The organism is Mesorhizobium sp. STM 4661 (assembly GCF_000359125.1).
In the GTDB taxonomy this organism is placed as follows: Bacteria; Pseudomonadota; Alphaproteobacteria; order Rhizobiales; family Rhizobiaceae; genus Mesorhizobium.
Map to the genome: position 1 here is coordinate 57,672 of NZ_CAAF010000014.1, position 47,158 is coordinate 104,829.

General features: G+C 64.0%; 52 protein-coding genes and 1 pseudogene (1 of these 53 running past the window's edge). 22 read left to right on the forward strand and 31 right to left on the reverse strand.

Features of this window, described 5'->3' with window-relative positions:
- The 3 genes in view from MESS4_RS04030 to MESS4_RS34300 are tightly spaced (each overlapping or abutting the next) and all read right to left on the reverse strand, a layout consistent with a single transcriptional unit that may run on beyond the window.
- A protein-coding gene (locus MESS4_RS04030) for an error-prone DNA polymerase (RefSeq protein ID WP_006326891.1) crosses the window boundary here: on the reverse strand, positions 1–166 show its beginning. Its footprint begins 3,119 nt before the window's first position; the window shows 166 of its 3,285 coding nt (coding positions 1–166); it begins with the start codon at positions 164–166; its stop codon lies off the left edge, out of view.
- Positions 163–1,668, reverse strand: a complete 1,506-nt coding sequence (locus MESS4_RS04035; RefSeq protein WP_036240658.1) for a DUF6504 family protein — start codon at positions 1,666–1,668, stop codon at positions 163–165. Before MESS4_RS04035 ends, MESS4_RS04030 begins: the two co-directional genes overlap by 4 nt.
- Complete coding sequence (locus MESS4_RS34300) at positions 1,610–2,650, reverse strand: hypothetical protein (protein WP_006326893.1); 1,041 nt, start codon at positions 2,648–2,650, stop codon at positions 1,610–1,612. The genes MESS4_RS04035 and MESS4_RS34300 overlap by 59 nt, the downstream gene beginning before the upstream one ends.
- Positions 2,651–3,102: 452 nt before the next feature.
- On the opposite strand from MESS4_RS34300, the gene MESS4_RS04045 reads away from it, so the two are divergent.
- The gene (locus tag MESS4_RS04045) at positions 3,103–3,525 is read left to right on the forward strand and encodes a metallopeptidase family protein (protein WP_006326894.1); all 423 of its coding nucleotides are present in this window, start codon (positions 3,103–3,105) and stop codon (positions 3,523–3,525) included.
- A gap of 248 nt (positions 3,526–3,773) precedes the next feature.
- On the opposite strand, the gene MESS4_RS04050 is transcribed toward MESS4_RS04045, so the two are convergent.
- On the reverse strand, positions 3,774–3,980 hold the full coding sequence (locus tag MESS4_RS04050; RefSeq protein ID WP_006326895.1) for a DUF1737 domain-containing protein: 207 nt from the start codon (positions 3,978–3,980) through the stop codon (positions 3,774–3,776).
- Positions 3,981–4,013: 33 nt separating this feature from the next.
- Positions 4,014–4,892 (reverse strand): CoA ester lyase, encoded by an 879-nt coding sequence (locus MESS4_RS04055; RefSeq protein WP_006326896.1) that lies wholly within the window; start codon positions 4,890–4,892, stop codon positions 4,014–4,016.
- Positions 4,893–5,408: 516 nt separating this feature from the next.
- On the opposite strand from MESS4_RS04055, the gene MESS4_RS04060 reads away from it, so the two are divergent.
- The 6 genes from MESS4_RS04060 to MESS4_RS04085 all read left to right on the forward strand — a co-directional run bounded on the left by MESS4_RS04060 (position 5,409) and on the right by MESS4_RS04085 (position 12,473).
- Positions 5,409–6,956, forward strand: coding sequence for a DUF4173 domain-containing protein (locus MESS4_RS04060; protein WP_006326898.1), 1,548 nt, complete (start codon positions 5,409–5,411; stop codon positions 6,954–6,956).
- 3 nt (positions 6,957–6,959) lie between these two features.
- On the forward strand, positions 6,960–7,652 hold the full coding sequence (locus MESS4_RS04065; RefSeq protein ID WP_006326899.1) for a response regulator transcription factor: 693 nt from the start codon (positions 6,960–6,962) through the stop codon (positions 7,650–7,652).
- Positions 7,640–9,238 carry an ATP-binding protein gene (locus MESS4_RS04070; RefSeq protein ID WP_036240659.1) on the forward strand — a complete coding sequence of 533 codons (1,599 nt, stop codon included), beginning with the start codon at positions 7,640–7,642 and terminating at the stop codon, positions 9,236–9,238. Before MESS4_RS04065 ends, MESS4_RS04070 begins: the two co-directional genes overlap by 13 nt.
- Before the next feature lie 63 nt (positions 9,239–9,301).
- Entirely contained in the window at positions 9,302–10,468 is a 1,167-nt protein-coding gene (locus MESS4_RS04075) for an FAD-binding oxidoreductase (RefSeq protein ID WP_006326901.1), read from the forward strand.
- A 412-nt stretch (positions 10,469–10,880) separates the two neighbouring features.
- Positions 10,881–11,486 (forward strand): 3-isopropylmalate dehydratase small subunit, encoded by a 606-nt coding sequence (gene leuD, locus MESS4_RS04080; RefSeq protein WP_006326902.1) that lies wholly within the window; start codon positions 10,881–10,883, stop codon positions 11,484–11,486.
- Positions 11,487–11,543: 57 nt separating this feature from the next.
- The gene (locus tag MESS4_RS04085) at positions 11,544–12,473 is read left to right on the forward strand and encodes a hypothetical protein (RefSeq protein ID WP_006326903.1); all 930 of its coding nucleotides are present in this window, start codon (positions 11,544–11,546) and stop codon (positions 12,471–12,473) included.
- A gap of 52 nt (positions 12,474–12,525) precedes the next feature.
- Here the strand turns inward: MESS4_RS04085 and MESS4_RS04090 are convergent, their stop codons facing one another.
- Positions 12,526–13,182 (reverse strand): hypothetical protein, encoded by a 657-nt coding sequence (locus tag MESS4_RS04090; protein ID WP_006326904.1) that lies wholly within the window; start codon positions 13,180–13,182, stop codon positions 12,526–12,528.
- Positions 13,179–13,583 carry a hypothetical protein gene (locus MESS4_RS04095; protein WP_006326906.1) on the reverse strand — a complete coding sequence of 135 codons (405 nt, stop codon included), beginning with the start codon at positions 13,581–13,583 and terminating at the stop codon, positions 13,179–13,181. Before MESS4_RS04095 ends, MESS4_RS04090 begins: the two co-directional genes overlap by 4 nt.
- A 165-nt stretch (positions 13,584–13,748) precedes the next feature.
- On the opposite strand from MESS4_RS04095, the gene MESS4_RS04100 reads away from it, so the two are divergent.
- The 4 genes from MESS4_RS04100 (at position 13,749) to MESS4_RS04115 (ending at position 16,409) form a co-directional block, all read left to right on the forward strand.
- Entirely contained in the window at positions 13,749–14,132 is a 384-nt protein-coding gene (locus MESS4_RS04100) for a RidA family protein (RefSeq protein ID WP_036240663.1), read from the forward strand.
- Positions 14,132–14,482 carry a VOC family protein gene (locus MESS4_RS04105; RefSeq protein ID WP_006326909.1) on the forward strand — a complete coding sequence of 117 codons (351 nt, stop codon included), beginning with the start codon at positions 14,132–14,134 and terminating at the stop codon, positions 14,480–14,482. Before MESS4_RS04100 ends, MESS4_RS04105 begins: the two co-directional genes overlap by 1 nt.
- 330 nt (positions 14,483–14,812) lie before the next feature.
- Complete coding sequence (leuB, locus tag MESS4_RS04110; RefSeq protein ID WP_006326911.1) at positions 14,813–15,916, forward strand: 3-isopropylmalate dehydrogenase; 1,104 nt, start codon at positions 14,813–14,815, stop codon at positions 15,914–15,916.
- A gap of 4 nt (positions 15,917–15,920) precedes the next feature.
- Positions 15,921–16,409 (forward strand): GNAT family N-acetyltransferase, encoded by a 489-nt coding sequence (locus MESS4_RS04115; protein ID WP_006326913.1) that lies wholly within the window; start codon positions 15,921–15,923, stop codon positions 16,407–16,409.
- Here the strand turns inward: MESS4_RS04115 and MESS4_RS04120 are convergent.
- Both MESS4_RS04120 and MESS4_RS04125 read right to left on the reverse strand, forming a co-directional pair.
- Positions 16,399–17,109: a DUF805 domain-containing protein gene (locus MESS4_RS04120; protein ID WP_006326915.1), complete on the reverse strand. Its 711-nt coding sequence runs from the start codon at positions 17,107–17,109 to the stop codon at positions 16,399–16,401. The two genes, MESS4_RS04115 and MESS4_RS04120, sit on opposite strands and share 11 nt — an antisense overlap.
- A gap of 422 nt (positions 17,110–17,531) precedes the next feature.
- The gene (locus MESS4_RS04125) at positions 17,532–19,385 is read right to left on the reverse strand and encodes a DEAD/DEAH box helicase (RefSeq protein ID WP_006326922.1); all 1,854 of its coding nucleotides are present in this window, start codon (positions 19,383–19,385) and stop codon (positions 17,532–17,534) included.
- 440 nt (positions 19,386–19,825) lie between these two features.
- Here MESS4_RS04125 and MESS4_RS04130 point away from each other — a divergent pair, with 440 nt between their 5' ends.
- A complete protein-coding gene (locus tag MESS4_RS04130) occupies positions 19,826–20,860 on the forward strand; it encodes an aspartate-semialdehyde dehydrogenase (RefSeq protein ID WP_006326924.1) in 1,035 nt (344 codons plus the stop codon).
- 173 nt (positions 20,861–21,033) lie between these two features.
- Here the strand turns inward: MESS4_RS04130 and MESS4_RS33300 are convergent, their stop codons facing one another.
- The 3 genes and pseudogenes from MESS4_RS33300 to MESS4_RS04140 form a co-directional block, all read right to left on the reverse strand.
- The gene (locus MESS4_RS33300; protein WP_006326926.1) at positions 21,034–21,186 is read right to left on the reverse strand and encodes a hypothetical protein; all 153 of its coding nucleotides are present in this window, start codon (positions 21,184–21,186) and stop codon (positions 21,034–21,036) included.
- A gap of 22 nt (positions 21,187–21,208) precedes the next feature.
- The gene (locus MESS4_RS04135) at positions 21,209–21,487 is read right to left on the reverse strand and encodes a hypothetical protein (protein ID WP_006326927.1); all 279 of its coding nucleotides are present in this window, start codon (positions 21,485–21,487) and stop codon (positions 21,209–21,211) included.
- A gap of 116 nt (positions 21,488–21,603) precedes the next feature.
- A pseudogene (locus MESS4_RS04140) lies at positions 21,604–22,012 on the reverse strand (ACT domain-containing protein).
- A gap of 183 nt (positions 22,013–22,195) precedes the next feature.
- Between MESS4_RS04140 and MESS4_RS04145 the strand changes: the two are divergent.
- From MESS4_RS04145 to MESS4_RS04160, 3 genes are all read left to right on the forward strand, one after another.
- A complete protein-coding gene (locus MESS4_RS04145; RefSeq protein ID WP_006326932.1) occupies positions 22,196–23,101 on the forward strand; it encodes a bestrophin family protein in 906 nt (301 codons plus the stop codon).
- 510 nt (positions 23,102–23,611) lie between these two features.
- Complete coding sequence (locus MESS4_RS04155) at positions 23,612–24,022, forward strand: DoxX family protein (protein ID WP_006326934.1); 411 nt, start codon at positions 23,612–23,614, stop codon at positions 24,020–24,022.
- A gap of 21 nt (positions 24,023–24,043) precedes the next feature.
- Positions 24,044–24,571: an SRPBCC family protein gene (locus MESS4_RS04160; RefSeq protein WP_006326936.1), complete on the forward strand. Its 528-nt coding sequence runs from the start codon at positions 24,044–24,046 to the stop codon at positions 24,569–24,571.
- 76 nt (positions 24,572–24,647) lie between these two features.
- On the opposite strand, the gene rpsP is transcribed toward MESS4_RS04160, so the two are convergent.
- The 10 genes from rpsP to MESS4_RS04205 all read right to left on the reverse strand — a co-directional run bounded on the left by rpsP (position 24,648) and on the right by MESS4_RS04205 (position 32,514).
- On the reverse strand, positions 24,648–25,046 hold the full coding sequence (rpsP, locus tag MESS4_RS04165; RefSeq protein ID WP_006326938.1) for a 30S ribosomal protein S16: 399 nt from the start codon (positions 25,044–25,046) through the stop codon (positions 24,648–24,650).
- A 51-nt stretch (positions 25,047–25,097) separates the two neighbouring features.
- A complete protein-coding gene (locus MESS4_RS04170; RefSeq protein WP_006326941.1) occupies positions 25,098–25,424 on the reverse strand; it encodes a chorismate mutase in 327 nt (108 codons plus the stop codon).
- A 7-nt stretch (positions 25,425–25,431) separates the two neighbouring features.
- On the reverse strand, positions 25,432–27,039 hold the full coding sequence (gene ffh / locus MESS4_RS04175; RefSeq protein ID WP_006326942.1) for a signal recognition particle protein: 1,608 nt from the start codon (positions 27,037–27,039) through the stop codon (positions 25,432–25,434).
- A 382-nt stretch (positions 27,040–27,421) separates the two neighbouring features.
- Positions 27,422–27,730 carry a putative quinol monooxygenase gene (locus MESS4_RS04180; protein ID WP_006326944.1) on the reverse strand — a complete coding sequence of 103 codons (309 nt, stop codon included), beginning with the start codon at positions 27,728–27,730 and terminating at the stop codon, positions 27,422–27,424.
- 42 nt (positions 27,731–27,772) lie between these two features.
- Entirely contained in the window at positions 27,773–28,714 is a 942-nt protein-coding gene (locus MESS4_RS04185) for a glycosyltransferase (protein WP_006326955.1), read from the reverse strand.
- An 86-nt stretch (positions 28,715–28,800) separates the two neighbouring features.
- Positions 28,801–29,730: a type II CAAX endopeptidase family protein gene (locus tag MESS4_RS04190; protein WP_036240672.1), complete on the reverse strand. Its 930-nt coding sequence runs from the start codon at positions 29,728–29,730 to the stop codon at positions 28,801–28,803.
- Between the two features lie 140 nt (positions 29,731–29,870).
- The gene (locus MESS4_RS04195) at positions 29,871–30,473 is read right to left on the reverse strand and encodes a DUF1236 domain-containing protein (protein ID WP_006326957.1); all 603 of its coding nucleotides are present in this window, start codon (positions 30,471–30,473) and stop codon (positions 29,871–29,873) included.
- A 64-nt stretch (positions 30,474–30,537) separates the two neighbouring features.
- On the reverse strand, positions 30,538–31,653 hold the full coding sequence (locus tag MESS4_RS04200; protein ID WP_006326958.1) for a putative zinc-binding metallopeptidase: 1,116 nt from the start codon (positions 31,651–31,653) through the stop codon (positions 30,538–30,540).
- A gap of 109 nt (positions 31,654–31,762) precedes the next feature.
- Entirely contained in the window at positions 31,763–31,954 is a 192-nt protein-coding gene (locus MESS4_RS34305) for an FAD-dependent oxidoreductase (RefSeq protein WP_244441048.1), read from the reverse strand.
- On the reverse strand, positions 31,897–32,514 hold the full coding sequence (locus MESS4_RS04205) for an FAD-dependent oxidoreductase (protein ID WP_244441049.1): 618 nt from the start codon (positions 32,512–32,514) through the stop codon (positions 31,897–31,899). The genes MESS4_RS34305 and MESS4_RS04205 overlap by 58 nt, the downstream gene beginning before the upstream one ends.
- Positions 32,515–32,769: 255 nt before the next feature.
- Between MESS4_RS04205 and MESS4_RS04210 the strand changes: the two genes are divergently transcribed.
- A complete protein-coding gene (locus MESS4_RS04210; protein ID WP_006326959.1) occupies positions 32,770–33,567 on the forward strand; it encodes a lytic transglycosylase domain-containing protein in 798 nt (265 codons plus the stop codon).
- Positions 33,568–33,637: 70 nt separating this feature from the next.
- On the opposite strand, the gene MESS4_RS04215 is transcribed toward MESS4_RS04210, so the two are convergent.
- A complete protein-coding gene (locus tag MESS4_RS04215) occupies positions 33,638–34,858 on the reverse strand; it encodes an argininosuccinate synthase (protein ID WP_006326960.1) in 1,221 nt (406 codons plus the stop codon).
- 181 nt (positions 34,859–35,039) lie between these two features.
- Between MESS4_RS04215 and MESS4_RS04220 the strand changes: the two genes are divergently transcribed.
- Positions 35,040–35,681, forward strand: coding sequence for a LysE family translocator (locus tag MESS4_RS04220; RefSeq protein WP_006326966.1), 642 nt, complete (start codon positions 35,040–35,042; stop codon positions 35,679–35,681).
- On the opposite strand, the gene MESS4_RS04225 is transcribed toward MESS4_RS04220, so the two are convergent.
- From MESS4_RS04225 to MESS4_RS04245, 5 genes are all read right to left on the reverse strand, one after another.
- Positions 35,653–36,132, reverse strand: a complete 480-nt coding sequence (locus tag MESS4_RS04225) for a hypothetical protein (protein WP_006326967.1) — start codon at positions 36,130–36,132, stop codon at positions 35,653–35,655. The genes MESS4_RS04220 and MESS4_RS04225 overlap by 29 nt on opposite strands.
- Positions 36,129–37,364, reverse strand: a complete 1,236-nt coding sequence (gene rlmN, locus MESS4_RS04230; protein ID WP_006326968.1) for a 23S rRNA (adenine(2503)-C(2))-methyltransferase RlmN — start codon at positions 37,362–37,364, stop codon at positions 36,129–36,131. Before rlmN ends, MESS4_RS04225 begins: the two co-directional genes overlap by 4 nt.
- A gap of 458 nt (positions 37,365–37,822) precedes the next feature.
- The gene (locus MESS4_RS04235; protein WP_006326969.1) at positions 37,823–38,326 is read right to left on the reverse strand and encodes an invasion associated locus B family protein; all 504 of its coding nucleotides are present in this window, start codon (positions 38,324–38,326) and stop codon (positions 37,823–37,825) included.
- Between the two features lie 249 nt (positions 38,327–38,575).
- A complete protein-coding gene (locus MESS4_RS04240) occupies positions 38,576–38,938 on the reverse strand; it encodes a YkvA family protein (RefSeq protein WP_006326970.1) in 363 nt (120 codons plus the stop codon).
- A 117-nt stretch (positions 38,939–39,055) separates the two neighbouring features.
- Entirely contained in the window at positions 39,056–39,352 is a 297-nt protein-coding gene (locus MESS4_RS04245) for a 4a-hydroxytetrahydrobiopterin dehydratase (RefSeq protein ID WP_006326971.1), read from the reverse strand.
- 52 nt (positions 39,353–39,404) lie between these two features.
- Between MESS4_RS04245 and MESS4_RS04250 the strand changes: the two genes are divergently transcribed.
- Positions 39,405–39,917 (forward strand): low molecular weight protein-tyrosine-phosphatase, encoded by a 513-nt coding sequence (locus MESS4_RS04250; RefSeq protein ID WP_006326972.1) that lies wholly within the window; start codon positions 39,405–39,407, stop codon positions 39,915–39,917.
- On the opposite strand, the gene thpR is transcribed toward MESS4_RS04250, so the two are convergent.
- On the reverse strand, positions 39,821–40,417 hold the full coding sequence (gene thpR, locus MESS4_RS04255; RefSeq protein ID WP_006326974.1) for an RNA 2',3'-cyclic phosphodiesterase: 597 nt from the start codon (positions 40,415–40,417) through the stop codon (positions 39,821–39,823). The two genes, MESS4_RS04250 and thpR, sit on opposite strands and share 97 nt — an antisense overlap.
- A 138-nt stretch (positions 40,418–40,555) precedes the next feature.
- Complete coding sequence (locus MESS4_RS04260; protein WP_006326976.1) at positions 40,556–41,200, reverse strand: arylesterase; 645 nt, start codon at positions 41,198–41,200, stop codon at positions 40,556–40,558.
- 80 nt (positions 41,201–41,280) lie between these two features.
- On the opposite strand from MESS4_RS04260, the gene MESS4_RS04265 reads away from it, so the two are divergent.
- From MESS4_RS04265 to MESS4_RS04280, 4 genes are all read left to right on the forward strand, one after another.
- Positions 41,281–41,976, forward strand: a complete 696-nt coding sequence (locus MESS4_RS04265; protein WP_006326977.1) for an ABC transporter ATP-binding protein — start codon at positions 41,281–41,283, stop codon at positions 41,974–41,976.
- Between the two features lie 185 nt (positions 41,977–42,161).
- Positions 42,162–44,660, forward strand: a complete 2,499-nt coding sequence (locus MESS4_RS04270; protein ID WP_081609635.1) for an ABC transporter permease — start codon at positions 42,162–42,164, stop codon at positions 44,658–44,660.
- A gap of 239 nt (positions 44,661–44,899) precedes the next feature.
- Positions 44,900–45,679: a Bax inhibitor-1/YccA family protein gene (locus tag MESS4_RS04275; RefSeq protein ID WP_006326979.1), complete on the forward strand. Its 780-nt coding sequence runs from the start codon at positions 44,900–44,902 to the stop codon at positions 45,677–45,679.
- Between the two features lie 107 nt (positions 45,680–45,786).
- Positions 45,787–46,359, forward strand: coding sequence for a GNAT family N-acetyltransferase (locus MESS4_RS04280; protein WP_006326980.1), 573 nt, complete (start codon positions 45,787–45,789; stop codon positions 46,357–46,359).
- Here MESS4_RS04280 and MESS4_RS04285 read toward each other — a convergent pair whose 3' ends face one another.
- The gene (locus MESS4_RS04285; RefSeq protein WP_006326982.1) at positions 46,360–46,746 is read right to left on the reverse strand and encodes a DUF2794 domain-containing protein; all 387 of its coding nucleotides are present in this window, start codon (positions 46,744–46,746) and stop codon (positions 46,360–46,362) included.
- Positions 46,747–47,158 lie beyond the last annotated feature (412 nt).

The window sequence follows — 47,158 nt, forward strand, 5'->3', positions numbered from 1 at the left end:
CGCGCACGACGCCGGCAACCGTGTTGCGGTCGGCAAGGCCGATCGAGGAGAAGCCGAGGAACTTGGCCGTGACCACCAGTTCCTCCGGCTTGGAGGCGCCGCGCAGGAACGAAAAATTCGACTGGATGCCGAATTCGGCATAGGGAACGATGGTCGGCGCGTTCATGCGAAAACCCCATGCATGAACCAGCGCGGCGGAACTTGAGAGGCGCCGTAAAGGCCCTGGCGGTAGAGCCAGTAGCGGCGGCCGTCGCTGTCCTCGATGCGGAAATAATCGCGGGTCGGCGCGTCCTCGCCGCCCTGCCCCCGCCACCATTCCGGCGCGATGCGTTCGGGCCCCTCGGCGCGCGCCACACGATACAAGGCCCGCCGCCAACGGAAATTCATCGGCGGTCCCTCAGGCATTTCGGTGGCCGGCACCTCGATCGGCTCGGGCGAGCGGAACAGCCGGATCGGCCGCTCCAGTGGGTAGATCGTGGCCGGTGGGTGGATCGTGGCCGGCGGATAGATTGTCATGAGCGGATTTCTGTCCGGCTTCCTCGGCGGCGAGGTCCTTTGCGGGGCCTCCGAGAAAGGGACAGTGGCGACGGCGCGCTCCGGCAGATGGCTCTCGACAGTAACCGGCCGCAGGACCGCGCCGTCACCGAGGCGGGCGCGGATGCGGTCGGCGAACAGCGCGATATCGGCGTCGCAATCATCCGTCTCGCCGGTGAGATCCGCCTGCTGCATGTCGAAGGCCGCCGCCGACAGCACCGAGAGCCGCACAAGGTCGAAGCCATAGCCGGCATCGATATCCTGTTCGAGCGCGGCCAGCCTTTCGTGGAACAATTTTTGGATCAGCAGCGGCTCGCGCAAGGGACGCGAGGTGCCGACAGCGATGCGGCTGACGGCGCCGTCGACGCGGAAAAGCAGCAGCGCCAGCCGTCTCGCGCCCTCGCCGCGGCGCTCGAGATCGGCCTTCAACGTCGTCGCCAGCAGGCTCACCAGCCGTTCTATATCGTCGGTCAGCATGATTGGTTCGGCGAGATGGCGTTCGACCGAAAGCGGCGCCACCGGCAGGCGCGGCGACACGGCCTCGTCGAGGCGGCCGAGCGCCTGGTCGAGGCGCAACAGCAGCGAGGCGCCGAAGCGGCGGGCAAGCGGCGCGCGGGGTGCTGTCATGACGGCGCCCGCCGTGCGCAGGCCGACGCTTTCCAGGCTGGCGCGTATTTCGGGCTCGATGCGCAGCGCCGCCAGCGGCAAGGGGACCAGAAGCGCCTCCTCCTCGCCGCTCTGGACGATGTGGTCGCCGGCGAACCGCGCCGCCGCCCAGGCCGCGCCCGGCGTGGCGGCAAGGCCGGCGCGGACGTCAAAACCCTGATGGAAAAAGCGCGACAGGATGTCGTCCAGCATCGCGCGTTCGCCGCCGAACAGATGGGTGCAGCCGGTGACGTCGAGGAACAGGCCGTCGATCCCGTCGAGCGCCACCAGCGGGGTGTAGCGGTCGCACCAGTCGGCGAGACCTTCGAGCAGGCGGCGGTCGGCCTCCGGATCGGCCTCGACGACGTCGATCGAGGGATGCATGGCGCGCGCATCGGCAATGCCCATGCCGCGCTTCAGGTGAAGCGCCTCAGCCCGCTCGTCGAGGGCCGATATGCGCTGGGCGTTGCGGTCGCGATGGCTGATCACGAGCGGTGGATGAGATGGCGGCAGGTGATCCGACGGGCGCGAACGCCCGGACCGCCCCAGACGCTGGCGCAGGATCCTTTCGGCGGCGAGATGCGGGAACCACAGGGACAGGATTCTTTGCTCGTTCTTCTCCGGCCCTTCTTTCCTCGAAAACATGTTCATCGGGGTTCCACTCCAGTGTGAATTGTCCAGGCAAGGCGGTGCGGCTCTTGCCGATGCTGACGGTGAAGGCGGCCCGGCCGATCGAGCCGGCGAGCGGCCCGGCGATTGTCTCGCGCGATGCCGACGGCGCCGCCGATACGATGAGGCGGACGGGCGCGGTGGTCGGCTCGGCCTCGCCGGCCTGGCGCAGCAGGAACACCGGCCGGCCGGCATTTTGTGCCCGGGCGTGCAGGCGTCTCGTCGCGGTGAGGTCCAATCGCTGCGGGCTGCCGCGTATTTCAAGGATGACAGCGGCGAGCGCCGGCATGCGGGCGGCCTCCTCGGCGACCCACAGCGCATCGACAAGCCGCGGTGCCTCGGAAAACAGCAATTCTCCGGGTTCAATGCCGAACAGGCCATGAAGCCCCCTGGCATAGGGAAAGCCGGCCTCGCGAAAAATCTCCGATGTGCCGATCCACAGGATGGGCAGGCGCGGCTGCTGCTCTCTGAGGATCAGGCTGGCAAGCGAAAGGGCAAAGCCGGCCACGGCTCCGGCATCGCGGGTTTCAGCGCCATGGATCTCGGTCAGCGCTGCCTTCGGCAGGCCGCCACTGAGCGCGGCATCGAGAGGCGCGGCGCCGGTGCGCAGGAAGGCATCGGGCGGCGCCATGCCGCGCCGGACAATTGTCAGAGTCCGGGAGGTGACACCCGCGTCAGGAGGCAAGCCAGCCGGGGTTGCGCGAGCCGGCGCCTGCAGGCGCTCGGGCAGCGTTCCCTCGATCTTCGCGATCTGGCGGCGCAGGGCAAAAACAGTCTCCCGCGCCACGGCGGTCATCGCCATGACGGTCAGCTTCCACTCACAATTGTTCCTGTTATGTTCTTATAGATTCCAGAGGGGGATCGAAGAGTCAAGCGGAGTCATGTGGAATTTATTCCTGCTCACCAAGACCCAGCCAGGGCAATTGCTTCAGATTTGAACCGTCCAATCATCCTTTCCGGTGTCGGCGCTGCCCCTCATCTGGCTGCCGCCATCTTCTCCCCGTAAACGGGAGAAGGACGCTTTTGTCGATCATCTCGCCAATCACAGGCAGGAAGGGCGCTGGCGTTGCGGTCGGCTTCTTTCTCCCCGTTTACGGGGAGAAATGCCCGGCAGGGCAATGAGGGGCGGTGCCGATATCGACAATTGATCGTCTCCAACACGAGTTGCGCGCGATCTTCTGTCTGAAGCAGTTGCATTGGCTCATTTGCCTCGCCCGGCGCGAAAGCCTATATGCCGGGATCAAAGGACAAAGCATGGCCCGCATCTACAAGACCCGCACCTGGCACGCCGAGCTTTCGCCGTCGATTGAGGAAATGGAGTTCCTGGCGCTGGAGGCCTATGCCCATCTGCCGGAGGATTTCCGCAAGCTGACCGGCGAGATCGTCATCCAGATCGCCGAATTCCCGACCGACGAGATCATGGACGATCTGTCGCTGGAAACGCCGTTCGACCTGCTCGGCCTGTTCGAGGGGCGCGGCATCGCCGAGCGCTGGAACCCGCAGACCGGGGAGGGGCCGAACCGCATCACGCTCTACCGCCGCGCCATCCTCGACTACTGGTCGGAGAACGAGGAGACGCTGGGCGACATCGTCACCCATGTGCTGATCCACGAGATCGGCCACCATTTCGGCCTGTCGGACGACGATATGGAGAAGATCGAAGAGGCGGCGGAGTGACAGGCAAGAGCACGACTGCTCATAACTGACGTCTCATTCCTTCGCGCCCCCCTCTGGCCTGCCGGCCATCTCCCCCTCAAGGGGGGGAGATTGGCAGTTTCGCCGACCGCGCCCACTTCCTTAACGTCGATGATTGGCGAAAGCCGATGCGACATCCAATCTCCCCCCTTGAGGGGGAGATGTCCGGCAGGACAGAGGGGGGCGCTGTCCCGCCAGCATTTCGAAGAGATCTGCGCAGTACGGCTGGCCTACCAATCGCTGAGCTTGGTATTGGGACCGTATTCCTGGCCCTCGACATCCTTCACCACGGCCTGGCCGCAGCGCATGGTCTTGCCCTTCTTGTCATAGGCATAGGTCGGCGAGCCGAACAGGTGCCAGCCCTTGTTTATCGCCGCCGTCACCTTGTGGCAGAAGCTGTTGTCGTCCGGAGCGGACAGAAAGCGGTAGAGTTTCATCTTAATTTCCTGTCGTGAGTGCCCGCTACCCAATCATGCGCTGATGGCGGCGGCCTTCGCCAGCAGTTTTTCGGCCTGGGCGAGATGCAGCCGCTCGACCATTCTTCCATTCAGCGCAATCACGTCCTTCCCGGTATTTTCGGCCAGCGAAAAGGCATCCTTCACCGCGCGCGCCTCGGCCAGCGCTTCGGGCGATGGCGCAAAGGCCCGGTTCGCCGCCTCGATCTGGGCCGGGTGGATCAGTGACTTGCCGTCGAAGCCCATGGCGGCGGCTTCCGCGCATTCGCGCGCAAAGGCATCAGAATCGCGAAAATCGTTGGACACGCCGTCGAGCACATCGAGGCCGCCGGCGCGCGCCGCCAGCACCATCTGCATCAGCCATGGCACGAGATAGCGCCGGTCCGGCGTGGCGAGAATGCCGGTGTCCTTGACCAGATCGTTCGTTCCGGCAACGAAACAACTTAGCCGCGAGGCCGGATCGCGGCCGAGTTCGGCGATGGCGCCGATGTTGAGCAGCGCCTTGGGCGTCTCGATCATCGCCCAGAGTTTCACCTCGTCCGGGGCGAAATTGTCGTCGAGGACGTCGCCGGCTTCGAGGATGTCGCGCGGCGTGTCGACCTTCGGCAGAAGGATGCCGTCGGGCTCGCAGCGTACCGCGGCCATCAGGTCGTCGGCGCCCCATTCGCTGGCGAGCGCATTGACGCGCACGACCATCTCGCAACGCCGGCCGGCGCGGTCGGCGAAAATGCCAGCCAGCTTTTCACGCGCGGCGATCTTGTCGGCCGGAGCAACGGCATTCTCGAGATCGATGATGACGGCGTCGCAGGCCAGCGCCGGCAACTTGGCCAGCGCCTTGCCGTTCGAGGCCGGGACGTAGAGCACCGAGCGGCGCGGGCGATAGATTTGCGTCATGTCCGATCTATGCCGCCTGCGGCGGGCCGAGGCAAGCATGCCGGGAAATCGGGCTTGCGCTCTTGGTTCCTCGCCCCCGCGAAGCGGGGGAGAGGTGGCCCGGCGAAGCCGGGTCGGAGAGGGGGACGACAGTCGCGAAGCCAAATCCGGTGAGGGATGGAGCGCGAGACTGGTCATAATGCGACGTCAGCTCCCAGACGTCCCGAAGGCCCCCTCTCCGTCCCGGCTTCGCCGGGCCACCTCTCCCCACTTCGTGGGGCGAGGAACAACTGCACGAAAACTGCACTCCCTTGCGGAAAATCTCCTCCGGTCCGCCCCGCCGTGTCCTTGCCGGCACGCGAAGGAGGCGAGCATGCAAGATCAAGGAAATCCTCGCTGGTCCCTGCCGTATCGGCTCCGAAACGAAGGCTGGTGGCTTGTCGATCCGCCCGCGGCGCACCCTCTCGCCACCCTCCTCCCTTTCATCCCAACGCCCGCGCCGCGATATCCCGGCCGGGCGATCAGGAAAGTCCGGTCATGACATCGTATCTCACGCCGAGCTATTGCAGCCGCTTCGGCGTCGCCGTCCTGCTGGCCGCACTGGCGGATTTCCTCTTCCACGGCCAGCCGGCCGGCATCAATTTCTTCCTGTTCGCCATCCTGATCGCCGGGGCGATCGTTGCCGTGCATCCTTCCGCTCTCAGCGACATCAGGGTCTGGTTGAAGCCAGCCGCACTGCTGGTCGGATTGCTGCCGCTCATCGAAAATGTCAGCGCCCTGTCCGTCTCGATCGGCCTTGCGGTTCTGGCCGTCTTTGCGCTTTCGCTAACCGGGCGGCTGCGGCATAGCCTTGCCCGCATTGCCGGTCAGCTCCTGGTCTTCGCGCTCGCCGCGCCCTTTCGGTTCGTCCATGACTTCCTCCGCTGGCGCACGGCGATGCGGTGGCTTGGCCAGCGCCGCATCCGCTTTGGGGCGATCGCCGTCTGGATCATGCCGCTGGTGCTCGGCGCGGTGTTCCTCGCGCTGTTCGGCGCCGCCAATCCGGTCATCGAATACTGGTTTTCGCTGGTCCACCTCTTCGCACTGCTCAAGCTCATCCAGCTGCCGCGGCTGATCTTCTGGCTGGTCGTGCTTGCCGGCGTCTGGGCTTTTTTGCGGCCGCGCCTGCCCCGCTTTCTCCGGCGCATTCCGCGTCTGGCGCCGGCCGTAAGCGCCAAGGCACCGCCGTCGAAAAAAACCGCCACCACGATCGAGGACATCGTCTTCGGCAAGGCCGCCATCTTGCGCGCGCTCATCGTCTTCAACATCCTGTTCGCGGTGCAGACCGCGCTCGACGCCGCTTATCTCTGGGGCGGTGTCGCGCTGCCCGATGGCCTGACCTATGCCGCCTATGCGCATCGCGGCGCCTATCCGCTGATCGTCACCGCGCTGCTTGCCGCCGGCTTCGTGCTGGCGGCGCTGAGACCCGGCAGCGCGACATCGGGCGATCCGCTGATCCGGTACCTGGTCTATGCCTGGGTGGCGCAGAACATCGCGCTGGTCGTCTCGTCGATCCTGCGTCTCGACCTCTATATCGGCATCTATGCGCTGACCTACTGGCGGGTCGCCGCCTTCGTCTGGATGGGGCTGGTGACGGCTGGTCTTGCTCTCATCATTGGCCGCATCGCGCTGGAAAAACCCAATGAATGGCTGCTTTCCGCCAATCTTCTGACGCTTTCAGCGACGCTCTATGCCTGCTCGTTCATCAACTTCGCCGCGCTGATCGCCAACTACAATGTCGACCATTCCCTCGAAATGACCGGCCAGGGCATCAAGCTCGATTTCGCATATCTGCATTCGCTGGGTCCGGGCGCCTTGCCGGCTCTCGATCGCTTTATCGAGCAACAGAGCAAGACGATTGCCGTCGGCGAGCCCACTTACCGCGCACTCCTTGCCGTGCATAAATCGGACAAAGCCCGCTACCGCACTGCTCAGGAAAACTGGCGCGCCTGGAGCTTTCGCGACTGGCGGCTTCTTCGCTATCTCGACAGGCAAGGTCCGTTCGTGGTTCCTGACGGTTTCGAACCCTTCGTGCCGGGTCGCTGACAAATGCCGCATCACATCCTCGTCGCCGACGACGACCCGCATATCCGCGAGATCATCTGCTTTGCGCTGGAAAAGGCAGGGATGAAGACGCTTGCCGTCGCCGACGGCGCGGCCGCCTTGCAAGCGATCGAGCGCCGCGCGCCCGATCTCGTCGTGCTCGACATCGGCATGCCTGAGATGGACGGGCTGGAGGTGTGCCGGCGGCTCAGGCAGCGATCCGACGTGCCGGTGCTGTTCCTGTCCGCGCGCGACGAGGAGATCGACCGGGTGCTCGGGCTGGAAATGGGCGGCGACGACTATGTCACCAAGCCGTTCAGCCCGCGCGAACTGGTCGCCCGCGTCAACGTCATCCTGCGGCGCGCCCGCCCGGCGCCGGTCGAGATCGACGACCGGCATCTCTCGCATGGCAGGCTCACCCTGGCGCCGGCCAGCCACGCCGCCAGCTTCGACGGCAAGACGCTGGCGCTGACCGCAATCGAATTCTCGATCCTGAAAGGCTTCCTCGCCCGCCCGGCGCATGTGCTCGACCGCGAGACGGTGATGGCCAGCGCCTATGCCGCCAATATCCATGTCGCCGGCCGCACCGTCGACAGCCATATCCGCAACATCCGCGCCAAGCTGGCGGCGGCCGGCTGCGAGGATGCGATCGAGACCGTGCACGGCGTCGGTTTCCGGCTCGGCAAATGCGGCGCTTGAGCGCGCAAAAATGGATCGGCGGCAAATGGCGGCCTCGGCTGGCCACGATCGTCGTTGCCATCCTGATCATGGTGATGGCGCTGCCGCTGGTCGGCCTGTTCTTCTTCAGGCTTTATGAGAACCAGCTGATCCGCCAGACCGAGGCCGAGCTGATCGCGCAAGGCGCGGTGCTCGCCGCGATCTATGCGCAGAATGCGCGCGAGGCCGGCATTCCGGCCGAGAAACTCGGCGCGCTGATGCCGCCCCAGGAAAGCGACACTGCGAGCCGGAGCGACAATCCCGACTACCGGCCGATCGAGCCGAGCCTCGATCTCGCCTCCGACTATGTCTTGCCGACCCGACCGGCGGCCGTTACCGCCAGTCTCGACCCAGTCTTTGCGGCGATCGGCATTCGCCTGTCCGGCATTCTCGAAGAGACGCAGAAAACCACGCTGGCCGGCTTCCGGCTGCTCGATCCCAGAGGCGTCGTCATTGCAGGGCGCGAGGAGGTCGGGCAGTCGCTCGCCGACGTCGAGGAGGTGCGCGCAGCACTTTCCGGCCGCTATGCCAGTGAACTCAGGCTGCGGATTCCCGACCAGCCGGCGCCGCCGCTCTATTCGGTCAGCCGCGGCACGAAAGTGCGCGTCTTCGTCGCCCTGCCGGTCGCCGTCGACGGCAAGGTCGCCGGCGTCGTCTATTTGTCGCGGACGCCGAACAACATCGTCAAGCATCTCTATGGCGAGCGCGGCAAGGTGACGCTCGCGGCCATCGCCATCCTCGGCGGCACGCTGCTCATCGCCTTTGTCTTCCTGCGCACCGTCAGCCGGCCGATCTACGCGCTGATGGAGCGGACAAAGCGCATTGCCGCCGGCGACCGTACGGCGATCAGGCCGCTCGACCATCACGGCACGCGCGAGATGGCCGAGCTTTCCGCCGCTTTCCTCGACATGGCCGAAAAGCTGCATGCGCGCTCCGACAGCATCCAGACCTTTGCCACCCATGTCTCGCACGAACTCAAATCACCGCTGACGGCGATCCAGGGCGCGGCGGAGCTGCTGCGCGATTCGGGCGCCGCCATGGACGAGGCCGAGCGGCAGCGGTTTTCGAACAATATCGTCACCGATGCCGGGCGGCTCAATCTGCTGGTGCGTCGCCTGCTCGACCTGGCGCGCGCCGAAAACCTCGCCCCCAGTGGCGAAACCACATCGATTGGCGCAGCACTGGCGCTGCTGCCCGTGGACAACAGACTGGCGGTCCAGATCGAGGCGGGCGGCGATATCGGCCTGCGCATCTCGGGCGAGAACGCGGCAATCGTGCTTGCCAATCTGATCGACAATTCGGCCAGGCACGGCGCGGCCGCGGTTTCGCTCACGGCAAGCAGCGCGGACGGCAAGGCGACGATATTGGCGAGCGATGACGGCGCCGGCATTTCACCGAGCAATCGGGACCGCATCTTCGAGCCATTCTTCACCACGCGCCGCGATTCAGGCGGCACCGGCATGGGACTGGGCATCGTGCTGGCCCTCCTGAAAGCGCATGATGGCACGATCCGGCTGGTTGACTCCGCGCCCGGCACGCGCTTCGAGATCACTTTGCCGGTTGTATGAATTGGAGCCTGATTCCGAAAACCGGCTTTCGGGATCATGCGCTAGAGCTGGAGAGGCGAAAGAGTGCGCTACGACATCGTCATCATCGGCGGAGCCATCGTCGGCTCCTCGGTCGCCTATTATCTGCGCGAGGAAGGGTTTTCGGGTAGGATCGCGCTGGTCGAGCGCGATCCGCAATTCGCCCATGCGGCGACGACGCTGTCCTGCGCTTCCATCCGCCAGCAATTCTCGATCCCCGAAAACATCCGCCTGTCGCGGTTCACGCTAAAACTGTTCCGGCGGCTGACGGAGGTTTTTGGCGCGGACGCCGATATCGGCTTTCGCGAAGGCGGCTATCTCATCCTGGCCGGCGAGAACGGCCTGCCGGTCCTCAAGTCCAATCACGAGGCGCAGATGGCCGAGGGCGCCGACATCGTGCTGGAAGATGCCGACCAGCTTACGCGCCGCTTCCCGTGGCTGTCGACTGAGGGCATCACCGCCGGCGCCTATGGCCGCAGCGGCGAGGGCTGGTTCGACGCGCATGCGATGCTGATGCTGTTCCGCAAGGCGCTGCGCGAGAAAAAGATCGATTTCATCACGGCCGATGTCACCGGCATCGAGCGGCAAGGCGATCGCGTCACCAGCGTCAGCCTCGACAATGGCGAGCGGCTCGAAGCCGGCATCGTCGTCAACGCCGCCGGGCCGAATGCCGGCAAGGTTGCAGGCATGGCCGGACTGGCGCTGCCGGTCGAGCCGCGCAAGCGCAATGTCTTCGTCTTCGAGGCGCGCGAAAAATATGCCGACATGCCGCTGCTGGTCGATCCCAGCGGCATCTATGTCCGGCCGGAAGGCTCGGTCTACATCACCGGCGGCGCCGAGCCGGAAGAGGGCGACGGCCCCGCCGATCCCCAGGATTTCGAGCCGGACTGGCCGCTGTTCGAAGAGGTGATCTGGCCGGTGCTGGCGACCCGCATTCCGGCCTTCGAAGCGATCAAGCCGACGCGGGCATGGGCCGGGCACTACGACTACAACACGCTCGACCAGAACGCGGTGATCGGGCCACACCCTGAGGTGACGAATTTCATCTTCGCCAACGGGTTTTCCGGCCACGGCCTGCAGCAGGCGCCGGCGGTCGGCAAGGCGCTGGCGGAGCTGATCGTGCATGGCGGCTACCGCACGGTCGACTGCTCGGCGTTCGGGTATGAGCGAGTGGCGGAAGGGCGGGCGTTTCGGGAGTTGAATGTGATTTGAGGCTGGCGGACCGTGCAGAATAAGCCGTCTGTCGAGTTCCCGCCCACCCCCCTCTGTCCTGCCGGACATCTCCCCCGCAAGGGGGGAGATCGGCAGCTTGACTGGCGACTCCAACCTTCCAACGCTGGTGATTGGCGAAAGCCGGGATGACAGCCAATCTCCCTCCTTGCGGGGGAGATGGCCGGCAGGCCAGAGGGGGGTGCTGTCCCTCCGACATTTCCTTGATTTCTGCCACACGATGCACCGCCGTCTAAGTCGCAACCCGCACCACGAGGCGGTCAAGTCGAAGCGCGTATCGGCCGCGTCGCGCAATGGACCAGGTGCCGTGCATGAACAGTTGCCTTTTATTTGCCCGCGGCTTTGTGTAAACCGGGCGGCAGCAAAATCCCCGCAACGAAACACGGGCAAAACCATGGAAAAATTCACCAAGCTCACCGGCGTCGCGGCACCCATGCCGATCGTCAATGTCGATACCGACATGATCATCCCCAAGGATTATCTCAAGACGATCAAGCGCACCGGGCTCGGCACCGGCCTGTTCGCCGAAATGCGCTACAAGGACGACGGCTCGGAAAATCCGGACTTCGTGCTCAACAAGCCGGCCTACCGCAAGGCGCAGATCCTGGTCGCCGGCGACAATTTCGGCTGCGGCTCGAGCCGCGAGCACGCGCCGTGGGCGCTGCTCGACTTCGGCATCCGCTGCGTCATCTCGACCTCGTTCGCCGACATTTTCTACAACAACTGCTTCAAGAACGGCATTTTGCCGATCACTGTCAGCCCCGAGGATCTGGAAAAGCTGATGGACGACGCTTCGCGCGGCTCCAACGCGACGCTGTCGATCGATCTCGAAGCCAAGGAAATCCGCGGTCCCGATGGCGGCGTGGTCAAATTCGACCTTGACGACTTCAAGCGGCACTGCCTGCTCAACGGCCTCGACGACATCGGCCTGACCATGGAGAAGGCCGGCGCCATCGCCTCGTTCGAGAAGAAGAACGCCGCTGAGCGCCCCTGGGCCTGAGCGATCTGGACGGATAGCCCGGCCGTTGCAGGCCGGGTTCGTGGCGGAGGGACAGTCATGACACGTTCGCTTCTTGCCGGCGCCTGCGCGCTGGCGTGGATGCTGATGCCGGTGGCTGGCGCGCATGCACAGACCGACATGGTGCTCGTGCCGGCTGACGATCCGTCCGGCGGGGCCGCCGATCAGGGCGCGTCGAGCAATGCGGCCCTAGCCGACGATGACAGCCGGGGGCCGATCCCGTTCGAGGGTGGGCAGCTGACCATCACCCAGCAGGAGCAGTATGGCGAGAAGGTGCTGGCCTATGACGGCAAGCAGCTGGCGAGCAATTACGACGTGTTCTTCGACAGAATAGTCAAGATCGGCGGCGTCGATGTAGCGCTGGTCGATGTCGGCGACGGCGGCAACCAGTGCGGGCCGGCCAAGGTGATCGTGTGGAAGCCGGAAGGCGGCACGATCCAGACCACGACGGTCGAGCAGGACGAATGCGGCGCGCCGCCCGCGGCGGTGTCCGACAACGCCATCTATTTCGTGCCTTATCTCCTGCCGGGGGATTCGAAGCCAGCGCTGCAATGGTCGCCGACGGACGGGCTGACGATATCAGGCAATCTGACCTACATGCCGGAACCCGGCACGGACTGGAAGGACATCGACCCGGCGAAATACGACAACATCATCGACGCCTTCCACAATGAGGCCGTCTACAGGGAGGCCGAGAAACTGCTCGGCAAGGAGATGCCTGACATGGCGACCAGCCTGCTGGTCGGCGGCGGCACGGAGAAGACGGCGTCGGGCGCCTTCTACGCCAGCGGCTGCGTGCCGCATGATTGCGGCGGCAATGACGGTTTCATGGCGGTCGATCCGGCCAAGCACACGCTCTATTTCGCCCGCCGCGGCGACAAACCCGAGGCGGATACGTGGCCGGCGGTGAAGACATGGCCGGCCGACGTGAAGGCGGCGTTGGACAAGGCGCTGGGGTCGGCGAACTAGAATCTGGACTGCCTACGCTCGATCGCTCCCTCTGGGCGACGCCCGTCCGGCCCTACTGCTTCCCCTGGATGGTCAGCGAGAAGGCTGGCGGCGTGGATTTAGGCGGTGGCGGATTTGCCGCCCATGCGAAGACGCCGAAGCCGAGGATCGCCAAAATCGTCCCAAAAACCAGCCCACATTGAAGCGATGCGAAGCGATTTCGGACGACGTTGAAACCGGCGTCCGCGTTGAATACAGGAAAGTCAGCGGTGGCCTTGTCGACCAAGTCCATATCGGTGGCGTCAGTGCCGCCCAGCTTCAATCGCCCGTGTGCCTCGTCAACGGCTTTCACATAACCCTCGAACGAGTTTACGCCCGCCGGAAATTCGGCTTGATAGCGTGTAATCAGACGATCCCGCACCCTGGTGAATTCAGGCTCCGTGGCCACAGCGAACTCGCGAACCGTCCTGGTCTCGACAACAAGCACTCGGAATGCCGGACCCAGTATGGCAGCAAGACCGATGAACCCCACAACAAGACCGCCAAGGGCAAACAGCAGCCTCTGCTGGTCTGCCGTTGGATCAAGCGCTCCAAGCGATGTCAGGGAACTTCCCGCAAAGACGGCCGCCGCGGTCGCCACCACCCCGCCTACGAGCCATTTGGCGGTATCCCTCAGCGACTGTGTCGCGGCCGCCATCGCTGCCACGACTGGCGAGGCCGGTTCGCTCATTTTTCCAGCGGCCCCGGTTCTCCGAAGTCGATCGCGAGCGGAAGATCGCTCGTAGCCTGCTCGATTTGCTGCCCCCACCGGCTAATCTCGTGAAGGTCAACCTCCTGGGCTCTGAACAGGATGATGCTCGGATCGGGCCTGCCTGGATCGGCCTTCATGCTGCCGATATCATTGAGGAGTTGCTCGACATCGAGTTTGCCGTCTGCCTTTTTGAGCACGGTGACATAGGTGCCTACTATGTCACTAGGATTTGCAGGCACGCTGCGAGGTTTTATCGGTATGCCGGCAACGTCTCCTCCAGCAGGCTGATAGCCGGGAACCTGAATTTCGAGCATCTCGCCATTGCATGAAACCCGGATGATGCCATCCTTGTCCGGAATGCCGATCACGCGCGTCACCATGGCGATCTCCAAATAGTGAGATGGCAAGAGTGCCACAACTCATGCGCGATTGACAGCGGGTGCTGGAAGCCGAGGATGCACGTCCAGGACAACAGTCAGCTCGGCTTGGCCCATGGCCGAGTGGGCGCTTTTCCTGCAGGATGGCGGCACGATTTGCGAGGCACCATGCGCAAACTCATTTCCACCGGTTCGCCCTTCGAGAAGACCGCCGGTTATTCGCGTGCCGTGGTGCGGGGCGACTGGTGTTTCGTTTCCGGAACGACCGGCTACGACTATACGACTATGGCGATGCCCGAGACGGTGGAGGCGCAGACGCGCAATTGCCTGGCGACGACCGCCAAGGCGCTAAGAGACGGCGGCTTCGAGATGGCCGATGTGGTGCGGGCGCATTACTACATCACCGACCAGGCCTTCGTGGATATCGTCTTTCCGATCCTCGGCGAGGCGTTTGGCGAGATCAGGCCGGCGGCGACGATGATCGTCTGCCAGCTCAACAGACCGGAAATGAAGATCGAGATCGAAGTCACGGCGCTGCGGCGGACGGCCTGATGAAAGTCCGGCGCATCGTCGCAAACATAGACACGCAGGACATCGCGGCGGCCAAGCGGTTCTACCAGGACGTGCTCGGCCTCGATCTCAAGATGGATCTTGGCTGGATCGCCACCTATGGCTCGCAAGAGACAATGACCGTGCAGATCAGCTTCATGGCCCAGGGCGGCTCCGGCACGCCGGTGCCGGATCTGTCGATCGAGGTCGACGATGTCGATGCGGCGCTCGGCGCGATGAAGACCGCCGGCTTCGCCATCGAATACGGGCCGGCCGACGAGCCTTGGGGCGTGCGCCGCTTCTATGTGCGCGATCCGCTCGGCAGGCTGGTCAACATTCTCTCGCATCGGTGATGCCTTTGAAGCGCTGAGGTGGGTTGCTGATCTTGGGAGACGCAGGCGGGACAGTACCCCCCCTCTGTCCTACCGGACAGCCCTGCCCGCAAGGGGGGAGATCGGCCGTCATCCTCACTTTCGCTAATCTCCAACGCTGAAAGCGACGCGGGGCGGTGAGGTTGTCAATCTCCCCCCTTGCGGGGGAGATGCCCGGCAGGGCAGAGGGGGGTGTGAAGGGTCGCCAGCAGAGCGTGGCTGATCCTTCATCGCTGCGTTCCTTCTTGCGCGCCGGGCGCTTGGCGTTTAGCAAGGCCGCGGTTTCTCCAAACAATATTGGGACGGTTCTCCATGGCTTCGAAAAATCTTCTCCTGCTTGCCGGCGACGGCATCGGCCCCGAGGCCATGGCCGAAGTGAAGAAGCTGATATCAGCCATGAACGACAAGCTCGGCAGCGGTTTTGCCACCGACGAGGGCCTGGTTGGCGGCTGCGCCTACGACGCGCATGGCGCGGCGATTTCCGGTGCCGACATGGAAAAGGCGATGGCGGCCGACGCGGTGCTGTTCGGCGCCGTCGGCGGGCCGAAATGGGACAAGGTGCCTTACGAGGTGCGCCCGGAAGCCGGGCTGCTGCGGCTGCGCAAGGACATGGAGCTGTTCGCCAATCTCAGGCCGGCGATCTGCTATCCGGCGCTGGCGGCGTCCTCCTCGCTCAAGCAGGAAGTGGTCGAGGGCCTCGACATATTGATCGTGCGCGAGCTCACCGGCGGCGTCTATTTCGGCGAGCCGAAGCAGATCATCGACCTCGGCAACGGCCAGAAGCGCGGCATCGACACCCAGGTCTACGACACGTTCGAGATCGAGCGCATTTCGGGCGTCGCCTTCGAGCTGGCGCGGACACGCAAGAACCACGTCACCTCGATGGAAAAGCGCAACGTCATGAAGTCGGGCGTGCTGTGGAACGAGGTTGTCACTCAAACCCACAAGGCGAAATACGCTGACGTCAAGCTCGACCACATGCTGGCCGATGCCGGCGGCATGCAGCTGGTGCGCTGGCCAAAGCAGTTCGACGTCATCGTCACCGACAATCTGTTCGGCGACATGCTGTCCGACATCGCCGCCATGCTGACCGGCTCGATCGGCATGCTGCCTTCGGCCTCGCTCGGCGCGCCAGACGTGAAGACCAAGAAGCGCAAGGCGCTTTACGAGCCGGTGCACGGCTCGGCGCCCGATATCGCCGGCAAGGGCATCGCCAACCCGATCGCCATGATCGCCTCCTTCGCCATGTGCCTGCGCTATTCCTTCGGCATGGTGGCTGAAGCTGACAAGCTCGAAGGGGCGATCGCCACCGTGCTGGACGACGGCCTGCGCACCAAGGACATCTTGTCGGAGGGCATGACCGAGGTCGGCACCGTCCAGATGGGCGACGCGATCATCGCCAAGTTCCTGGGCTGAACCCATGGCGGTCGACGTCCGCTGGGCGACGACCGGTGATGCGGCGGCACTCGCCGCTATCCTTTGCGAGATGGCGATACACTACCAGCAGTCGCCTCTCGACGCCGACCGGGCGCTGTCAGCGGCGGAGAAATGGCTCGGCGACGAGAGCCCGGCCTATCCGCATTTCGCGCTCGCCTTTGTTGAGGGAGAGATTTCAGGACTGGCATCGGTGGCGATCGCACATCCCGGCATCGATCTCGAGCGGCTGCTGTTCCTCAAGGAACTGTTCGTGCGCGACGGCGCCCGCAACGCCGGCGTCGGCCGGGCGCTGCTCAGCTTTCTCGCCGGCCATTGCCTCAGCCAAGGCATCGGCCGCATCGACCTGACCACCGAGGACTGGAACGAAGGCGCGCTGCGCTTCTACGCCAGGCTCGGCGCGGAGCGTCACGACCAGAAGGTGTTTCTCAGGCTGTCTGGCGAAGCGCTGCAAGCGATCGCGGCTAAATCCTGACGCCGACCGGTACCGGACCCCACTGGTTTTCACGTGCTTGGGTCGGGATGAGCGCGAAGACCAGCGTGGCCAAGCCGCCGACCGACGGGATGAAAAACAGCAAGGCGAGCCAGCCGGTGATACCGATGTCGTGCAAACGGCGCACCATAAGCCCCAGCCACGGCAGGAACGTTGCCAGGAAGAAGAGGCCGGTGAGGCCGACCGTCATCGCCGGCAAATCCTGGCCGGCGTCAAGATTGCCCATTGCCGTGTCGGCGAAAAGGCCGATGGCGATCGTCACGATCAGCGCGATCGTCCAGAACAGACTATAGCCCCAGAATTCCTTGCGACGGGCGCGGCCGGCGAAGTTGAAGTAATTCTCAGTCAGACCCCGCCAGAAATAGTCCCACAATCCGGTGGCCGCGGCGGGCTCGTTCTCGGCGGACCGGCCGAAATGTTGCGGCTTGGGTGCCTCGGGCGCATTGCCGGTTTGAGAGGGCGCGGCGGCTGCAGCAGGAGCATCGGCCGCAGCCGTCTGGGCGCGGACCGAAAAGACGTCGCGCGCCTGCCCGCCACCCGGCTGGAACTCGACGAGTGCGCCCTTGGCCATCGACGCCTCGCGGCGCAGATTCTCGCGCGCGAAGCTGTAGCGGTTGCCGTCCGCTCCGGTGATGAAACCGAAGCCCTGGTCTTCGTCATAGTGAAGAACTTCGCCGCGCATGCTTGCCCACCCCCATTCGCGTCTCGCCCAGACTGTTCAAAGTTCCGGCGGATCGCAAGGGGTGTGCGTGAAATGCTGTGCATCGACTACAGCTGCGTTACGACGATGCGGCGGTACAGAACTTTGCGAGAGGCGTCGGCGGGACAGCGCCCCCCTCTGTCCTTCCGGACATCTCCCCCACGAGGGGGGAGATCGGCAGCCTCGCCGTCCTGCCCTCTTCAACGTTGGAAATTGGCGAAAGCCGAGGTGACATCCAATCTCCCCCCTTGTGGGGGAGATGTCCGGAAGGACAGAGGGGGGCGCTGTCCCGCCGACGCTGCGGTCTTCTTCCTGTTATCGTATAGATCCCAGGATCTCTGCTACAGAAAGGAACTGTCGACGTTCGCTTCGGATCGGCCTGGCGGAATCACCGTGTCGAGGACCTAACCCGGCTGCTTCTTCGATTTCTTGTGTTTCGGCGATCCGCTGGTCTCGAACTTCGGCTTGCCCGGCTTCTTCGCCCAGGGTTTTGCCTCGAAGGCGCCGGCCTCGCGCTGCCCGGCCGGCGCGCGCTTTTCGAATTTCGGCTTCGGTGCGTACTGCTCGAACGCTCCCTTGCCACGATGTGGCTTCTTGTCGGGCCTTGGCGGCTGATAGCCGGCCCGCGACAGGTCGGGCGTGCCTTCCAGCCGTTTCACCGCGATGTTGTTCTGCAACTTGCGATCCGGCCCGATCGCGGCGAGGAAGCGGTCGGCCCAATCGGCTGATATCTGCACGAAGGTCTCTTCCGGCTGCATCTTGATGGCGCCGATCTCGCGCTTGGTGATGTTGCCGGTGCGGCACAGCATCGGGATCAGCCAGCGCGGCTCGGCATTCTGCCGGCGTCCGACCGACAGCGAGAACCAGACGCTGGCGCCGAAATCGTCGCGGCGGCTGGGCGCCTCATCGCGGCGCGCAAACTTCTCGCCGGATGGGGTGAAGGGTGCGATGTCCATGAGATCCTCGGGCGCCGAACGGCTGGCACGGCATTGGCGCACGAAGGCGGCGGCCACCTGTTCGGCGCTATGCCGGGCGAGAAGCGCTTCGATGAAACCACGCTCGTCATCCTTCACCGGCTCGTCGAAAGTTGGATCGGCGAGAATGCGCTCGTCGTCGCGCCTGAGCACGTCGTCGGCCGAGGGCGGGCTTGCCCATGTGGCGGTCAGGCCGGCACTTTGCAGCAAGCGTTCGGTGCGCCGGCGGGCGCTGTTGGGCACGATCAGCGCGCTGACGCCTTTTCGTCCCGCCCGTCCCGTGCGCCCGCTGCGGTGCAGAAGCGTCTCCGGGTTGGTCGGCAGGTCGGCATGAACAACCAGTTCGAGGTTGGGCAAGTCGATGCCACGCGCCGCCACGTCGGTGGCGATGCAGACCTTGGCGCGGCCGTCGCGCATCGCCTGCAGCGCATGGCTGCGCTCGTTCTGGCTGAGCTCGCCGGACAGCGCCACGACGGAAAAATTGCGGTTGTTGAAGCGGGCGGTCAGATGGTTGACGGCGGCGCGGGTGTTGCAGAACACCAGCGCGTTCTTCGCCTCGTAAAAGCGCAGCACGTTGATGATGGCGTTTTCCCGGTCGGCCGGGGCGACGCTCAACGCCCGATATTCGATATCGAGATGCTGCTTCTCCTCGCCGGCGGCGGAGATGCGCACGGCATTGCGCTGGTAGCCCTGGGCCAGCGTGGCGATGGAGCGCGGCACGGTGGCCGAAAACATCAAGGTGCGGCGCTCGGCCGGAGCGGCGTCGAGGATGAATTCCAGATCCTCGCGAAAGCCGAGGTCGAGCATCTCGTCGGCCTCGTCGAGCACCACAGCCCTGAGCGCCGACATGTCGAGCGAATTGCGGGTGATGTGGTCGCGCAAGCGGCCGGGCGTGCCAACGACAATATGCGCGCCGCGCTCCAGCGCGCGCCGCTCGGTGCGCATGTCCATGCCGCCGACGCAGGACGCGACAGTGGCGCCGGTCAACTCGTAAAGCCATTCCAGCTCGCGCGTCACTTGCAGGGCGAGTTCCCGTGTCGGCGCCACCGCCAGCGCCAGCGGGGCGGCGGCCTGGGCAAAGCGCTCCGCTCCGCCGAGAAGGGTCGGCGCCAGGGCAAGGCCGAAGGCGACAGTCTTGCCGGAGCCGGTCTGCGCCGAAACCAGTGCATCGGCCTCGCCAAGCTCGGGGGCCAGCACCGCCTTCTGCACCGGCGTCAGCGCGACATAGCCGCGTTTTTCCAGCGCCGCTGCCAGCGCAGGAACAATACGATCGAAATTGGACATCTTGCTCTTTCGGAATTCGGATACTTCTGTGCCCGGCAATGGGCCTTTCGTCGGCGGGCGCTGAGACGCTCAATGAGCCGGACGGTCCCGCCGTTCGTACTTCGTGCCGCCGTCATTGTACAGGGCAGCGCCTCGCCTCGTTGCAATTGACTCTTTGCGCAAAGCGCGTAAAAGCCGGCACCGAACGGGAAAGTTTTCGATGCGCGGCCTTTTGATGGCGTTCCTTGCATTCGACTTCCCTGGCCACAATGCAAATCATTGGGCCGGGCGCGCCGCCGCGTCTTACCGTTCCAGCAAAACTACGGCCAAAACCACCACCAAAACGGTGTGATTCCCTTGGCCTAACCACCCTCTCCCGGGTTCCGGCCCGGGGGGTTGAAACCCGCACCGGCCAGCGGGTTTTCTCCAAAAACCGAGTGGAGAGGGACAGGAGATTTCTGATGAGTTTCAAGGTTGCGATCGTCGGCGCCACGGGCAATGTGGGCCGGGAAATGCTGAACATACTGGAAGAGCGCGGCTTTCCGGTGAGCGAAGTGGTGGCGCTGGCCTCGCGGCGCAGCCAGGGCACGGAAGTGTCTTTCGGCGACCGCACGCTGAAGGTCAGGACGCTCGACCAGTATGATTTTTCCGACACCGACATCTGCATCATGTCGGCCGGCGGCAACGTCTCCAAGGAATGGTCGCCGAAGATCGGCAAGCAGGGCTGCGTCGTCATCGATAATTCGTCGGCCTTCCGCTACGACCAGGACGTGCCGCTGATCGTGCCGGAAGTGAACCCGGACGCGATCTCGCTGTTCACGCGCAAGAACATCATCGCCAATCCGAACTGCTCGACGGCGCAGCTCGTCGTGGCGCTGAAGCCGCTGCACGACTTCGCCACCATCAAGCGCGTCGTCGTCGCCACCTACCAGTCGGTGTCGGGCGCCGGCAAGGAAGGCATGGACGAATTGTTCACGCAGACGCGGGCCGTGTTCGTCGCCGATTCCGTCGACGTCAAGAAGTTCACCAAGCGCATCGCCTTCAACGTCATCCCGCATATCGACGTCTTCCTCGACGACGGTTTCACCAAGGAAGAATGGAAGATGGTGGCCGAGACCAAGAAGATGCTCGACCCCAAGATCAAGCTGACGGCGACCTGCGTGCGGGTGCCGGTGTTCATCGGCCATTCGGAAGCGGTCAACATCGAATTCGAAAAGCCGATTACCGCCGACGAGGCGCGCGATATCCTGCGCGACGCGCCGGGCTGTCAGGTCCTGGACAAGCGCGAGGACGGCGGCTACATCACGCCACTGGAATCGGCCGGCGAGGACGCCACCTTCATCTCGCGCATCCGCGAGGATTCGACCATCGACAATGGCCTGTCGATGTGGATCGTCTCCGACAATCTGCGCAAGGGCGCGGCGCTCAATGCGGTGCAGATCGCCGAGCTACTGGTCGAGCGCGGGCTTATCCAGCCGAAGAAGAAGGCGGCTTGATTCTCGCTCACGGGCCGCACCGCCGCTGCCGCGGCTGGCCCTCCGCGAGGGCGCCGGACGACCGGCGGCCCGCGGTCGCGGGCTCGGCCTTCGGCCGTTCTCACGTTGCAGGTTTGCGAAGGCATTGATGAAGGCCAATCTCCCCCACGAGGGGGGAGATCGACAGCTTGGCCTTACTTGGCGTCCATCAAAGCATTGAGATGATCGTGCTCCGATGACATGCGGCCGCTGGCGATAGTCTCCACTTCCTCGCGCAGCAAATCCTTGGTGGCGAACGATTGCCGCGCCCTTGGCAATGCCACGACGCCGGCGGCGTTTCCGACCATATCGGTGCGGCGCCTCCGGGATTTAGATCCGGCGGGCATAGGTCTGTACCAAGTCATCAAGCTCACGCTGAGCGCTATCGCGGCGTTTCAATTCGTCACTCCACTTGCCATCCCCCCGCCTCAGAGCGCGCTCTAGTTCGCGGTCCATGGCGCGGAGTTTACCGACTGCCCTCCGCTGTAGCTCGCGCTCTTCTGCCGACAGAGGATGCCGGTTGCGGCCATAGTGAACGTCTTCCTTTTGCGACCCATGAAAGTGCTGAAAATCGCTGGCTTTGTGGGTTATGAAATCGAAGTCGGACATGCAGACCTCCCATGCCGTATGCCAAGCATATAGGAGTTTGCGCTGGGCCACGACAAGCGCGGGGCACAACTTGCTCAAGCCGTAAGGCCTGAAGGTTCCGGATTTGATCCGATGCTCTAGCCGGCGCTGTCCTTCGCCAGCTGGCGCAGCAGCTCCAACCCTTCCTCCGCCCGATCAGCCGGCACAAACAGATGATCATGGTAGAAGGCCGAGACGGGGGTTGACGCCCATGCCGGCGCTGGCCAGCCGCGTGGTGATGGCGGCGAGGAAGCCGACGGCTTCCAGCGAGGAATGGACGTTCAGCGTGATCATGCGGCTGGGGAATACGCCGTCAAGGCCGGCAGCCCTTGCCTGATCCTCGTGCACGATCAGCGTCGTGCCTTCGCGCTCGCGAAACAGCATCACCGGATCGAGCCTGGCGGGAACCGGCACACCGGGCGGCAAGGTGACGAAGACATGGATGCCGGCAAGCAATTGCGGTGTCATCGTCGCCAGAAGTTTTTTCAGGTCGGTTTCGCCGCTCATTGCCATCCTCCGACTGACGCCGCCTGGAAATATCTGGGCATGCAATCTCACTATCCGTGGCGGGGGATAGTCCCCGGTGCACAGGCGACATCGCGATGTCGCTGGCGGCTGAGCTTGCATTGCGTACTGCATCGCACAATAGAGAAATTCAGGACCAGGTCCGGTCGCAAAGGCTTCCTCGAAATGATCGTTCGTCCGCGCCCCACGTTCCTGCAGCTGTTCTTCGTCATGCGCGGCTCGGTGGTGCCACGCATCCTGCCGCAAATTTTTGGGTTTGCGATCTATTCCGCGGTCATTCTCGCCTTGGCACGTTGGCTCCAACTCGATCTCGGCGTCTTCAACATCACGCCTTTCGGCCTGGTGGGCGTGACATTGTCGATCTATCTCTCGTTCCGCAACAACGCCGCCTACGACCGCTGGTGGGAGGCGCGCAAGCTGTGGGGCACGCTGGTTTTCGAAATACGCAATCTGGCGCGCGCCACGACCAGCCTGATCGCCGACCAGACAGAACAACGCGCCTTGCTCATGGAGGCGCTCGCCTTCTGCCATTTCCTGCGCGGCCAATTGCGCAAGATCGACAGCATGAAAGACGCCCGCGCCTTCGTCGACGCCGAGGCGGATACGGTGGCAAACTTCGCCAACCCGGCGGACGAGATGGTCAGGCGCATGGGCCGGCGCGCCAATACGCAGCGCCGGGCAGGCGAGATCGATTCGATCGGCTTCCGCATCCTGGATGAAAGGCTGGCATCGATCACCGCCATCCAGGCCGGCTGCGAGCGGATCGCCGGCACGCCATTGCCCTTCGCCTACACGCTGCTGGTGCACCGCACGGCCTACATAGTGTGCCTGCTTCTGCCCATCGGACTGATCTCGACCACCGGCTGGGCGACGCCGCTGTTCATGGCGCTGATCGCCTACACCTTCTTCGGCCTCGACGCGCTTTCGGAAGAGCTCGAGGATCCGTTCGGCACCGAGGCCAACGACCTTGCCCTCGACGGGCTCTGCCGCGTCTGCGAAATCTCCGTGTTCGAGGCGCTGGGCGAAACACCGCCGAAAATGATCCCGGCCGAAAAGTTCTATTTTTCGTAGTCATTTTGACGGATGGAAGCTGGTCGGGTCCTGTGTCGAGAATGGCCGAAGGATACAGCGGCGCAGATCCAAAGCCGTTCCGTAGCGATCCTTCGCGCCCCCCTCTGTCCTGCCGGACATCTCCCCCACAAGGGGGGAGATGGCAGCTTCGGCGCTCCGCCAACTCCTGCGACGATGAAGATTGGCGAAAGCCGTGGCGACGGCCGATCTCCCCCCAAGTGGGGGAGATGTCCGGCAGGACAGAGGGGGGCGCTGCCCCGCTGGCGTATCGAGAGGTCTGCACCCGTGGCAGCGCTTTGAAGGAACGGAATGGATCCCAGGGTCTGCGCTCCGCTTCGCGTTCGCTCCGCCCTGGGATTGTTTGACGAAGGCATGGTGGCCAGCGGCCCACTTTCGCCCTGTTGAGCGGAACCTGACACGAAAAGAATCCGGCGCGTGTCGGATCGTCGCCTCATGCTGCGTCCTTGGTTCGACCTTCACAAAGAGGGCAAGACATCAGGAGGAACACTAATGACCATTTCCCAGATCGCACCCGTCTCGCCGCGCGCCCTGTGGACCGGCCGCGTGCTCAGCGCCATCATCGTGCTGTTCATGATCTTCGACGGCGTCATCAAGCTGCCGCCCCTCGATGTCGTCACACAGACCATGGTGCCGCTTGGCTGGCCGGCCGACGCGAACGTTGCGCGCATGCTCGGCCTCATCGGGCTGATCTCGACCGCGCTCTACGCCTTGCCGCGCACCTCCGTGCTCGGCGCCATCCTGCTCACCGCCTATCTCGGCGGCTCCATCGCCACCAATATGCGTGTCGGCAGCCCGCTATTGTCGCACACGCTGTTCGGTGTCTATCTCGGCATCATCCTGTGGGGCGGCCTGTATCTGCGCGACCCAAGGGTGCGCGCACTGATCCCGTTCAGCCGATAAGCGCAAGCAAGGGAGAAGAACATGCTTACCACCATCATCGTCATCCTGGTCGTCCTGATCGCGGCCCTGCTCATCCATGCCGCGATGAAGCCGGACAATTTCACCGTCAGCCGCTCGGCCAGCATCAAGGCGCCGCCCGAGGCGATCTTTCCGCTGATCAACGATTTCAAGCGCTGGACCGTCTGGTCGCCTTACGAAAAGCTCGATCCGGAGATGAAGCGCACGCTCTCCGGCGCCGACAGCGGCAAGGGCGCCGCCTATGCCTGGGAAGGCAATGGCAAGGCCGGCGCCGGACGCATGGAGATCACCAATTCGGTGCCGTCTTCCCTGGTCGCGCTGAAGCTCGACTTCGAGAAACCGTTCAAGGCGAACAACACCGTCGACTTCACCTTGGCGCCGGCAGGCAACAGCACCGCCGTCACCTGGGCCATGCACGGCCGCTATCCCTTCATCGCCAGGCTGATGGGCGTGTTCATGAACTTCGACAAGCTGGTCGGCAAGGATTTCGAGACCGGCCTCGCCAGTCTGAAGAGCGCGGCTGAAAAATAGCGGCTCTGGTATCCGAAAATAGCAAAACGGCGGGCAAAGGGCCCGCCGTTTCTGCTTCCACAGGGGGATAAGCGGATTATTCCGCGGTCGCGGCTTCCGCCTCGGCCGGCGCGGCCGCAGCGGCTGCAACAGCGGCGGCATCTTCCTGCGCCTTCTTCAAAAGGGCAGCGCGTTCCTGCGCCTTCTTGCCGGGCTCGGCCTTCTTCGGGTTGGAGCGGGCCTCGCGCTTGGCGAGGCCGGCCTCGTCGAGGAAGCGCAGCACGCGGTCGGTCGGCTGGGCGCCGTGCGACAGCCAGTGCCTGACGCGGTCGGCGTCGACCTTGACGCGTTCGCCGTCCTTCGGCAGCAGCGGGTTCCACGAGCCGAGCGACTCGATGAACCGGCCGTCGCGCGGCGAACGGGCGTCGGCGACGACGACGTGGTAATAGGGACGCTTCTTCGAGCCCGCACGGGCCAGTCTGATCTTCAGTGCCATTGTTTTCTCCTAAAAAGCTCTGATTTGGTTGGTCTCGTTCGCGGCTTATAATTAGCCGGCTTTGGTTATGCCGTTCGAGGCGGCAATCTGCTCATGATGCCGGATCACTTCGCGGACGACGAAGTTGAGGAATTTCTCCGCGAAATCCGGGTCGAGATGGGCGTCCTTCGCCAGTTGGCGAAGGCGGGCGATCTGCTGCTGCTCGCGCGCCGGATCGGCCGGCGGCAGGCCATGTTCGGCCTTCAGCACGCCGACCGCCTTGGTGCAGCGGAAGCGCTCGGCCAGCATATGGATGAGGGCCGCGTCGATATTGTCGATCGAGGCGCGGTAGCCGGCCAGAATCGTGCGTGCGTCGGCCATATCCTTCTCTTCGTTCATCGTATTCTCACTTCTTCTTGCCAAGGCCATTCTTGCTAGGCATTGGCAGTCCGCCGCCACCCAGGCCGGGAAGCCCCGGAAGTTTCATGCCGCCGGGCAGTCCGGGCAGACCACCGCCACCGGGCAGTGAGCCCGGCAGGCCCTTCATGCCGCCGAGCCCGGCCGCCTGCGCCTGCTTTTGCAAGGCTTCGAGCTGCTTGGGGTCCATCTTCGACAGGTCCGGCATACCTCCCATACCCCCTGGCATCATGCCGCCGAGGCCCATCTTCTGGGCAAGGCCGCCCATCATGCCGCGCATGAGGCCGCCGCCTTTGCCCTTGCCGCCCATCGCCTTCATCATGTCGGCCATGCCGCGATGCATCTTGAGCAGCTTGTTGATCTCGGCCGCATCGCTGCCGGAGCCGGCGGCGATGCGCTTCTTGCGCGAATGTTTCAGGATGTCGGGATTGGCGCGCTCGGCCTTGGTCATCGACGAGATGATGGCAAGCTGGCGGCCGAACATCTTGTCGTCGAGGCCAGCGGCAGCCATCTGGTCCTTCATCTTGCCCATGCCGGGCATCATGCCCATGATGCCACCCATGCCGCCCATCTTCGACATTTGCTGAAGCTGGCCGGCGAGGTCGTTCAGGTCGAACTTGCCCGACTGCATCTTCCTGGCCATCGCCGCCGCCTGTTCGGCGTCGATGTTCTCGGCGGCCTTCTCGACGAGGCTGACAATGTCGCCCATGCCGAGGATGCGGTCGGCGATGCGCTTGGGATGGAACTCCTCCAGCCCGTCCATCTTTTCGCCGGTGCCGATCAGCTTGATCGGCTTGCCGGTGACGGCGCGCATCGAAAGGGCAGCACCGCCGCGGCCATCGCCATCCATGCGGGTGAGCACGAGGCCGGTGATGCCGACGCGCTCGTCGAAGCTCTTGGCCAGATTGACGGCGTCCTGGCCGGTCAGAGAATCGGCGACCAGCAGGATCTCGTGCGGCGACGACACCTTCTTGATGTCGGCCATTTCGACCATCAGCGGCTCGTCGATATGGGTGCGGCCGGCGGTGTCGAGGATGACGACGTCATGGCCGCCGAGCTTGGCCGCCTGCACGGCGCGCCGCGCGATGTCGACCGGGTTCTGGCCGGTGACGATAGGCAGCGTCGCCACCTTGACCTGCTCGCCGAGCTGGCGGAGCTGCTCCTGCGCGGCGGGACGCCGCGTGTCGAGCGAGGCCATCAGGACTTTCTTGTTCTGACGCTCGGAAAGCCGCTTGGCGATCTTGGCCGAGGTCGTCGTCTTGCCGGAACCCTGCAGGCCGACCATCATGATGACGACCGGGGCCGGCGCATTGAGATCGATGGCGACGCCTTCGGCGCCGAGCATCTCGACCAGTTCGTCATGGACGATCTTGACGACCATCTGGCCGGGCTTGATCGACTTGACCAGTGCGGCGCCGACGGCCTTCTCGCGCACCTTGTCGGTGAAGGAACGCACCACTTCCAGCGCCACATCGGCCTCGAGCAGCGCGCGGCGCACCTCGCGCAGCGCCGCCGAGACATCGGCCTCTGACAAGGCACCGCGGCCGGTCAGGCCGTTCAGGATGGAGCCAAGGCGCTCTTGTAGGGACTCAAACATTGGTCAACCCGCCGCGCGACAGCGCCTTGGATTCATTTTGATCCCTGTCGGGCCGATGGCCCTCCACGCCTCTTGTGCGCTCCTGAAGCGATTCAAACATTCTTTTTCCTTTTCCCTGGCACCCGGATGGTGCCCGAGAGGTAGTGCGTTCGCGCCGAGTGTCCAAACAAAAGCCCGTGCAAGCGCAAAGCCAAAAAGCACCCGGGGGCGCACTGCGCTGCCGGGTGTTGGCCTCCAGGATCGATTTACAGCACCCGCCTCAAAGAGGTTTCAGCGTCCCGGTCGGCTTGCTCGGAGGGATACTCGTCGCGGAATTCGCGGCGTGTAGACAGGAAATCGGCCGCGGAGTCAAGACAAAGGCCGGATCGGCAATGTCTCAGTTCTAAATCTGATTTTTCGCATTGAGCGAGATCGGGTCTGTCTCGATTAGCCGAAGCGATCTCACCATGTCGGCAGTTTGGGTCTTGTAGTTGAGAAAATGTGGCGTGGTGAGGTGCGCCTCATAGGCCGCTTGATCAGCGTAGCCTTCAATCACCCGCACCTTATCGCGGCTTCCCTTGACCGACAGCGCGTACAGGAAGATGACCCCAGGCTCTAGCCGCATCGAGGCTTCAATCTCTTCTGATAGGAGTGCGCCGTAAGCCTCGATCTGGTCGGGATCGATCTCCAGTTCTGCTATCCTGACAATCATTCGCTACTCCGCTTCTGGGACACTACCGCCGGGTCGGGTCGCTCATGGCAATGTTTCGCCATCGAGGATCCGGGCATAGAGGTCGAGATAGCCCTTTGCGGTGCGGGCGATCGGAAATCGCTCGGCGGCCTGGTCACGGCAACGCTGCGGCGAAAGGCCGGCAACCGCGGCAAGCGTTGCAGCGAACTCCATGTCGCTGTCGAAGAGGCGCCCTGTATCGTCGTCGATGATTTCGGGCATGGCGCCGCGCGGCGTCGTCAGCACCGGCGTTCCGCACAGCATGGCCTCGACCGGCGCCATGCCGAACGGCTCTTCCCAGGCGATCGGATTGAGGAAAGCCTTTGCCGCGCCCAGCAGGTGCAGCTTCTTGTCGCCGTCCACTGTCCCGTGGAAGCGGTAGCGCGGCCCCAAACTCTTGAAGAACACGCCATCGCGCCGGACCTGGCTGCGCGTCAGCAGCTTCCAGCGCGAGCCGCCGGCGATGTCGAGGGGAAAATCGAATTTCTTCGCCAGATCGACCGCGCGATTGAGGTTCTTGCTGGCGCGCGCGATGCCGGCGAGAAACAGCAGGTGATCGTTCTTCGAGCTGGCCAGTCGGTAGGACTCCGTCGGAAAGCCGTTGTAAACGAAGGTCTTCCTGCCGTGATTGTGTGCGTGGCTGGCGCTGACGAAGCTCCAGTTCGGCTGCGGCCTGGGTTTTTCCGGGGAATAGCCGTGTGCGGTGTTGAGGGTCGGGAAGGGAGCGTCGAGAAACCAGCTGTGAAAGTGGACGATCTCGGTGTCCGCGGGGATGGCGGCCCGGCATTGCGCTTCCGAGGATGCATGCCGCACCTCGCAAAGCGGGTGGCTCGAGCCTGGATCGGCGATCAGCACGACGCGGTGGCCAAGGCGGGCCAATTCCGACGCCAGCCAGTCAACCTGGCGCTGGGTGCCGCCATAGCCCCTGGACGGGATGGTTCCGGTCACCGCCAGTGTGATGCGCATCAGCCGCCCCCGCCGGTTTTTTGCTTGACCATGATCTTATCCGAAAACCGGTTTCCACTTTTGCTGCGCTGACCTTCGGTTCGGGATCATGGTCTATCCGGTTCGACCTTCAGCGGCGAGCGCGGATGCAGGAGCAGCAGGATCGTCAGCAGGCTGCAGGCGATGCCGATCGCGGCGATGATGACAGCGTCAAGCGTCGTCCAGCCGGGGCCTTCGAGCGGCTTGGCATTGAACAAGGCGAAGGAATTGTAGCTCTGCTGATGCGAAATCAGCAGAAACCCGGTCAAATTGTTGCCGAGATGGACGCCGAAGGCGGCACCGAGATTGCCGGTGGCATAGACGAGAAGCGTCAGGAGCAACGTAAAAGCGGCGATCGAGGCGAGCACGCAGGCGTTGATGGCGGCGCTCGAGCTTGGGCTCCAATGCATCGAGGTGAACAGAAGCCCCGGCAGCAGCGCCCAGATGAAGGGGTTTTGAAACCGACTGGCCAGGCCCCTCAAGAAATAGCCGCGGAACAGCACCTCTTCGGACGAGGCCTGCAGCAGGGTCAGCACAATGATCGGGATCAGGAAGACAAGCCAGGTCGAGAAGCCGATCGCACCGCGCGCAATACCGGGCTGCAGCATATAGAGCAGGATTTCGGAGAGCAGCGAGGTGATCAGCACCGCGGCCAATCCCCTAAGGAATCCCGAGCGCGAGACACGGCGACTCACGCCGAGCAGCGCCGTCAGCGGCTCGCGATGGACCCAGCGCATGGCAACCCACAGGCCGATCCAGATGCCGGCGAACGAGGCGAGCGCGGCAAGAATCCCGGCGGGCGACGCCATGAAGTCCTGAACCGTACCCGAGGATGCCTGCCACAGCGCGAAAAGATAGGCGCCGCCGAGCAGCACGACCATGGTCGTCGCGACCCAGAACAGGATGACGATCGCCGATCCGAACAGGAGGCGCGGCAGGGTCGTCTTGTCGTTCAGGGTAAGCCGATAGCGCTCGAAGGCGGCAGGGTCTGGTATCACGCGGGTTCCTTTGCCGAACGCATCGGGTCGCATGATCTAGCGCATGACCCCGAAAATCAAAATCGATTTTCGGGGTCATACACTAATTGAAGCTGCGGACACCGCCGACCTTGGCGGCGGTGTCCTGCTGGTTCTTGACGTCAGCGCACGACGTACATAATGCGCCGCGTGGCCGGATCGACCAGCGCCGGCTGGCCGTTCACATAGACATAGCGATAGTCGTAGTCTGGAATCTCACGCAATTCGACGCTGTCGGGCAAGGTTGCGCCGGTAACCACCTCGCCATCGAGATAGACCGGATCGAGCCGGTTGGTGTCGACATAGGTGCGGACCTCGGCCGGCGGCCGTCTGATAGGCTCGATCGGCTCGCCAGCGACGATCGCTCCGGTATAGGTGTCGGAATACTCGTCGCTGTCCGCCGGCGGTGTCACGATGGTGATGTCGGCGTCGGTCGGACGCCGCGTCAGCACGACGCGGTCGCCACCGAAATCGGCGGTCACATAGTCGGAATAGATCCAACCCTGACCGCCGGCCTCGGCGATTGTGCACCATTTGCTGTTTTCGATGCAGCCGTCGAGCGTCGCCGACTGGCCGGCGGCAAGCACGCCAATAACCGGATATTGCGGGCCAGGCCCGGCGCGCACATTGAGATCGGCAATGGCCGAAACGGCAGTGTCGGCCAAGGCCGTCCCCGACATGGCGGCAAGCGCGCCGGCTATGGCAGGAAACAGTAAGCGTTTCATGGTTTCGCTCCGTTTTTCACAATCCCTCGCGAACGGAAACGAGGCAAACCCTCATGCGTTCCGGCTAAAATGCCCCGGCCGGCTCACGATTTATTCCGGTTTCTTTCGTCAGCCCGGTCAGAAGGTCGTGGATAAAGGCCAGTTTTTGCGCTGTTACATCCGAGATGACGAAGGGATAGAGGTCGGGCAGACCCATGCAGCGGTTGATCGAGTTGGACGCTTCCGACAGCACCAGCCAGCGGGTCAGGATCTTTTCAAAGGGTTCCGGCGTGGCGGCGGGTTCGGCCGGCGCGGCCTGCAGTCTACCGCCGGTATCGCCCCGCGGCAGAGCGTTGGTTTCCACGGTTTCCAGCCGGCCGAGCGGGAAATTCAGCGCATGCACCATTTCCAGCGTGTCGGTGATGTGCAGATGGTGCGCCCATGTCTCGGCCCAGTCCTCCCAGGGATGAGACGTGGCATAGGCCGAGATGTGGCCCTGCTGCCAGTCGGGCGCAGCACCATTGGCGTAGTAGGCCTTCAGCGCCTGTTCGTAGTCGGCGCGCTCGTCGCCGAACAAAGCGCGGAAGGCGACAAGCCTTTGCGGATCGTCGCGGATCAGGCGGTCCCAGTAGTAGTGACCAAGCTCATGGCGGAAATGACCGAGCAAGGTGCGGTAGTTCTCGCCCATTTCGACGCGCCGCTTTTCGCGCTCGGGCGAATCCGCCTCGGCGACATTGAGCGTGATCAGGCCGTTGTCATGGCCGGTCAGGATGCGCTCGCCGCTCAAAATACGCTCGCCACCGGGACCGCCGCCGATCGGATCGCCGAGGAAGTCGAAGGCGAGGCCGGTTTCGTCAGCGGCACTCTGCTTGGGTGCGACCGGCAGCCCGGCGGCAAGCAGCGAATAGATGGCTCGCTTCTTCGCCGCTTCGACGCGGATCCAGCGGCGGCGGTTGCCATCGACCGAAAGGTCGGGGATCAGCTGGTTCAGCACGCAGGCGCGGCAGAAGGCATGGCCCGGCTCCGCCATCCAGTTGCAGGCGCACTCGTCGGCATTGGTGCATTGGAAGACGCCGTCGACCCCGGACAGCGCGAAGCGCGCGTGTCCGGGGTCGTAAAGCACGAGGCTGGCGCAGTTGAGGCACTGGGCATTCTCGAAATACAGGCGATGGCCGCAATGCGGGCAGTCGAAGAGCTTCATCTCGGTCTCAAATCATCAGGGGGTCCGCACCCCGGAACAAGGTGACGGATATAGTGCGGGGCCATCCATTGCCCAAACGCCCGCCCACCCGCCGGCGTTCCCGCCGATGCTACTTTGCCGCAAGCTGGGCGGCGACCTGCCGTGCCACCGCCTCGCCAGACAGGCGCGCGCCGCCGCAGGTCTGTATAAGCGGACCGGCCAGATGCTCTCCGGCGAAGAAGATTTTTTCCGCTATCGGCCGCATCAGCGTGGCGCGCGCCTCCGAACGGCCGGGGCGGGCCGCCGCATAGGCGCCGCGCACGAAGCGCTCGGGCGACCAATGCGCCAAACCCTTCCTTGGTGAAATAGTTCGGATCGAGGTCGGCGGCGGCCCTGAAAGTCGCGGATCGAGATCTCGTCCTCATCGGCGCCGAAATCCATCGGCCCGGCAAAGGTGGCGGCGGCGCGCGGTGCCTGGCCCCTGGCCAGCAGCGCCGAAAGACGGTCGTCGTCGCCATCGCCGACCTGATGCGCCGCCAGCAGTTCGAACAGCTTGGCATCGGCGGCCTTCATCGTGGCCTCCTCGGCCTCGCTCGCCTTGCGCTTGCGGTAATAGAGATGATCGACATTCATGTCGTGATGGTGAAGCGTCCAGCCGGCGGCCTGGGCCTCGGGAAAATAGGGATTGCGGTCTGCCGCGTGCAGCCAGGCGCAGCCGATGTCGAACGGCACGCCAAAATGCCGATCGCTGGTCCAGGCGCGGCCGCCGATGCGGTTCATCGCCTCGAACAGCTTGAAGGAAGGGCCGGCTGCGCCAAGGATCCTGGCGGCGGAAAGCCCCGCCGAGCCGACGCCAATGATCACGACATCAACGTCTTCCATGAATATTCTTCCCCGCCACAATAATCGCTTGATCGTAGGCAAGTTCCGCGGCATTCGCCAGCAGGGGGCCGGGGACGCGTAAACGACTTCTTACCGCATCTGCCCGAAAATCGGAGTCGACTTTCGGAAAGCATGATAAGCGGGTTCAAAGTGTTGGAGCGTACTTTGTGCGTGCGAATGGACGCACGGTGACAAACGCGCGTTTCGCTGGCAAATTCGCAACCGGGACGTGATTCAGGCAATCAGGAGAACAGCATGGCATTTCTTGCCAAGGGAAAAATGTTTGCAGCGGCCGCGGTGGTGGCGTTGCTTGCGCTGGCGACGGGCGCGCAGGCGGCCAGCTGCGGCAAGAGCGGCGCCGGCTTCGATGCCTGGAAGCCGGAGTTTGCCGCGGAGGCCAAGGCCAACGGCGTAGGCTCGAAGGGGCTGGCCGCTCTGGCTCGCGCGACCTACGCAACAAAGACGATCGCCGCCGACCGCGCCATCCACAAGGCCTTCAGCGGCTCGGTGGAAGCTTTCATGAAGCGCCGTGGCGGGTCCGCGATCATTGCCAAGGGCCGTGCGCTGAAGAGGTCGAATGCGGCGCTGTTCGACAAGATCGAACGGACCTACGGCGTGCCGCCGGGTGTGTTGCTCGCCATCTGGGGTATGGAGACCGGCTTCGGTTCCTCCATGGGCAACCAGAATACGGTCTCCGCCATTTTAACGCTTGCCTATGATTGCCGCCGGCCGGAGTTCTTTTACCCGCATGCCATTGCTGCCCTGAAGCTGGTTGATCGCGGAGCGTTGAGCGCCTCGTCGGTCGGCGCCATGCATGGCGAGATTGGCCACACGCAGTTCCTGCCCGGAAATGTTTTGAAGTATGGAGTCGGCAACGGAAATCTGCGCGACAAGAGCACTGCGTTGGCTTCCACCGCCAACTTCCTCAAGGGTCAAGGTTGGCGGGCCGGCGCGAGTTACGAGGCGAATATGGGCGCAATCGCTGGCTGGAATTCCGCGAGCGTCTATCAACAGGCCATCGCCCGCATCGCCACGGCGATCGATGCCGACTGACAGAATGTCCATTAATAGACGAGGCCGAGGTGACGGCTGATCTCCCCCGCAAGGGGGGAGATCAGCAGCTTCAGCGGCGGTTGCGCGCCGCCAGCGTGCGCAGCCTCAGCGCGTTGAGGCGGATGAAGCCTTCGGCGTCCTTCTGGTCGTAGGCGCCGCGGTCGTCCTCGAAGGTGACCAGCGCATCGGAGTAGAGCGTCTTCCTCGACTTGCGGCCGGTGACGATGACATTGCCCTTGTAGAGCTTCAGCCGCACCGTGCCTTCGACGTCTTCCTGGCTCTTGTCGATCATCGCCTGCAGCATCAGCCGCTCGGGCGCGAACCAGAAGCCGTTGTAGATCAGCTCGGCATAGCGCGGCATGAACTCGTCCTTGAGGTGGGCCGCACCCCGGTCGAGCGTGATCGATTCGATCGCCCGGTGGGCGGCGATCAGGATCGTGCCACCCGGCGTTTCATAGACGCCGCGCGATTTCATGCCGACGAAACGGTTCTCGACGAGGTCGAGCCGGCCGATGCCATTGTCGCGGCCAAGATCGTTGAGCGCGGCCAGCATGGTCGCCGGCGACAGTTTCTTGCCATTGAGCGCGATCGGGTCGCCCTTCAGGAATTCGATCTCGATCTCGGTGACCTTGTCCGGCGCGTCCATCGGCGAGATGGTGCGCTGGTGGACGAATTCCGGCGGCTCGGTCCACGGGTCCTCCAGCACCTTGCCCTCGGAGGAGGAGTGCAAAAGGTTGGCGTCGACGGAAAACGGCGCGTCGCCCTTCTTGTCCTTCGGCACCGGGATCTGGTGCTGCTCGGCGAAATTGATGAGGTCGGTGCGTGACTTGAACGACCAGTCGCGCCAGGGCGCGATGACCTTGATGTCGGGGTTCAGCGCATAGGCCGAGAGTTCGTAGCGAACCTGGTCGTTGCCCTTGCCGGTCGACCCATGCGCCACGGCGTCGGCACCCACTTCGGCGGCGATATCGACAAGATGCTTCGCGATCAACGGCCGGGCGATCGAGGTGCCGAGCAGATAGGTGCCTTCATAGACGGCGTTGGCGCGGAACATCGGGAAGACGAAGTCGGAGACGAATTCCTCGCGGACATCGACGATGCGGATATCCTTGATCCCCATCATCTCGGCCTTTTTGCGCGCCGGCTCCAACTCATCACCCTGGCCGAGGTCGGCGGTGAAGGTGACAACTTCGGCGCCGAGCTCGGTCTGCAGCCATTTCAGGATGATGGAGGTGTCGAGACCGCCGGAATAGGCGAGCACGACCTTCTTGACGTCTTTCCATTTGGACATTTTTGGCGGTTCCGCGACAGGGGTTCTTTGCTGGGCGAGGTATCACGGCATTTCCGGGCTGCGCAAGAGACGAACGATGCTCCAGCCCCACTGGGCCAGATGCTGCATCGGCCAGTCGCTGGCACGGACACGGTGCATGCGCTATAGGGTGCACCGTCTTTCCGTCCATCGGGAGCTGTCCATGTCCTTCATTCCCGACACCGCCACGCTGATCCAGTTCGCCATTGCCACCGTGATCCTGGCGATCACGCCGGGGCCTGACATGACGCTGTTCGTGTCGCGGACGCTGAGCCAGGGCCGCGCCACCGGCTTTGCCTCGATGGCCGGTGCGCTGTGCGGCACGCTGATCCACACGACGCTGGTGGTGGTCGGCGTCTCGGCGCTGATCGTCGCCTCGCCGATGGCCTTCTTCGTGCTCAAGCTGTTCGGCGCCGGCTATCTCGTCTTCCTGGCCTGGCAAGCCATCGCCAAGGGGTCGGCCTTTTCGCCGGAGAAGAAGAGCGGACCGCAGATTTCGCTGTTCCGCAGCTGGGCGGCGGGGCTCGGCGTCAATCTGCTCAACCCGAAGATCATCCTGTTCTTCATGACCTTCCTGCCGCAATTCGTCTCGGCGCACGATCCGAACGCGCCGGGAAAACTGTTCTTCCTCGGCGCGATGTTCGTCGTGCTGTCGATCCCGGTGACGGCGCCGATGGTGTTCGCGGCCGAGAAATTCTCATCGGCGATGAAGGCCAGCCCGCGGGTGACGCGCGTCGTCGACTATCTGTTCGCCGGGGTGTTTTCGGCCTTCGCGCTCAAGATCCTGACGGCCCAGGCGAAATAGGGCTGCCAATCTGACGCCAGGTTCCGGCCCAGCGGCCGGCGCTCAGCCAGTAGAAAATGCCGCCGACCATGCCGCAGCCGATCACCGCCAGCATGACGCTGGTGTTGGTGACATCGAAATTGGCGTCGGCCGTCTGGTGGACGAAGCCGAGGAAAACCGCGGCGACCACAGCACCCGCCAGCGCATAGAACAGCCAGTCGCGCCGGCCGAGGATCTCGGAGACGAGGATGGCGACGGCCGCCGGCATGAAGGCGAAATAGGCGACGAACAGCGCGACGAAGGGGATGGAAAACCACAGCGAGGCTTGCGCCGCCGGTTGCGTCTGCTCCGTCATCAGCCCAAGAGACGCCAGGAACATGATGTTGAGGAACGCGCTGGCCGCCAGCGAAGCGACGCCATAGCCGATCAGGATGACAGCGAAGCGGACGAGGTAGGCGACGAGACGGTTCACGCCTCGCCGTGCCCCGCGATCATCATCGCTTCCAGCGCCAGACGGTCGACCTTGCGCATGCGCTCGGAGTCCGATTTGAGCTGGCCGCAGGCGGCGAGGATATCGCGGCCGCGCGGCGTGCGGATCGGCGAGGCATAGCCGGCATTGTTGATATAGTCGGCAAACTTCTCGATCGTCTCCCAGTCCGAGCACTGGTAGTTGGTGCCCGGCCATGGGTTGAACGGGATCAGGTTGATCTTGGCCGGGATGCCCTTGAGCAATTTGATCAGTCCCTTGGCGTCCTCGATGGAATCGTTGACGTCCTTCAGCATCACATATTCGAAGGTGATGCGTTTGGCGTTGGAGAGGCCGGGATAGGCTCGGCAGGCGGCGATCAGCTCCTTCAAAGGATACTTCTTGTTGATCGGCACCAGAAGGTCGCGCAAATCGTCATTGGTGGCGTGCAGCGAGATCGCCAGCATGACGCCGATCTCCTCGCCGGTGCGGAAGATTTCGGGCACGACACCGGAGGTCGACAGCGTGATGCGGCGCTTGGACAGGGAAAGTCCGTCGCCGTCGGAAGCGATCAGCAGCGCCTTCTTCACCGCCTCGAAATTGTAGAGCGGCTCGCCCATGCCCATCATGACGATGTTCGACACTTTGCGGCCCTCGGCCGGCACGATGGCGCCGTCCGGCGTGTCGCGGTCGGGGAAATCGCCGAGCCGGTCGCGGGCGGTGAGCAACTGCGCCAGGATTTCTTCCGCTGTCAAATTGCGCACCAGCTTCTGCGTGCCGGTGTGGCAGAAGGAACAGGTCAGCGTGCAGCCGACCTGCGAGGAGATGCACAGCGTGCCGCGGCCCTCTTCGGGAATGTAGACGGTCTCGATCTCGACCGGCCGGCCGGCGCCGCGCGGCGGAAAGCGGAACAGCCATTTGCGCGTGCCGTCCGAGGAGATCTGTTCCTCGACGATTTCGGGTCTTGCAACGGTGAAGTGCTTGTCCAGCTCGGCGCGCAGATCCTTGGAGATGTTGAACATGCCGGCGAAGTCGGAGACGCCGCGCACATACATCCAGTGCCAGAGCTGCTGGGCGCGCATCTTGGCCTGGCGCTCCGGCACGATGCCTGATGCGACGAGGGCGGCACCAAGCTCGGCACGCGTCAGTCCGATCAGCGACGGTTTTTCGGCCGGCATGGCGCGAGCGCGCAACGCCTCACGGGCGCCCTCAGTGGTAAGATCGAGCGAAAGGGTCATGGTTGCGCCAATATAAGCGATTTGCGGCCGATTGCAGCATCGCGCTGGAAATGAAGCGCGGCGCATAGCACAGCCTGACAGCGGAGTCATGTATGATGCCGATTGTCGCGCCAGCGCAGGGCCAGGTTTTGGGCCGGCCTTTTACACGAGTATCATTTGCGAGGGTCTGGTCTCCGGATGTGGCCGCTGACCTGCACGCCGTCCTCGGCCCGCAGGTACAGGAATCCCGGAATCGAAATCAGCGGGATGATCGCGGGCAGGCGGCCTGTGTCCGACGCCGGTACATCCGCGTTCAAGGGCACATCATCCCGTGCGCCAACCGGCTTAGCCCTAAAGGCCGACGCTTGCGATGGGAATGGAGGTCAACAAATCTTGACCACGGCCAGCGAAGGTCGAGGCCTCGCGCTCGCACAAGAACGGGGGCGAGGACAGCTGTTTCCAGGCTGCCGTCAACCGACCTAATTACACTTGGCGATCGACGCCAATGCCGCCGAAATGCCCTTCAGCGAAAAGACGTAGGTGGTGGTGTTGCCGCGGCCGGACTTCGCCGACACCTTCATGTCGGTGCCCGTCTTCATCGCGGCGATCAGCACCGGCTCCTCGGCGGCATTCTCGACCCAGGCAGACTTGCCGCGGGTGAACATCGAGAAGCTCTTCTTGTCGATGGTGACGGTGGCCTTGGAGCCTTCCTGGAAATTGTAGCCGGCGATGAATTGCGGCTCATAGGAGATCTGCTGTCCCGGCCGCTGGCTGACGAAGAAGAACATGTCGCCATGGTTGAGCGTTGGCGGCTGCTTGTCGGTCGGCACGGTCAAGACGTAGCAGACCTTGCCGCCCGACGCCTTGTAGCTGTAGGTGCCCCAGGCATTGTGCTGGCCGATCTTGGTCGCCGATTGCGCCAGGGCTGGCGCTGTCAAGGCCACCAGGACCAGGCTCGAAACTGTTGCAATCAATCCGCGCATCGTTTTTCCCGTATTCCAAATGGTGCGGAGGCAGATCCGCATCGCGTCCTGCCGTCGCTTCATTTTGATTTAATCTGGGTTACCAAACGGTGAACTTCCTTTGGGAAAAGGACCCTCACCCCAGGAAACCGCCGCCATTCCCGCGCTGCCGCCCGAAAAGCGGCAGACATGGTGTCCCTGGCGCGACTTGGAGGCCACGAAAGCGGCAAGAGTTTGACTTTTCACACGGCCCGCTGGCCCTACGCCAGCTCAGCTCTCGTCGGCCATCGCCTCCCTGGCGGCCAGCCGGTGCGCGGGCGTGATATGGGCGCTGACGGCGGTGATCGCGGCGGTCAGCACGGCGATGTCGTCGGTGAAGCCGAGCCCGAAGACGAAGTCGGGGATCGCGTCCACGGGCAGCACGAAATAGCCGAGCGCGGCCAGCAATATGCCCTTGGCGCGCAGCGGCGTCTTCTTGTCCATGGCGCAGTAATAGGCGGCGACCACCTCTTCCATGAACGGGATATGCCGGGCGGCCTTCTTGGCGGTGCGCCAGAATTTTGCGCGCACTTCGCCCTCGTCGCCCTGCTTGCCGCTAAAGCCGAAGAAATCAAAACCGGATTTTTGCGCCATCAACATCTCCTTCGTGGGCGTCGCGCGTTCAACGCGCCGCCGCGAGGGAAATGTGGTGAAACCCGAACCGCGCTGCAAGATGCCGGTGATGGATTTCGGATTCGCCTGCCCGCGCAATTAACCGCCGAAATAGTGGTTCATCCTTTTCGCCAGCTCGATATCGAGAGCGGTGACGCCGCCGGCGTCATGCGTGTTCAGCGTGACGTCGACGGTCTTGTAGACATTCGACCAGTCGGGATGATGGTCCATCTTCTCCGCCGCGAGCGCGACACGCGTCATGAAGGCGAAGGCTTCGGAGAAATTCCTGAAGGTGAATTTGCGACTGATCGAACGGCCATCGCCGGCTAGTGCCCAGCCGTCGAGACCGGCAAGCGCCTCGGCGATCGCATCCTTGTCCAGTTTCTCTCTCGTCATGTGCGCTTCCTGTGCTATCTCGAATTGTGACCTTCACCATAGCGCCGGATCGATGAGCGCAAAGCCCATAAACTCCATTCTTTTCGTCTGCCTCGGCAATATCTGCCGGTCGCCGCTCGCCGAAGGCGTCTTGCGCGCGGTTCTGGCCGAGCGGGGCCTGGACGTATTGCTCGATTCGGCCGCGACCAGCGGCTGGGAGGTCGGTTCTGCCCCCGACCCACGCTCGATCGCGATTGCGGCGCGCCACGGCATCGACATTTCCGGGCAGAAAGCGCGCAAGGTGACAGTGGAAGACTTCCACCGCTTCGACCTGATCCTCGGCATGGACCGTTCGAACGTCCGCGATCTCAGGGCTCTGGCGCCTGCCGCATTGCGCGACCGGGTGCATCTGTTCCTGGAATTCGCGGATGGCAAGGCGCGCGACGTGCCGGATCCCTACTATGATGAACTGGACGCGTTCGCGTCGGTCTACCGCATGATCCGCGAGGCGTCGGAGACGTTGGCGACGCGGCTCGCGGCTCGCGTATCGACACTCGATAGCGGCCAGGCCTCCTCGACGATGTAGGGTCCGCCGCCGACCGAATCGCGCGACGACATCAGGACGAAACGACCGACGCGGAAGGGCAGCGTCGAAAAATTGCCGCGCGCCGACAGATATTGGGCGACGTCGAGCGGGCTCGAATTGCGCAGTCTGGCGAGCGTCACGTGCGGCGTGAACTTGCGCGGATCGGCCGGGATGCCAAGGCGCTGGCAGATGCGGTCGATCTCACCCTGCAGGGCGGAGAGGTCGGGCGAGGCCATGGCGCCCGCCCATACCGCATGCGGCTTTTTCTGGCCGAAGGCGCCGACGCCGGACAGCGTCAGGGCGAAGGACGGGCGATGGACCCGGTCGAGCGCGTTGGCGATCTCGTCGGCGACATGGCCTTCGACATCGCCGATGAAGCGCAGCGTCAAATGGTAGTTTTCAACGTCGATCCAGCGGGCCCCGGGCAGGCCGCCCCTGAGCAGGGACAGCGAAAGGGCGGCGTCACGCGGAATTTCGAGGGCGGTGAAAAGACGCGGCATGGAGAGCCTCCCTTCCTCGAATCGAACTGTTATCCCTACCGAATCATCGATATTCACGCAGGGCAAGTGGTTTGTTGGTCGCAGGCTTGCCTGAAAGTTTCCCTAACGGAATGCATGACTTCATCGAAATATCGCCCGTCAAGAGGCGCCCTGAGCCGTGGCGATGGCCTTTTCCACCGTCGGCAGGATGCGCTCGACCATGCGGTCGACGCCTTGCGCATTCGGGTGCAGACCATCCTCGAGCTGGAAAGCGGGCTCGCCGGCGACGCTATCGAGAAAGAACGGATAGAGCGGAACGCCATACTTTTCGGCCAGTTTCGGGAAGATCGCATCGAAGCTGTTCTGGTAGTCGGCGCCGAGATTGGGCGCGGCGCGCATGCCGGCCAGCAACACGGCAATCTTGCGCTCTCTGAGCCTGGCCAGTATGTCGTCCAGGTTCTTTTGCGTGATCGCGGTCGAGACGCCGCGCAGCATGTCGTTAGCGCCGAGTTCCAGGATGACGAGCTTCGTGCCGTCCGGCACCGACCAGTCGAGCCGCGACAGGCCGCCGCTCGACGTATCGCCGGAAACGCCGGCATTGGCGACGGTCACGTCGTGGCCCCTGGCTCGAAGTGCCGCCTGCAGCTTGTCGGTAAAGCCCTCGCCCGGCCCGAGGCCGAAGCCCGCCATCAGGCTGTCGCCGAAGCCGACGATCTCCAGCGGCTCGGCGCGCGCCGACGAAATGGCGCCGCAAAGCGCGAGGAAAAGCAGGAAGGCTGCGGCAAGAGAGTGTTTGAAAGCCATGCGGCAGGCCCCATATGACGATGAACATTCGGTGGCGGCGGAATAAGAGCCTCTATTCTCCCATATAGGACGATTAAATTGTGACAGAAGCCGTCATCGCGCTGAAAGACGTATCGCTGACGCTCGGTGAAGGCGCGTCGTCCGTCCATGTGCTGAAAGGCGTCAGCCTCGATGTGGCAAGCGGCGAGGCGACTGGCATCGTCGGGCCATCGGGCTCGGGAAAGTCGACGCTGCTGATGGTGCTCGCCGGCCTGGAAAGGGTCGATTCGGGTACGGTACGAATCGCCGGCGAACTTCTCAACGGCAAGAGCGAGGATCAGATCGCATCGTTTCGTGGACGAAACATCGGCATTGTCTTCCAATCCTTCCACCTCATTCCCAATATGACGGCGCTCGAAAATGTCGCGGTGCCGCTTGAACTGGCCGGCCATGCCGACCCGTTCGGCGTCGCGGCGCGGGAGTTGGCGGCGGTCGGCTTGAGCGATCGCGTCACCCATTATCCCGGCGAATTGTCGGGCGGCGAGCAACAGCGCGTGGCGATCGCCAGGGCCTTGGCGCCGTCGCCGCGCATCCTGATCGCCGACGAGCCGACCGGCAATCTCGACCAGGCGACGGGGCGGCAGGTCGCCGATCTCCTGTTCGCCAAGGCGGCCGAGCGCGGCATGACGCTGGTGCTGGTCACCCATGATCCGGCATTGGCCGCGCGCTGCTCGCGCCAGGTGTCGATGCGCTCCGGCCAGATAGAAGACGCGCCACTGCTTAAAGTGACGGCGTAGCCATGGCAGACAAGACCCCCTCATCCGGTCCTTCGGGCCACCTTCTCCCCGCTGGGGAGAAGAGGCTGACGCCGGCGTCGGCGATCTCTTCTCCCCTCGGGGAGAAGGTGGCCGCGAAGCGGCCGGATGAGGGGGCTGGCTGGTCGCGTACGCTGAAGCTCGCTTTTCGGTTTTCGCTGCGCGAGATGCGCGGCGGGCTGTCCGGCTTTCTGATCTTCCTCGCCTGCATCGCTCTTGGCGTCGCGGCGATCGGCGGCGTCAATTCGGTGGCGCGCGCCATCACCGCCGGGGTCGCCAACCAGGGCCAGACGCTGCTTGGCGGCGATCTGCGTTTCCAGATCAACCAGCGCGCCGTGACGCAAGCCGAGCAGGCTTTCCTCGAAGAACTGGGTACGGTCTCGCACAGCGCCAACATGCGCTCGATGGCGCGGCTCGAGGACGGCTCCGACCAGGCATTGGTCGAGGCCAAAGCGGTCGACGAGGCCTATCCGCTCTATGGCGCGCTGGAAACCGAGCCGGCATTGTCCAGGCAGGATCTGTTCGGCGAACGGTCCGGCGTTTTCGGCGCCGCCGCGCCGGATTTGCTGTTCGAGCGGCTGCATGTCACGATCGGCGATCGGCTGAAGCTCGGCACCGCCACCTTCGAACTGCGCGCCAGGCTGGTCAGCGAGCCGGACGCCGTGTCCGACGGCTTCGGCTTTGCGCCGCGGCTGATGGTCTCGACGGACGGGCTTGCCGCTTCCGGCCTGATCCAGCCCGGCAGCCTCGTCGAAAACGCCTACAAGGTCCGGCTGCCCAGCGGCGCCAGCGAAGCGCGCATCAAGGCCATCCAGGATCAGGCCGCCAAGGATTTTCCCGAGGCCGGCTGGTCGATCCGCACGCGCAGCAATGCCGCACCCGCACTGTCCTCCAACATCGAGCGCTTCTCGCAGTTCCTGACGCTGGTCGGGCTGACGGCGCTGGTGGTCGGCGGCGTTGGCGTCGCCAATGCGGTGCGCGCCTATCTCGACGGCAAGCGTGGCGTCATCGCCACCTTCAAGAGCCTGGGGGCTTCGGGCGGTTTCGTCTTTGCCGTCTACCTCGTGCAGATCCTGATGATCGCCGGCCTCGGCATCGCGCTTGGCCTGGTGCTCGGCGCGCTGATGCCGTTCGCGGCGAGCGCGGCGCTCCAGTCAGTCATTCCGGTGCCGGCGGAAGGCGGCTTCTATCCCGGCGCGCTCGGCATGGCGGCGCTGTTCGGGCTGCTGGTGACGCTGGCCTTCGCGCTGCTTCCGCTCGGCCGCGCGCGCGACGTGCCGGCGACGGCGCTGTTTCGCGAAATGGGGTTCGAAGGCCGCGGTTTGCCTCGCTCGATCTATGTGGCCGCGGCACTCGGCATCGCGCTCACCCTGGCGGCGCTGGCCATTCTGTTTTCCGGCGATCGCCGCATCGCCTCGATCTTCGTCGGCGCCACAATCTTTGCCTTCCTGGTGCTGCGCGTCGTTGGCGGGCTGGTGCAGTCGGCCGCCAGGAAGAGCCCGCGCGTCCGCTCGACGGCGCTCAGGCTCGCCATCGGCAACATCCACCGGCCGGGCGCGCTGACGCCGTCGGTGGTGCTGTCGCTGGGGCTTGGGCTGACGCTGCTGGTGACGCTGGCGCTGATCGACGGCAATCTCCGGCGGCAGATCTCCGGCAGCCTGCCGGAACGGGCGCCGAACTTCTTCTTCGTCGACATCCAGAACGGCGATGTCGACGCCTTCTCCGCGCTGATCTCAAAAGAGGCACCGGCGGGAACGCTGGTCAAGGTGCCGATGCTGCGCGGCCGGGTGATGGCGCTGAACGGCGTCGATGTCGGCAAGGTCAAGGTGCCGGCGGAAGGCGCCTGGGTGCTGCGCGGCGACCGCGGGCTGACCTACGACGCCAAGCTGCCCGCCAACGCGTCGCTGACGGAAGGGACATGGTGGCCGGACAATTATGCCGGCGAGCCGCTGGTTTCGTTTTCCGCCGAGGAAGGCCAGGAGATCGGGCTGAAGCTCGGCGACACCGTCACCGTCAATGTGCTCGGCCGCAATGTGACGGCCAGGATCGCCAATTTCCGCGAGGTCGAGTGGGAGACGATGGGCATCAATTTCGTCATGGTGTTTTCGCCCAACACATTTGCCGGCGCGCCGCATGGCTGGCTGGCGACGCTGACCGAGAAGAACGTTTCGGCGGCCGACGATGCCCGTCTCCTCAACGCCGTCACCCGCGCCTTTCCGGCGGTGACGACGGTCAGGGTCAAGGACGCGCTCGACATCGTCAACCGGCTGGTCGCGCAGCTTGGCACGGCCATCCGGGCCGTGGCCGGCGTGGCGCTGATCGCCTCGGTGCTGGTGCTGGCTGGCGCGCTCGCCGCCGGCAACCGGGCCCGCATCCACGACGCGGTGGTGCTGAAGACGCTGGGCGCCACCAGGAAGACGCTGATCGCGGCCTTTTCGCTGGAGTACATGCTGATCGGCCTCGCCACGGCGATCTTCGCGCTGGCGGCTGGCGGGATCGCGGCGTGGTTCGTTGTCGCACGCATCATGACGCTGCCGTCGCATTTCATGCCTGAAGTGGCAGTGGCCACGATCGTCTTCGCGCTGACGGTCACGGTCGGCATTGGCCTTGCCGGTACGTGGCGGGTGCTCGGCCACAAGGCGGCGCCGGTGCTGCGCAATCTCTGATTCGCGAGGCCCGAGCGGAGCGGGAGGGGCGGGAGTCGATTAAATCTCGTTAATGTAGCGCCTTGAAAGCCAATAAAATCGGGTTTCCGGTGCCTCACGAAGCATTACACCGGGTTACGGTCTTGTTCTTGTCGTCAAGAACCATCATATTTCGCGGCAGGCATGCTGGAGCCCCGCCAGCGGCGCCTTGGTCCGAATTGACCTGACACCCGACGGGGCAGAAGCAATAGAGGACTACCATGGCTGAACCCATTCGCAACTACCAGACGCGCGCCGTGCCCGGCGCTGGCGTCGACGCCACCATCGACCAGGGCCTGCGCGCCTATATGGTCAAGGTCTACAATCTGATGGGGCTTGGCCTGCTCATCACAGGCCTGGCTGCTGTCGGCACGATCATGCTGGCCACCACCAGCGATCCGGCTTCCGCGGTCGCGACGCTGCCGAGCGGTGAAATGCTCACCTCGTTCGGCTACGCGATCTTCGACTCGCCGCTGCGCTGGGTGGTGATGCTGGCTCCGCTGGCCGCCGTGCTGTTCCTGTCGTTCCGCGTCCAGTCGATGAGCGTCTCGGCCGCGCAGACCACGTTCTGGGTCTATGCCGGCCTGGTCGGTCTGTCGCTGTCGTCGATCTTCCTGGTCTATACCACGGCCAGCATTTCGCAGACCTTCTTCGCCACCGCCGCGGCTTTCGGCGCGCTGTCGCTTTACGGTTACACGACCAAGCGCGACCTGACCGCGTTCGGCTCGTTCCTGGTGATGGGCGTGTTCGGCCTGATCATCGCGATGGTGATCAACATCTTCCTGCAGTCGTCGGCTTTGTCTTTCGCCGTTTCGGCTCTGGGCGTGCTGATCTTTTCGGGCCTGACCGCCTATGACACGCAGAAAATCAAGGAGATGTATTTCGAGGGCGACGCCACCGATGTCGCCGGCCGCAAGGCGATCATGGGCGCGCTGACGCTCTATCTCGACTTCATCAACCTGTTCATGTTCCTGCTGCAGTTCATGGGCGACCGTCGCTAATACGGTTCCCGGACCAGCGAGTTTGGAAAGGGCGGCCCAACGGCCGCCCTTTTCTTTTGCGCCTGCCTTTGCTGTTATGGAAGGCAGACAAACGGTTTGCATAAATTATGAGCAGCATCACAATACGGCCCGCCACGGTCGCGGACCTCGACCGGATCACGGAAATCTATGCCGACGCGGTGACCCATGGCACCGCGAGTTACGAGCTGGAGCCGCCGAGCCGCGCCGAAATGGGCGCGCGATTCGACAGTCTGATGGCGGGCGGCTTTCCCTATCTGGTAGCGGAAAAAGACGGCGTCGTGCTCGGCTATGCCTATGCCGGCGCCTTCCGGCCACGCCCGGCGTACCGCTTTGTCGTCGAGGATTCCGTCTATGTCGCGCCCGAGGCCAAGGGCCAGGGCGTTGGGCTCAAGCTGATGCAGGGGCTGATCGACGCGGCCAAGGCAGCGGGCTTCCGTCAGGTCATCGCGGTGATCGGTGACGGCCGTGCGGACAGCGCCTCGGTGCGGCTGCACGAAAAGCTCGGCTTTCGCCATTCGGGCCGCCTGGAAGGCTCCGGCTACAAGCATGGGCGCTGGCTGGACACGGTCTTCATGCAGCTGTCGCTGAATGGCGGTGCAGACGTGCCGCCCGCTCCGGATTCTCTGCCGGAACGGAAATTCCGCAAGCAAATAAAATAGTTAGGCCTCGACCAGCTTCAGCTTGCCGTCGAAGACGCCGAGCACGCGGCCGAGCTCCTGGCCGCGCTTGAGGATACGGCCGCCGGCGGCGATGACGGCGAAGGCGCCTTGCCGGCGCGCCAGCTTCGGATCCTTGACGATCTGGAACAGCGGCACCTCGCTGGCGCGGCGGAACACGGAAAACACAGCGCGGTCGGTAAGATGGTCGATGGCATAGTCGCGCCATTCATTGGCGGCGACCATGCGTCCGTAAAGCCTGAGAATCTGGTCCAGTTCGCGCCGGTCGAAGCGCACCGGCTGGTCGAGGCGCTCGCGTCTTGCCTCATGCAGCGGGATCAATATTGCGGATGCGTCCCCATCCTCCGTCCCGCTGCCGCGATCAGTCATGCCTAGATCCTTCGAATGAATCTTTCGCCGACCAAAGTTGGCGCTTTCGTGATGGAATTGCAAGGCCCGGCCGGGCAATGGCGGCGCCGGGCCGTTTCCGCAGTGTCCAGTCACATTTGTAAAACGGTCGTTGGAATTGGTGATGCTTCGCCACAATCCTGCCTTTTTTTATCCGCGCTCATGCCCCAATGTCCGACGAATTTACCGGCGTTGCCTGAGACGGTTCGGTCCGGCACCGGCTCGTAAACCCCAAGCCCCCCGCCCACGGGTCTGCGTCGGATCGAACCAACCTCGGTTTTCCCTAGGGAAAATCAGGTGCGACGATCCCAAAACCTAAATGACCGGCGTCAGAAGCAAGCTGACGCCGGTTTTTTATTGGCCGAGCTCGCTCTCCCCTCTCCCCTTGTTGTGC

What these genes read in the sequence shown, in the direction of transcription:
- MESS4_RS04180 (WP_006326944.1), bottom strand. Translation starts at nt 27,730, where the DNA reads ATGATTGTCAGGATAGCAGAACTGGAGATCGATCCCGACCAGATCGAG.
- MESS4_RS04280 (WP_006326980.1), top strand. Translation starts at nt 45,787, where the DNA reads ATGAGCAGCATCACAATACGGCCCGCCACGGTCGCGGACCTCGACCGG.
- ffh (WP_006326942.1), bottom strand. Translation starts at nt 27,039, where the DNA reads ATGTTTGAGTCCCTACAAGAGCGCCTTGGCTCCATCCTGAACGGCCTG.
- MESS4_RS04210 (WP_006326959.1), top strand. Translation starts at nt 32,770, where the DNA reads ATGGCATTTCTTGCCAAGGGAAAAATGTTTGCAGCGGCCGCGGTGGTG.
- MESS4_RS04070 (WP_036240659.1), top strand. Translation starts at nt 7,640, where the DNA reads ATGCGGCGCTTGAGCGCGCAAAAATGGATCGGCGGCAAATGGCGGCCT.
- thpR (WP_006326974.1), bottom strand. Translation starts at nt 40,417, where the DNA reads ATGCCGCGTCTTTTCACCGCCCTCGAAATTCCGCGTGACGCCGCCCTT.
- MESS4_RS04240 (WP_006326970.1), bottom strand. Translation starts at nt 38,938, where the DNA reads ATGGCGCAAAAATCCGGTTTTGATTTCTTCGGCTTTAGCGGCAAGCAG.
- MESS4_RS04185 (WP_006326955.1), bottom strand. Translation starts at nt 28,714, where the DNA reads ATGCGCATCACACTGGCGGTGACCGGAACCATCCCGTCCAGGGGCTAT.
- MESS4_RS04115 (WP_006326913.1), top strand. Translation starts at nt 15,921, where the DNA reads ATGGCGGTCGACGTCCGCTGGGCGACGACCGGTGATGCGGCGGCACTC.
- MESS4_RS04170 (WP_006326941.1), bottom strand. Translation starts at nt 25,424, where the DNA reads ATGAACGAAGAGAAGGATATGGCCGACGCACGCACGATTCTGGCCGGC.
- MESS4_RS04160 (WP_006326936.1), top strand. Translation starts at nt 24,044, where the DNA reads ATGCTTACCACCATCATCGTCATCCTGGTCGTCCTGATCGCGGCCCTG.
- MESS4_RS04270 (WP_081609635.1), top strand. Translation starts at nt 42,162, where the DNA reads ATGCGCGGCGGGCTGTCCGGCTTTCTGATCTTCCTCGCCTGCATCGCT.
- MESS4_RS04245 (WP_006326971.1), bottom strand. Translation starts at nt 39,352, where the DNA reads ATGACGAGAGAGAAACTGGACAAGGATGCGATCGCCGAGGCGCTTGCC.
- leuB (WP_006326911.1), top strand. Translation starts at nt 14,813, where the DNA reads ATGGCTTCGAAAAATCTTCTCCTGCTTGCCGGCGACGGCATCGGCCCC.
- MESS4_RS04090 (WP_006326904.1), bottom strand. Translation starts at nt 13,182, where the DNA reads ATGAGCGAACCGGCCTCGCCAGTCGTGGCAGCGATGGCGGCCGCGACA.
- MESS4_RS04050 (WP_006326895.1), bottom strand. Translation starts at nt 3,980, where the DNA reads ATGAAACTCTACCGCTTTCTGTCCGCTCCGGACGACAACAGCTTCTGC.
- MESS4_RS04145 (WP_006326932.1), top strand. Translation starts at nt 22,196, where the DNA reads ATGATCGTTCGTCCGCGCCCCACGTTCCTGCAGCTGTTCTTCGTCATG.
- MESS4_RS04260 (WP_006326976.1), bottom strand. Translation starts at nt 41,200, where the DNA reads ATGGCTTTCAAACACTCTCTTGCCGCAGCCTTCCTGCTTTTCCTCGCG.
- MESS4_RS04055 (WP_006326896.1), bottom strand. Translation starts at nt 4,892, where the DNA reads ATGACGCAAATCTATCGCCCGCGCCGCTCGGTGCTCTACGTCCCGGCC.
- MESS4_RS04045 (WP_006326894.1), top strand. Translation starts at nt 3,103, where the DNA reads ATGGCCCGCATCTACAAGACCCGCACCTGGCACGCCGAGCTTTCGCCG.
- MESS4_RS04155 (WP_006326934.1), top strand. Translation starts at nt 23,612, where the DNA reads ATGACCATTTCCCAGATCGCACCCGTCTCGCCGCGCGCCCTGTGGACC.
- MESS4_RS04130 (WP_006326924.1), top strand. Translation starts at nt 19,826, where the DNA reads ATGAGTTTCAAGGTTGCGATCGTCGGCGCCACGGGCAATGTGGGCCGG.
- MESS4_RS04060 (WP_006326898.1), top strand. Translation starts at nt 5,409, where the DNA reads ATGACATCGTATCTCACGCCGAGCTATTGCAGCCGCTTCGGCGTCGCC.
- MESS4_RS04200 (WP_006326958.1), bottom strand. Translation starts at nt 31,653, where the DNA reads ATGAAGCTCTTCGACTGCCCGCATTGCGGCCATCGCCTGTATTTCGAG.
- MESS4_RS34300 (WP_006326893.1), bottom strand. Translation starts at nt 2,650, where the DNA reads ATGGCGATGACCGCCGTGGCGCGGGAGACTGTTTTTGCCCTGCGCCGC.
- MESS4_RS04215 (WP_006326960.1), bottom strand. Translation starts at nt 34,858, where the DNA reads ATGTCCAAATGGAAAGACGTCAAGAAGGTCGTGCTCGCCTATTCCGGC.
- MESS4_RS04195 (WP_006326957.1), bottom strand. Translation starts at nt 30,473, where the DNA reads ATGAAACGCTTACTGTTTCCTGCCATAGCCGGCGCGCTTGCCGCCATG.
- MESS4_RS04085 (WP_006326903.1), top strand. Translation starts at nt 11,544, where the DNA reads ATGACACGTTCGCTTCTTGCCGGCGCCTGCGCGCTGGCGTGGATGCTG.
- MESS4_RS04235 (WP_006326969.1), bottom strand. Translation starts at nt 38,326, where the DNA reads ATGCGCGGATTGATTGCAACAGTTTCGAGCCTGGTCCTGGTGGCCTTG.
- MESS4_RS04275 (WP_006326979.1), top strand. Translation starts at nt 44,900, where the DNA reads ATGGCTGAACCCATTCGCAACTACCAGACGCGCGCCGTGCCCGGCGCT.
- MESS4_RS33300 (WP_006326926.1), bottom strand. Translation starts at nt 21,186, where the DNA reads ATGGTCGGAAACGCCGCCGGCGTCGTGGCATTGCCAAGGGCGCGGCAA.
- MESS4_RS04220 (WP_006326966.1), top strand. Translation starts at nt 35,040, where the DNA reads ATGTCCTTCATTCCCGACACCGCCACGCTGATCCAGTTCGCCATTGCC.
- rpsP (WP_006326938.1), bottom strand. Translation starts at nt 25,046, where the DNA reads ATGGCACTGAAGATCAGACTGGCCCGTGCGGGCTCGAAGAAGCGTCCC.
- MESS4_RS04250 (WP_006326972.1), top strand. Translation starts at nt 39,405, where the DNA reads ATGAGCGCAAAGCCCATAAACTCCATTCTTTTCGTCTGCCTCGGCAAT.
- leuD (WP_006326902.1), top strand. Translation starts at nt 10,881, where the DNA reads ATGGAAAAATTCACCAAGCTCACCGGCGTCGCGGCACCCATGCCGATC.
- MESS4_RS04125 (WP_006326922.1), bottom strand. Translation starts at nt 19,385, where the DNA reads ATGTCCAATTTCGATCGTATTGTTCCTGCGCTGGCAGCGGCGCTGGAA.
- MESS4_RS04120 (WP_006326915.1), bottom strand. Translation starts at nt 17,109, where the DNA reads ATGCGCGGCGAAGTTCTTCACTATGACGAAGACCAGGGCTTCGGTTTC.
- MESS4_RS04285 (WP_006326982.1), bottom strand. Translation starts at nt 46,746, where the DNA reads ATGACTGATCGCGGCAGCGGGACGGAGGATGGGGACGCATCCGCAATA.
- MESS4_RS04105 (WP_006326909.1), top strand. Translation starts at nt 14,132, where the DNA reads ATGAAAGTCCGGCGCATCGTCGCAAACATAGACACGCAGGACATCGCG.
- rlmN (WP_006326968.1), bottom strand. Translation starts at nt 37,364, where the DNA reads ATGACCCTTTCGCTCGATCTTACCACTGAGGGCGCCCGTGAGGCGTTG.
- MESS4_RS04065 (WP_006326899.1), top strand. Translation starts at nt 6,960, where the DNA reads ATGCCGCATCACATCCTCGTCGCCGACGACGACCCGCATATCCGCGAG.
- MESS4_RS04135 (WP_006326927.1), bottom strand. Translation starts at nt 21,487, where the DNA reads ATGTCCGACTTCGATTTCATAACCCACAAAGCCAGCGATTTTCAGCAC.
- MESS4_RS04100 (WP_036240663.1), top strand. Translation starts at nt 13,749, where the DNA reads ATGCGCAAACTCATTTCCACCGGTTCGCCCTTCGAGAAGACCGCCGGT.
- MESS4_RS04205 (WP_244441049.1), bottom strand. Translation starts at nt 32,514, where the DNA reads ATGGAAGACGTTGATGTCGTGATCATTGGCGTCGGCTCGGCGGGGCTT.
- MESS4_RS04095 (WP_006326906.1), bottom strand. Translation starts at nt 13,583, where the DNA reads ATGGTGACGCGCGTGATCGGCATTCCGGACAAGGATGGCATCATCCGG.